Annotated in this window: 55 protein-coding genes, 3 tRNA genes and 1 pseudogene; 38 read left to right on the top strand and 21 right to left on the bottom strand. The window is 68.3% G+C overall.

The features are described 5' to 3' along the window. Positions 1 to 136: 136 nt before the first annotated feature. Both Q8Q88_RS08980 and Q8Q88_RS08975 read right to left on the bottom strand, forming a co-directional pair. Positions 137 to 1,195 carry a hypothetical protein gene (locus Q8Q88_RS08980; RefSeq protein WP_305674854.1) on the bottom strand — a complete coding sequence of 353 codons (1,059 nt, stop codon included), beginning with the start codon at positions 1,193 to 1,195 and terminating at the stop codon, positions 137 to 139. A 55-nt stretch (positions 1,196 to 1,250) separates the two neighbouring features. Next, positions 1,251 to 1,829: a DUF2239 family protein gene (locus Q8Q88_RS08975; protein ID WP_305674853.1), complete on the bottom strand. Its 579-nt coding sequence runs from the start codon at positions 1,827 to 1,829 to the stop codon at positions 1,251 to 1,253. A gap of 190 nt (positions 1,830 to 2,019) precedes the next feature. Here Q8Q88_RS08975 and Q8Q88_RS08970 point away from each other — a divergent pair, with 190 nt between their 5' ends. From Q8Q88_RS08970 to Q8Q88_RS08960, 3 genes are all read left to right on the top strand, one after another. After that, a complete protein-coding gene (locus tag Q8Q88_RS08970) occupies positions 2,020 to 2,475 on the top strand; it encodes a hypothetical protein (RefSeq protein ID WP_305674852.1) in 456 nt (151 codons plus the stop codon). 133 nt (positions 2,476 to 2,608) lie between these two features. Continuing rightward, entirely contained in the window at positions 2,609 to 3,886 is a 1,278-nt protein-coding gene (locus Q8Q88_RS08965; protein ID WP_305674851.1) for an SLC13 family permease, read from the top strand. Between the two features lie 38 nt (positions 3,887 to 3,924). Next, the gene (locus tag Q8Q88_RS08960; RefSeq protein WP_305674850.1) at positions 3,925 to 4,323 is read left to right on the top strand and encodes an MAPEG family protein; all 399 of its coding nucleotides are present in this window, start codon (positions 3,925 to 3,927) and stop codon (positions 4,321 to 4,323) included. 33 nt (positions 4,324 to 4,356) lie between these two features. Here Q8Q88_RS08960 and Q8Q88_RS08955 read toward each other — a convergent pair. The 7 genes and pseudogenes from Q8Q88_RS08955 to Q8Q88_RS08925 all read right to left on the bottom strand — a co-directional run. After that, a pseudogene (locus tag Q8Q88_RS08955) lies at positions 4,357 to 5,030 on the bottom strand (NADP-dependent malic enzyme); the annotation flags it as partial. A gap of 11 nt (positions 5,031 to 5,041) precedes the next feature. Continuing rightward, entirely contained in the window at positions 5,042 to 5,311 is a 270-nt protein-coding gene (locus Q8Q88_RS08950) for a DUF983 domain-containing protein (protein WP_371129835.1), read from the bottom strand. A gap of 101 nt (positions 5,312 to 5,412) precedes the next feature. Next, positions 5,413 to 6,054 (bottom strand): methyltransferase domain-containing protein, encoded by a 642-nt coding sequence (locus Q8Q88_RS08945; RefSeq protein ID WP_305674848.1) that lies wholly within the window; start codon positions 6,052 to 6,054, stop codon positions 5,413 to 5,415. Then, positions 6,051 to 7,733 carry a SulP family inorganic anion transporter gene (locus Q8Q88_RS08940; RefSeq protein ID WP_305674847.1) on the bottom strand — a complete coding sequence of 561 codons (1,683 nt, stop codon included), beginning with the start codon at positions 7,731 to 7,733 and terminating at the stop codon, positions 6,051 to 6,053. The genes Q8Q88_RS08945 and Q8Q88_RS08940 overlap by 4 nt, the downstream gene beginning before the upstream one ends. Beyond that, complete coding sequence (locus Q8Q88_RS08935; RefSeq protein ID WP_305674846.1) at positions 7,723 to 8,001, bottom strand: helix-turn-helix domain-containing protein; 279 nt, start codon at positions 7,999 to 8,001, stop codon at positions 7,723 to 7,725. Before Q8Q88_RS08935 ends, Q8Q88_RS08940 begins: the two co-directional genes overlap by 11 nt. Positions 8,002 to 8,028: 27 nt before the next feature. Further along, positions 8,029 to 8,388, bottom strand: a complete 360-nt coding sequence (locus tag Q8Q88_RS08930; protein WP_305674845.1) for a DUF983 domain-containing protein — start codon at positions 8,386 to 8,388, stop codon at positions 8,029 to 8,031. Positions 8,389 to 8,411: 23 nt separating this feature from the next. Further along, positions 8,412 to 8,861 (bottom strand): hypothetical protein, encoded by a 450-nt coding sequence (locus Q8Q88_RS08925; RefSeq protein WP_305674844.1) that lies wholly within the window; start codon positions 8,859 to 8,861, stop codon positions 8,412 to 8,414. A 299-nt stretch (positions 8,862 to 9,160) separates the two neighbouring features. On the opposite strand from Q8Q88_RS08925, the gene Q8Q88_RS08920 reads away from it, so the two are divergent. From Q8Q88_RS08920 to Q8Q88_RS08910, 3 genes are all read left to right on the top strand, one after another. Beyond that, positions 9,161 to 9,586, top strand: a complete 426-nt coding sequence (locus Q8Q88_RS08920) for a hypothetical protein (protein ID WP_305674843.1) — start codon at positions 9,161 to 9,163, stop codon at positions 9,584 to 9,586. A gap of 95 nt (positions 9,587 to 9,681) precedes the next feature. Further along, on the top strand, positions 9,682 to 9,933 hold the full coding sequence (locus Q8Q88_RS08915) for a helix-turn-helix domain-containing protein (RefSeq protein ID WP_305674842.1): 252 nt from the start codon (positions 9,682 to 9,684) through the stop codon (positions 9,931 to 9,933). An 88-nt stretch (positions 9,934 to 10,021) separates the two neighbouring features. After that, complete coding sequence (locus Q8Q88_RS08910; protein ID WP_305674841.1) at positions 10,022 to 10,597, top strand: low molecular weight phosphatase family protein; 576 nt, start codon at positions 10,022 to 10,024, stop codon at positions 10,595 to 10,597. Positions 10,598 to 10,645: 48 nt separating this feature from the next. Here Q8Q88_RS08910 and Q8Q88_RS08905 read toward each other — a convergent pair whose 3' ends face one another. The 3 genes from Q8Q88_RS08905 to Q8Q88_RS08895 all read right to left on the bottom strand — a co-directional run bounded on the left by Q8Q88_RS08905 (position 10,646) and on the right by Q8Q88_RS08895 (position 12,163). Then, positions 10,646 to 11,275, bottom strand: a complete 630-nt coding sequence (locus tag Q8Q88_RS08905) for a spermidine synthase (protein ID WP_305674840.1) — start codon at positions 11,273 to 11,275, stop codon at positions 10,646 to 10,648. Positions 11,276 to 11,410: 135 nt separating this feature from the next. Continuing rightward, positions 11,411 to 11,908, bottom strand: a complete 498-nt coding sequence (locus Q8Q88_RS08900; RefSeq protein WP_305674839.1) for an NUDIX domain-containing protein — start codon at positions 11,906 to 11,908, stop codon at positions 11,411 to 11,413. Positions 11,909 to 12,088: 180 nt separating this feature from the next. Next, positions 12,089 to 12,163 (bottom strand) — tRNA-Thr (locus Q8Q88_RS08895). 106 nt (positions 12,164 to 12,269) lie between these two features. On the opposite strand from Q8Q88_RS08895, the gene Q8Q88_RS08890 reads away from it, so the two are divergent. The 18 genes from Q8Q88_RS08890 (at position 12,270) to Q8Q88_RS08805 (ending at position 28,942) form a co-directional block, all read left to right on the top strand. After that, a complete protein-coding gene (locus Q8Q88_RS08890) occupies positions 12,270 to 12,410 on the top strand; it encodes a hypothetical protein (RefSeq protein ID WP_305674838.1) in 141 nt (46 codons plus the stop codon). A gap of 94 nt (positions 12,411 to 12,504) precedes the next feature. Continuing rightward, positions 12,505 to 13,794: a UDP-N-acetylglucosamine 1-carboxyvinyltransferase gene (gene murA / locus Q8Q88_RS08885; RefSeq protein WP_305674837.1), complete on the top strand. Its 1,290-nt coding sequence runs from the start codon at positions 12,505 to 12,507 to the stop codon at positions 13,792 to 13,794. Between the two features lie 2 nt (positions 13,795 to 13,796). Further along, positions 13,797 to 14,228, top strand: a complete 432-nt coding sequence (locus Q8Q88_RS08880) for a DUF2948 family protein (RefSeq protein ID WP_305674836.1) — start codon at positions 13,797 to 13,799, stop codon at positions 14,226 to 14,228. A 44-nt stretch (positions 14,229 to 14,272) separates the two neighbouring features. Then, on the top strand, positions 14,273 to 15,556 hold the full coding sequence (hisD, locus tag Q8Q88_RS08875) for a histidinol dehydrogenase (RefSeq protein ID WP_305674835.1): 1,284 nt from the start codon (positions 14,273 to 14,275) through the stop codon (positions 15,554 to 15,556). Positions 15,557 to 15,680: 124 nt separating this feature from the next. After that, positions 15,681 to 16,334, top strand: coding sequence for an SH3 domain-containing protein (locus Q8Q88_RS08870; RefSeq protein WP_305674834.1), 654 nt, complete (start codon positions 15,681 to 15,683; stop codon positions 16,332 to 16,334). Positions 16,335 to 16,482: 148 nt separating this feature from the next. Next, positions 16,483 to 16,962 (top strand): UPF0262 family protein, encoded by a 480-nt coding sequence (locus Q8Q88_RS08865; protein ID WP_305674833.1) that lies wholly within the window; start codon positions 16,483 to 16,485, stop codon positions 16,960 to 16,962. A gap of 5 nt (positions 16,963 to 16,967) precedes the next feature. Then, positions 16,968 to 17,429: a low molecular weight phosphatase family protein gene (locus Q8Q88_RS08860; RefSeq protein WP_305674832.1), complete on the top strand. Its 462-nt coding sequence runs from the start codon at positions 16,968 to 16,970 to the stop codon at positions 17,427 to 17,429. 133 nt (positions 17,430 to 17,562) lie between these two features. Further along, entirely contained in the window at positions 17,563 to 17,781 is a 219-nt protein-coding gene (gene infA, locus Q8Q88_RS08855) for a translation initiation factor IF-1 (protein WP_305674831.1), read from the top strand. Between the two features lie 16 nt (positions 17,782 to 17,797). Next, positions 17,798 to 18,379 (top strand): nucleoside triphosphate pyrophosphatase, encoded by a 582-nt coding sequence (locus Q8Q88_RS08850; RefSeq protein ID WP_305674830.1) that lies wholly within the window; start codon positions 17,798 to 17,800, stop codon positions 18,377 to 18,379. After that, positions 18,376 to 19,413: a ribonuclease E/G gene (locus Q8Q88_RS08845; protein WP_305674829.1), complete on the top strand. Its 1,038-nt coding sequence runs from the start codon at positions 18,376 to 18,378 to the stop codon at positions 19,411 to 19,413. Before Q8Q88_RS08850 ends, Q8Q88_RS08845 begins: the two co-directional genes overlap by 4 nt. Continuing rightward, a complete protein-coding gene (locus Q8Q88_RS08840) occupies positions 19,410 to 19,574 on the top strand; it encodes a DNA gyrase inhibitor YacG (RefSeq protein ID WP_305674828.1) in 165 nt (54 codons plus the stop codon). Before Q8Q88_RS08845 ends, Q8Q88_RS08840 begins: the two co-directional genes overlap by 4 nt. 65 nt (positions 19,575 to 19,639) lie before the next feature. After that, a tRNA-Phe gene (locus tag Q8Q88_RS08835) sits at positions 19,640 to 19,715 on the top strand. A gap of 214 nt (positions 19,716 to 19,929) precedes the next feature. After that, the gene (locus tag Q8Q88_RS08830) at positions 19,930 to 21,945 is read left to right on the top strand and encodes a tetratricopeptide repeat-containing sulfotransferase family protein (protein ID WP_305674827.1); all 2,016 of its coding nucleotides are present in this window, start codon (positions 19,930 to 19,932) and stop codon (positions 21,943 to 21,945) included. Between the two features lie 26 nt (positions 21,946 to 21,971). After that, positions 21,972 to 24,275 (top strand): TonB-dependent receptor, encoded by a 2,304-nt coding sequence (locus Q8Q88_RS08825; RefSeq protein WP_305674826.1) that lies wholly within the window; start codon positions 21,972 to 21,974, stop codon positions 24,273 to 24,275. Continuing rightward, a complete protein-coding gene (betI, locus tag Q8Q88_RS08820) occupies positions 24,191 to 24,886 on the top strand; it encodes a transcriptional regulator BetI (RefSeq protein ID WP_305674825.1) in 696 nt (231 codons plus the stop codon). The genes Q8Q88_RS08825 and betI overlap by 85 nt, the downstream gene beginning before the upstream one ends. Before the next feature lie 60 nt (positions 24,887 to 24,946). After that, positions 24,947 to 26,074 carry an aromatic ring-hydroxylating dioxygenase subunit alpha gene (locus Q8Q88_RS08815; RefSeq protein ID WP_305674824.1) on the top strand — a complete coding sequence of 376 codons (1,128 nt, stop codon included), beginning with the start codon at positions 24,947 to 24,949 and terminating at the stop codon, positions 26,072 to 26,074. Between the two features lies 1 nt (position 26,075). Next, on the top strand, positions 26,076 to 27,686 hold the full coding sequence (locus Q8Q88_RS08810; protein WP_305674823.1) for an NAD(P)/FAD-dependent oxidoreductase: 1,611 nt from the start codon (positions 26,076 to 26,078) through the stop codon (positions 27,684 to 27,686). Further along, positions 27,683 to 28,942, top strand: a complete 1,260-nt coding sequence (locus tag Q8Q88_RS08805) for an amino acid permease (protein ID WP_305674822.1) — start codon at positions 27,683 to 27,685, stop codon at positions 28,940 to 28,942. The genes Q8Q88_RS08810 and Q8Q88_RS08805 overlap by 4 nt, the downstream gene beginning before the upstream one ends. Here the strand turns inward: Q8Q88_RS08805 and Q8Q88_RS08800 are convergent. After that, positions 28,939 to 30,348, bottom strand: coding sequence for a M20/M25/M40 family metallo-hydrolase (locus Q8Q88_RS08800; RefSeq protein WP_305674821.1), 1,410 nt, complete (start codon positions 30,346 to 30,348; stop codon positions 28,939 to 28,941). The genes Q8Q88_RS08805 and Q8Q88_RS08800 overlap by 4 nt on opposite strands. A 167-nt stretch (positions 30,349 to 30,515) precedes the next feature. Between Q8Q88_RS08800 and Q8Q88_RS08795 the strand changes: the two genes are divergently transcribed. From Q8Q88_RS08795 to Q8Q88_RS08775, 5 genes are all read left to right on the top strand, one after another. Beyond that, on the top strand, positions 30,516 to 31,313 hold the full coding sequence (locus Q8Q88_RS08795) for a hypothetical protein (protein ID WP_305674820.1): 798 nt from the start codon (positions 30,516 to 30,518) through the stop codon (positions 31,311 to 31,313). A gap of 653 nt (positions 31,314 to 31,966) precedes the next feature. After that, entirely contained in the window at positions 31,967 to 32,869 is a 903-nt protein-coding gene (locus Q8Q88_RS08790) for a MotA/TolQ/ExbB proton channel family protein (RefSeq protein ID WP_305674819.1), read from the top strand. 5 nt (positions 32,870 to 32,874) lie between these two features. Beyond that, positions 32,875 to 33,303, top strand: a complete 429-nt coding sequence (locus tag Q8Q88_RS08785) for a biopolymer transporter ExbD (protein WP_305674818.1) — start codon at positions 32,875 to 32,877, stop codon at positions 33,301 to 33,303. 12 nt (positions 33,304 to 33,315) lie between these two features. Further along, complete coding sequence (locus Q8Q88_RS08780) at positions 33,316 to 34,017, top strand: energy transducer TonB (protein ID WP_305674817.1); 702 nt, start codon at positions 33,316 to 33,318, stop codon at positions 34,015 to 34,017. A 131-nt stretch (positions 34,018 to 34,148) separates the two neighbouring features. Beyond that, a tRNA-His gene (locus tag Q8Q88_RS08775) sits at positions 34,149 to 34,225 on the top strand. Between the two features lie 36 nt (positions 34,226 to 34,261). Here Q8Q88_RS08775 and putA read toward each other — a convergent pair. Beyond that, the gene (putA, locus tag Q8Q88_RS08770) at positions 34,262 to 37,360 is read right to left on the bottom strand and encodes a bifunctional proline dehydrogenase/L-glutamate gamma-semialdehyde dehydrogenase PutA (protein ID WP_305674816.1); all 3,099 of its coding nucleotides are present in this window, start codon (positions 37,358 to 37,360) and stop codon (positions 34,262 to 34,264) included. 114 nt (positions 37,361 to 37,474) lie between these two features. On the opposite strand from putA, the gene Q8Q88_RS08765 reads away from it, so the two are divergent. Together Q8Q88_RS08765 and Q8Q88_RS08760 are read left to right on the top strand one after the other, a co-directional pair. Continuing rightward, complete coding sequence (locus tag Q8Q88_RS08765) at positions 37,475 to 37,945, top strand: Lrp/AsnC ligand binding domain-containing protein (protein WP_305674815.1); 471 nt, start codon at positions 37,475 to 37,477, stop codon at positions 37,943 to 37,945. 67 nt (positions 37,946 to 38,012) lie between these two features. Beyond that, entirely contained in the window at positions 38,013 to 38,612 is a 600-nt protein-coding gene (locus tag Q8Q88_RS08760) for a hypothetical protein (RefSeq protein WP_305674814.1), read from the top strand. Between the two features lie 2 nt (positions 38,613 to 38,614). Here the strand turns inward: Q8Q88_RS08760 and Q8Q88_RS08755 are convergent, their stop codons facing one another. Further along, the gene (locus Q8Q88_RS08755) at positions 38,615 to 39,508 is read right to left on the bottom strand and encodes a glyoxylate/hydroxypyruvate reductase A (protein ID WP_305674813.1); all 894 of its coding nucleotides are present in this window, start codon (positions 39,506 to 39,508) and stop codon (positions 38,615 to 38,617) included. A gap of 52 nt (positions 39,509 to 39,560) precedes the next feature. On the opposite strand from Q8Q88_RS08755, the gene Q8Q88_RS08750 reads away from it, so the two are divergent. After that, positions 39,561 to 40,808, top strand: coding sequence for a hydrolase (locus Q8Q88_RS08750; protein WP_305674812.1), 1,248 nt, complete (start codon positions 39,561 to 39,563; stop codon positions 40,806 to 40,808). On the opposite strand, the gene Q8Q88_RS08745 is transcribed toward Q8Q88_RS08750, so the two are convergent. Then, positions 40,783 to 41,274, bottom strand: a complete 492-nt coding sequence (locus tag Q8Q88_RS08745; protein WP_305674811.1) for an Lrp/AsnC family transcriptional regulator — start codon at positions 41,272 to 41,274, stop codon at positions 40,783 to 40,785. The two genes, Q8Q88_RS08750 and Q8Q88_RS08745, sit on opposite strands and share 26 nt — an antisense overlap. 113 nt (positions 41,275 to 41,387) lie before the next feature. Here Q8Q88_RS08745 and Q8Q88_RS08740 point away from each other — a divergent pair, with 113 nt between their 5' ends. Genes Q8Q88_RS08740 through Q8Q88_RS08730 form a run of 3 tightly spaced genes read left to right on the top strand, consistent with a single transcriptional unit; the run spans position 41,388 to position 45,065 of the window. Then, positions 41,388 to 42,398 (top strand): arginine N-succinyltransferase, encoded by a 1,011-nt coding sequence (locus Q8Q88_RS08740; protein WP_305674810.1) that lies wholly within the window; start codon positions 41,388 to 41,390, stop codon positions 42,396 to 42,398. Then, on the top strand, positions 42,385 to 43,794 hold the full coding sequence (gene astD / locus Q8Q88_RS08735; protein WP_305674809.1) for a succinylglutamate-semialdehyde dehydrogenase: 1,410 nt from the start codon (positions 42,385 to 42,387) through the stop codon (positions 43,792 to 43,794). The genes Q8Q88_RS08740 and astD overlap by 14 nt, the downstream gene beginning before the upstream one ends. Further along, the gene (locus Q8Q88_RS08730; protein WP_305674808.1) at positions 43,791 to 45,065 is read left to right on the top strand and encodes an N-succinylarginine dihydrolase; all 1,275 of its coding nucleotides are present in this window, start codon (positions 43,791 to 43,793) and stop codon (positions 45,063 to 45,065) included. The genes astD and Q8Q88_RS08730 overlap by 4 nt, the downstream gene beginning before the upstream one ends. On the opposite strand, the gene Q8Q88_RS08725 is transcribed toward Q8Q88_RS08730, so the two are convergent. Beyond that, the gene (locus tag Q8Q88_RS08725; protein WP_305674807.1) at positions 45,062 to 45,319 is read right to left on the bottom strand and encodes a DUF6356 family protein; all 258 of its coding nucleotides are present in this window, start codon (positions 45,317 to 45,319) and stop codon (positions 45,062 to 45,064) included. The two genes, Q8Q88_RS08730 and Q8Q88_RS08725, sit on opposite strands and share 4 nt — an antisense overlap. Positions 45,320 to 45,437: 118 nt before the next feature. Here Q8Q88_RS08725 and Q8Q88_RS08720 point away from each other — a divergent pair, with 118 nt between their 5' ends. The 3 genes from Q8Q88_RS08720 to Q8Q88_RS08710 are packed head-to-tail and all read left to right on the top strand — an operon-like array spanning position 45,438 to position 48,264. After that, the gene (locus tag Q8Q88_RS08720) at positions 45,438 to 45,902 is read left to right on the top strand and encodes an Lrp/AsnC family transcriptional regulator (protein WP_305674806.1); all 465 of its coding nucleotides are present in this window, start codon (positions 45,438 to 45,440) and stop codon (positions 45,900 to 45,902) included. A gap of 6 nt (positions 45,903 to 45,908) precedes the next feature. Continuing rightward, complete coding sequence (locus Q8Q88_RS08715; protein ID WP_305674805.1) at positions 45,909 to 47,318, top strand: AMP-binding protein; 1,410 nt, start codon at positions 45,909 to 45,911, stop codon at positions 47,316 to 47,318. Position 47,319: 1 nt separating this feature from the next. Continuing rightward, positions 47,320 to 48,264, top strand: a complete 945-nt coding sequence (locus Q8Q88_RS08710; RefSeq protein WP_305674804.1) for an ornithine cyclodeaminase family protein — start codon at positions 47,320 to 47,322, stop codon at positions 48,262 to 48,264. A 33-nt stretch (positions 48,265 to 48,297) separates the two neighbouring features. On the opposite strand, the gene Q8Q88_RS08705 is transcribed toward Q8Q88_RS08710, so the two are convergent. The 4 genes from Q8Q88_RS08705 to Q8Q88_RS08690 form a co-directional block, all read right to left on the bottom strand. Next, positions 48,298 to 49,215 carry a leishmanolysin-related zinc metalloendopeptidase gene (locus tag Q8Q88_RS08705; RefSeq protein ID WP_305674803.1) on the bottom strand — a complete coding sequence of 306 codons (918 nt, stop codon included), beginning with the start codon at positions 49,213 to 49,215 and terminating at the stop codon, positions 48,298 to 48,300. 276 nt (positions 49,216 to 49,491) lie between these two features. After that, entirely contained in the window at positions 49,492 to 50,550 is a 1,059-nt protein-coding gene (locus tag Q8Q88_RS08700; protein ID WP_305674802.1) for an SO2930 family diheme c-type cytochrome, read from the bottom strand. Then, positions 50,547 to 51,752, bottom strand: coding sequence for a parallel beta-helix domain-containing protein (locus Q8Q88_RS08695; protein ID WP_305674801.1), 1,206 nt, complete (start codon positions 51,750 to 51,752; stop codon positions 50,547 to 50,549). The genes Q8Q88_RS08700 and Q8Q88_RS08695 overlap by 4 nt, the downstream gene beginning before the upstream one ends. Positions 51,753 to 51,829: 77 nt before the next feature. After that, positions 51,830 to 52,297: a hypothetical protein gene (locus Q8Q88_RS08690; protein ID WP_305674800.1), complete on the bottom strand. Its 468-nt coding sequence runs from the start codon at positions 52,295 to 52,297 to the stop codon at positions 51,830 to 51,832. Positions 52,298 to 52,485: the final 188 nt, after the last annotated feature.

The raw sequence follows: 52,485 nt of genomic DNA, 5'->3' as shown, positions 1-52,485 counted from the left end.
GCTGCGCAAGGCCGCCGAACGCACCGTCGAGGCCACCTGGCGCCGCATCGGCCAACTCCTCGACCACTTCACCCCAACCGAGTGCGCCAACTACCTCGTCAACTCAGGCTACGCTCCATGCTAAAACGGTCATGCTCTAGGTAGCCTCCGCCTCGAGGCTGTCGAACTCGGCGATCAGACGAGCGCCGGCTTGGGGGCCCAGCATATCGATCGCCTGGCGTTCGATCTCGGCGCGGGTTCGTCCACGGGAGGCTTCACGTTCGCGAAGTCCATGCCAGTCCACCATATCGGCCCAGACGGGGTCGATGATCTCGCGGCCGGGGACCTCGCGGCCGTCAGGGGTGCGGAAGGTGAAGCTGCGAAGTTCGGAGATCACCGCCTGCAGGTAGCCGACGTGAATCTGCTCGTCCTGGCGAATGCGTTCGACCAGAACCGCCGCTTGGTCGGCGGCGGCGCGCCGATCGATGAAGAGCGTCGGATCGCGCAGGACATCGCAACAGAATGCGAAGAACGATTCCGCCCGGACCTCGATCATCAGGACGTTCATCAGCATCTTGATGAGTCCCTCATATTCGGGGCCGATCAGGGGCATCTCCCGGTCCGTCGCGACCGGTCGCGAGATGCTCTCCGGCGGCGCGGGCATTGGGTAGGCGCCCCTGCCGAAGACCAGGTCGCGGGAGGCGAACCACATGGCGTCGTGCGCGCCGAGGTCCGGTGTGTGGGGATCGCCACCGCCCTCGTCCATGCCGTGGGCTTCGAGCAGGCCAAGGTGAAGGTGTCCGGTCGCGGTGTCGTCGATATCCTCGACGATCAGCTTGCGCATGTCCGGCGGGACGTAGCTGACCAGGGCCTTGCCGCGGGCCTCCACGATCCCGGTGACAGTGAGGGAATTCCAGAAACTCTGGCCGAGGCCGTTCTGCAACAGCACGCGCTCCTGCGCCACGGTGGGGTAGTTCGGCCGTTGCAGCAGCGAGGTGGTGGCGTCGATAAGCGGCCAGCCGCGGGTTTCCAGCGCCGCGCCCCAGGCCCGCACAGCCGGCTGGCGATGGAGCACCCGGGGCGATACATAGGCGCCCTGAGCGTCGAAACCGCCATGCAGACGGTAGCCCGCCTCGTCGTGCGGCTTGGCGTAGGCATGGCTAGCCATTAACTGTTGGCGGCCGTAGCGCAGGGAAGCGGGAATAACGGCGTCCATGGTGTTCCTCCACGCCGCGCCTCTGATGGGCCGCGTGCGCGGCGGCGATCCTAGCTTATCGCTGGTCACCTGCAACGGCGACACGGCCGACGAGCGCCCGGACATAGTCGCCGACGTCTCGGGGCCAAGCGGCCGTCAGACTGTCGAAGCGCGCATAGTCCTTGGCGTAGAAGGCGCGGTTCGCCTCCTCGAAGTCCGGCAGATCGCCGGCGAGTGCGAACATGACCCGGTGTACGGCGTCCTGGGCCTGTCGCAGGGTCGCGGGCGAGCTCCGCCGGGCGTCCTCCACGAGCCGCCGAAGCGCCGCCGAGGCGCCGCCGGGCTGTGCCGCCAGCCACTCCCAATGGCGTGGAAGCAAAGTCACCTCGCGCGCCGTGACGCCGAGCTTGGGTCGTCCTCGACCGGTTGGCTTGGCGGGTTCGGCCTGCGGCGTCTGGTTCAGCCGTTCCAGGACGTCGGGGAGGGAGCCTCGCAGGTCGAGTTCGACCGAGCGTCCCGTGGCGTCGTCGAAGACCAGTAGATGCGTCGCGTCGGTGTCCGCAGCCGACTTCACGGCCGGGACGACCTCTCGCAAGGTTCCGGCCGCGATGCGTCGGTGCCGGACAAAGGCCGTGAAGGTGTCGGTCGAGGGCATCGGAACTCCTGTGGTGACGTGCGTCCGACGCTGTCGCTCCCGAGCTAGATAATACCCGGATATAAATTGAGCAAGGTGCGCGAGATCTGTCGAGCGTTGGTTAGCACCCGCCGACGGCGATGCGCGACGCGGTCGTCCACGGCCGGCATTGGCTAAGTTCTCTGTTTGTTCGCACGCTTTTGGGGGCGGCATGAAGACGGCGCAAGCGGATTTCCGCTTTCCTGTTCTGGGATTTACGACGGACTCCGACGTCTGGGGACTGTCTGACCTGGACGCCCTAGCAACGTGTGGTCCGCCAACTTTGGCGGAGGGTCTGCAAGTCAGGATGGAGCTGGTGGACGCGGAAGGGCGTCGCTGGATCGTGAACTCGGTGCTGCACACCGGGCGGGCCGGATCGCTGCTATCGCGACTGATGCCGGGTCCCGCGCCGTTGCGGATAGAGCATGAGCTGGAACTGCTCGCGCCGCTCTCTCTCACAGACGTGCAGGCGCGGGTTTGTGAGGCGATGAGGGCTCATCCTGACTTTTGGTGCGAGGATGAGGAGCGAGACACGATCCTGCCGGCGCGTCTCGCGGAGGTGACCGCAGCGGCCGCCATCGCGGACATCCATGAGGTGCTGGGGCTGGACAGCTTCCACGCCTACTGACGCGGCGGAGCCAGGTTGTCACGCTTGAGAGAGGGGCCAACCCCGCAGGCCCGGAAACCGTGGTTGGCGATCCAGTCGCGGGCAGGTACCTAACCTGATGCGAATCCGACAGGTTCTTCCCTGGGCGCTGGCCTTGTGCGCTCTTCCGACCCTGGCCCGGGCGGCCGCGCCAGGGGTTGATGCGCCCGCGTTCCTGGGCGCGCCGATCGAGTTCTATCTCTTCGGCCTGACCTTACTCGGCGTCGCCATCTTCCATCATCGCACCCTGGAGGTGGCGCTCGCCGGGCTCGCTGCGATCCTCGCCTACCAGGCCCTGGTCAGCGGCTTTCCCACCGGCGTCGGCTTGGGCGCGCTGGGGGAACACCTGCGGCACGAATGGGTAATCCTGACCAACCTGATGCTGCTGCTGGTCGGGTTCGAATTGCTCTCGAACCAGTTCGAACGCAGCAACCTGCCCGATCACCTCCCGAGCCTGCTGCCTGACAACTGGACAGGCGGGGTGGCGCTCCTAGGTATCGTCTTCGTCATGTCCGCCTTCCTGGATAACATCGCCGCCGCGGTGATCGGTGGCGTGATGGCGCGCCACGTCTATCAGGGCCGGGTGAGCGTGGGCTTCCTGGCCGCCATCGTCGCCTGCGCCAACGCGGGCGGAGCGGGCAGCGTAATCGGCGATACGACGACCACGATCATGTGGTTGAACGGGATCTCGCCGCTCAGGGTGCTGCCGGCATATGTGGCGGCCGGCGTTGCATTCGTCGTTTGCAGCCTGGCGGGCGCGCGATCACAGCAGCGCTATCAACCAATCCTCGCCAAGGACGAGCCGGACCATCCGCTGCAGTGGCGCCGCGTCTGGATCGTGGTGTTCATCCTGGCGGCCGCCGTGGCGACAAACATCACCGCAAACGCCCTCACGGAGGGCGAGGAGACAGCGCCCTGGCTGGGCTTGGCCGTGTGGGCGGCCTTGATCCTGACGGCCTTTGTGGCCAAGCCCGACTGGGCGGTGGCCCGGCCGGCGCTCAAGGGCGCCTCGTTCCTCGTGGCCTTGGTCGCGGCGGCCTCGCTGATGCCGGTGAACGCGTTGCCGGATCCCACGTGGCAGAGCTCACTGGGACTGGGCTTTCTGTCGGCCGTGTTCGACAACATCCCCTTGACGGCGCTCGCCCTGGAGCAGGGCGGCTATGACTGGGCTCTGCTGGCCTATGCCGTGGGCTTCGGCGGCTCCATGGTCTGGTTCGGATCCTCGGCTGGAGTGGCGCTCACCAACCTCTATCCGGAAGGTCGATCCGTCTTCCGCTGGCTGCGGGAAGGTTGGTTCGTGCCACTGGCCTACGTCCTGGGGTTCCTCGTCATGCTGCTGCTTCTCGGCTGGAATCCGGACCCTTCGGCGGGAGGCGCCACCGGGAGCCGCTGAGGTTGTGCTAGGATCCTGGTCTCGAAAAGGGGCAGCCGATGTCGATCGAACTTTGGGCGCTGTTCGGGGCCATGATTCTGGGCCTTATCCATATCACCGCGGCGTCGTTCACATTCAAGGCTCAGGTTGGGAACGCCTATTCGGTCGGCGCGCGGGACGAGGAATTGCGGCCGAAGGGCGTTGCGGGGCGCCTCGACCGGGCCCAGCGCAATTTCCTCGAGACCTTCGCCGTCTTCGCCGCCGCTGTCCTGATGCTAGAGATGCTCGGCCGGTCAGGCGGCTGGCTGAGCGTGGCCGGCGCCTTGATCTACCTCGCGGGAAGGCTGCTTTTCCTCCCGCTCTACGCAGCGGGCGTCCCGTGGCTTCGCACCTTCAGCTGGAATATTGCGACCGCCGGCTTGGTCATGGTCATGACTGCGATCGTCTGGACGCCGTAGCCGAGGGCTGCCGACGGACCGGCCCGAGTCGATATCGACCAGGGTTGTGTTCTCAGGGCGCACGCCGAGCGCCTTCATCATGGTGATCGAGCCCAGGCCAGCGGCGCCGGCGCCGCAACGCACCAGGCGAAGATCCTCCAGCCTGCGCCCGGTGACCTCGCTGGCGTTGATCAGGCCCGCTGCGCAGAGGATTCCGGCGCCGTGCGGTCGTCGTGGAACACCGGAACGTCGAGCAAGTCCTGAAGTTCGGCCTCGATTCGGAAGCAGTCGGGACTGGAGATGTCTTCCAGGTTCACGCCGCCGAAGGTGGCGCCGATGTGGCGCACGACCTCGATGAAGGCGTCCGCATCCCCGGTGGCGACTTCGATGTCGAAGGAGTCGAGGTCGGCGAAGCGTTTGAAGAGGATCGACTTGCCCTCCATGACCGGTTTCGACGCCAGGGAGCCCAGGTTGCCGGGCCCGAGGATCGCCGTGCCGTTGGAGATCACGCCGACAAGATTGCCCTTGGATGTGTAGTCGTAGACCGCGTTGGGATCCTCGGCGAACTTCCGGATGGGGGTGGCAACCCCGGGCGACTAGGCCAGGCTCAGGTCCTGCTGGGTCGCCATGGGCTTGGTCGCGGCGATCGCGATCTTCCCAGGTTGGGGATAGCGGTGAAAGTCGAGCGCTTCCTGGTCGGCGCGGGCGCGCCGCTCTTCGATCGTCATGGCGCGGCCCTTCAGGTGGTGGGAGTGTTGCCGAGCGCCCAGAGGACGCCCACGACCGCACCCTTGACGATCGGCAGGACCGCCAAGGTGAGCGCCGCGAGAGCCGGGAGCAGGATCGCTAGCAACAGGCCGGTCGGGACCGTCCAGATGAGCTGGAAGGCAAGAAGCGGCGCGACCACGAGATGGCCCACGATCAGGATGGTGAAATAGGGTGGAGCGTCATCTGACGGATAGCGACCATTTTCATGGCCGCAGACCTCGCAGAGGGACCGCACCTTCAAGTAGGCACGGAAAAGCCGGCCGTTTCCACAATTAGGACAGCGGCCCCAGGCCCCGCGCCTGAGGCCCAGCAAGGTTGTCTGGGCTGTCGATCGGCGCGGGATCATGGCGCCGTGGCGCCGCGGGCGGTCACTAGGATTCGATTGCCGGCGCCGTGCTCGTCACTCAGCGCCACGGCGTCGAAGCCGCCCAGGCCGAGCGCGGCTTGAAACGCCCGCCAGTCGCGTCCGCTATAAAGCCAGCGGGTCACGTTGACGATGACCATGCCTCTGGGACGAAGCACCCTCTCCACCGCCCGCCAGAAGGACTGGGACAGATAGGCCCTGGGCGTCTCGAAGGAATCCTGAAAATCGATGAGGACGCCGTCAAATGAGGCCCCCGCAGCCCGCTCGACATAGGCGGCAGCGTCGCTGACGGCTACATCGAGGTAGGGCGGGGCCCGAAAGAAGAGCTGCGCCAGCGGCTTGGCGCAGGGGTCGCAGTCAACAGCGAACACGTCCACGCCGGCTCTGTGCAGCATGGTCGAAGCCGCTCCGCCGCCGTAGCCCAGCACGAGCGCCTGACGAACCTTCTCCTGCAGTAGGACATCGACCGCGGCGGTTACGTGCGGCGCGAGGTTGTGGCCGCTGGCGTCGATCAGCGTTTGAAGCACCCCATCTTTCACATAGCCGACGGTGCGATCGGACCTGCGCAGGATGACCGCCACTTCGCCGCCAGCCGTGTGGGCGGTTCGAAGCGGGATCATGCGACCACCGCCGTTGCGGCGCGGGCCGTGGCGAAGTCCGGTACGAACCCGACCTTCTCCAGGACGTGGGCCTCCACCGTGCGCAGGAGATTGGCCCGCACGCTGCTACGGGCGCCGCAGACGATGATCTCGGCGCCGTCCTGGATGGCGCGGCGAAGGAACGATGAAAGGGCGGCGGCTCCGGTCGGATCGACCAACGGAACCTCTTCGAACCTCAGGATGTAGCGTCGGCTCCGTCCGCCGACCTGGTCGAGGGCGTCCTTGAGCACGCTGGTGCTCCCGAAGAACATGGGACCCCTGAAGGTGATCACCGCGGTATCGTGCGGCAGACCTTCATGCGGTTCGTAGGCCGGCTCGTCCGCGCGGCTGAAGTCGTCCCGATCGCCGTCGATGAGGCGGGGGCCGCCACCCTCCACGGTGGAAAGCAGGCTCATGCGATGCATGAACACGAAGGCGGCCAGCACCATGCCGACCTCGATGGCCAATGTCAGGTCCACGACGACGGTGAGCCCGAAGGTCAGCAGCAAGACGGCCCTGTCGCCGTTGGACGTACCAAGCAGCAGCCGGAAGCGTTGCAGTTCGGCCATGTTGATGGCGACCACCACCAGGATGGCCGCCAGGGCCGCCAGCGGCACATAACTGGCCAGGGGCGAGAGCAGCAACATAAAGAGCAACAGGAATGCCGCGTGCAGCATGCCGGCCACCGGCGAGTGGGCGCCAGAGCCGATGTTGGTCGCGGTGCGCGCGATGGCGCCGGTCGCCGGCAGGCCGCCGAAGGCGGCCGAGCATATGTTGGCGATCCCCTGGGCCACGAGTTCGAGATTGGAGCGATGCCGCCGGCCCGTCATCTGATCGGCGACGACGGCCGAGAGCAGCGACTCGACTCCCGCCAGCAAGGCGATGGTGAAGGCGCTCGGCAGGACGTCCCGCGCCTTGGTCCAGGACCAGAAGTCCAGGCTTGGGGGGGGCAGGGTGGAGGACACGCCCCCGAACCGCGTGCCAATCGTCTCCACCGGGAGGGCCGGTAAGGTGACGGTCACGGCCGCGGCGACCGTCACCACGAGGAAGCCGGGAACCTTCGGCGCCAAACGCCTGAGCCCCATGATCGCGACGAAACAGGCGACCGTGAGGGCCAGGGTGGGAAGGCTCAGGCTGGCGCGCGCCTCCCAGAGCGTTTGCAGCTTGGGAATGAAGTCGGCGGGGACGCGCTCGATCGAGAGTCCGAAAATGTCCTTCAGCTGGCTGACCAGGATGATGGTGGCGATGCCGGTCGTGAACCCGGTCGTGACGGGATCGGGAATGTATTTGATCAGGGTCCCGATACGCAGGAGCCCCGCGACGATCAGGATGACGCCGGCCATCGTCGTGGCGATCAACAGTCCGTCGTATCCGTGCCTGGCGATCACGCCATAGACCACGACGACGAAGGCTCCGGTCGGTCCGCCGATCTGGAATCGGCTGCCGCCCAGAAATGAAATGAGGAAGCCGGCGACCACTGCGGAGATCAGGCCGCGCTCCGGCGTGGCGCCCGACGCAATGGCCAGCGCCATGGCCAGCGGCATGGCGACGATCGCCACCGTCAGGCCCGCGACGAGGTCGCCGCGGAACGGCTTCAGGCCATAGCCCTGGCGCAGGACCGTCACGGTCTTGGGAACGAACAGACGCCAGTCATGCGACATGGGCCGGACGCCTTTTCTCGGACCTGGCGACTAATCGCACGCCACGCCCGACGCCGGCGCTCGGCGCGCCGTCCGCGATCAGTTCGACCCCCGCGGCGGTGAGGGCGTCGACCACCTTCTCCAGGCTGTCGACGACAGCGCGCACGGAGCCCTCGGACGACTCCATCCTCTGGATGGTCGGCAAGGACAGTCCCGACAGCCGAGCAAGGTCGCGTTGGTCGAGGCCAAGGAGGGCGCGGGCCGCCCGCATCTGCGCGCCGGCAATCATGGCGTGACGTCCTGGCGAAACGATATCCTAGTTGTCATGGCGAGCCTCCGACGCGCCGTTGTGGATCTGCAACGCGATGAGGATCGCCTTGAAAGGGCGCAGCACCGCCAGTGTCAGGAGTCCGATCGACGGGAGCCAGATCAGGAGTTGCAACCAGACCGGCGGATGGAACCTGAACTCCACGAAAAGCATCCCGAAACAGCCAATGGCGCCCACAATCAGCAGGATGAAGACCACCGGTCCGTCGCCGGAATCGGCGCGTGAGAAGTCCGCGCCGCAGCCTTCGCACCTGGGACGGACCTTCAGGTATCCGCTGAAGAGAGAGCCCTGGCCGCAGGTCGGGCATCGGCATCTCAGGCCGCAGACGATGGGGTTGAGCCGGTTCATGGGACTGGCGCCGCCAAGCCGGCTCAACATGCGAGCGGGGCGGTAGGCGGCGGCGCCGATCGCGCCTGCCGGTAGACCGCGCGTAGGGCGCCGCGCAGAGCGGGCCTGGCGGCCACCAAGCGAATGTATCGCGAGAGCCGGCTCGGCTCAAAGGGCTTGACGAGCACATGGGCCTCCGGTGGGAGGCCGGTCGTCGCCTCGAGCGCTGGCGTGACGACGATCTGAATCTGGGGCGCCAGCGCCTTGGCTTGCCGAGCGACGTCGCAGGTCGCCGTTCCGTCGTCTTGGGGGCAGAAGACCAGAACGTCCGCCGACAGGCCCTGTTGGATCGCCGCGAGGGCGGGGCCGCCATGCTCATACTCAACGACACGCATGCCGTCATGCCGAAGTCCGGCGGCGAGCCGGCCGCGAAGTTCGCCGTCGTTCTCCACGAGAACGATCGTCGGTCGGTCGCAGGCGACGTTCAGCGGCATGGCGGACTCCTGGATGACGGGCGCGAACAGGATGGCGGTACGGTGTGCAATTTCACATCGATCAAGTGATGCGTCAAATATCACAACAAATGCTCATGATATCAAGATATTGTCTTCAGAGCATCCTGAAGGCGTTCAGGATATCACCTTCGCCGATCCGGCGCGTTCTCCTGAAGCGGTTTCCGAAAATTCGTGAATTGTGCCCATTCACATATCGAAGTCGATATGCAAGACATCATGGGGAGACATGGAGGTCGTGCGCATGGCGGCGCTCGACCCACCGCGAGGGTGGTTGCCGGTTGAATTGCGCGATGGATTTCGCCCGACTGAGACGATCGCTCTCCCTGTTCGAAGGGGAATCGCTGCTGGAGGGATGGGCGGCGGAGCGCATGATGTCGGGCGAGGGGCGCCTGGGGCTGGCGATTGTCACCAATTGGCGGCTGATCTTCATCGATAGCGAGCAGCGCCTGTCGGCTATCCCCATTGCGAAGATCGACGAGGTTGCAATCCCGTCCGTGAGGCGTCTGGCGATACGCGCTTGGTACGACCGGATGGACCTCGTTTTCGACGGCCCGGCCGCGGCGGGCGCCGTGCTCAATCTCCTGCGCCAGGATCCGAAATACGCCGCGCGCGAAAGCAAGCCAGGCGCGGCGGGGGCCAGGGGCGACCACCGTGAGCCGACCGTCGGAAGTCCATCCCACGATCCGCGTCTGGTGACGTCCTAACCGTCGGCGCGGTTCCATGCCGGTCGGCGTTCGAGCGGCGCGATAGGTCGCATTGATGACTTGATGATGCATTGGACATCATTATAGATACGGGAATGATCACGGGTTCGCAGATGAAGGCGGCGCGCGCGCTGCTTGGTATTGACCAGAAGGAGCTGGCCCGGCTGGCTAACGTTTCGCTGCCCACCATCCAACGGATGGAGGCCAGCGACGGAATCGTGCGCGCGGTGGTCGACAGCCTCGAGAAGGTGGTCAACGCCATCAACGCGGCCGGCGTGGAACTGATCGCCGGGGGCGCGCGGAGCGAAGGCGAGGGGCGGGGTGTGCGGCTCCTGGAGCGCAAGTAGCCAGCCTTTAGAATTGATGTTTAAAACGTCACTAAAGTAATTCAGCATATCGACTTGGCGATGTCAGACGTGCTATGATCGGTAGATCATGCTCAATCCTGAGATTGCCCGCTCGTTGCTTTGTCGCGCGTTGGCCGCCGAGGTCCTGCCCGCGCCGCGGCCCGAGCCCGGCCGTTCAAGAGCGATGGGCGGGGGCGATCTATCGCCGTATCCGGACCTTCGTGCGGGGCGGAAACCCCGCAAGGCCAAGCCGGTCCGGCTGTTGTTCGTCTGCCGGACGCAGGCGGCCTTGAGCCCGATGGCTGAGGGCTTGGCGCGAGCCGCCTACGGCCGCCTGGACATCGTCGTCGCCAGCGCCGGATTGACCGCCGGCCCCTTGGATCCCGCAGCCGTTGCCGTCATGGCCGAGATTGGAATCGACATCCAGCGGCGTCAGGCCACCTCGGTCGGCGAGTTGCAAATCGAGGCATTCGACATCGTGGTCTCCCTGGGGGTCGACAGACTTGGACTTGGCCGCCACCAGATGGCGTTGACATGGGCTGTGCCGGACCCTGAAAAAGCGCCCGGACTGGAGCCCATGTCGGTCTTGAGGAATGCGCGCCACGCGCTCGCGCCACGGATTTGGGCGCTTGGGGCCGTGCTCACGGCGAGCGATCGCGCCTGAGGCCCGATCCCGACCATCAGGCGATCGGTCACCCCTTCAGGGCGATGCTCAACGACTGGGCCAGGCTCGGCAGACCACCAGGGTGTTGCCGACATCTTCGGCCAGCACGGGAACCAGTCGGGGCGTCAGGCCCGTGGCTCGCAACGCGCGGGCGATCCACTGCGCCGGCCACGACGCCGTGCAGTCGGCAACATTCCAGACGATCAAACCGCCGGGCGAGAGCACCCCAGCAAGCAACTGACCGATGTCGGTTGTCAGCATGGCGTCCGGAATCTCCGTACCGCTGAAGACGTCGATGGCCACGGCGTCCCACCGCCGTTCCGTCGAGCGCAGGAAGGTCAGGGCGTCGGCGTGGATGCACTCGACCTCGGCAGGGAGGTGAAACCATCGGCGCGCGATTTCGAAAGCCGTGGGCCAGTTGTCAACGGCGGTGACCTTCGCGCCCCGTCGGCTGAGCTGGGTCGCCAGAGCCCCGCCCGCTGTCCCCAGCAGGAGGAGATTCTCGCGATCCTTGAGCGCGGCCTCCATGGCTGAAACATATTCCAGGAGGTTGACGCCCTCAGCGTCCACGTGGGTGTAGAGCGCGCCGTCTTCGAAATAGAAGCGCGACCCATCATCGACCGCTTCGAAGATGCGCACCTTCCTGTCCAGGTCGTCGCATTGGACAAGCACCTTCATAGCCCTGGTTTTCCCGGAGACCTCAGGCGCCGTTCGCCGGGGCGACGAGAAGGTGAACCTGGAGTATCTTTGGAAGGCATATCATTCATGATGGTGTGAACATCAACGATGATGTGAAATGCTTTTGGCGCCGCGTCAGACGCGAGTGCGCGCGCCGTTGTCGAGAAGGCTCCGCTTCAGAGGCTCACATAGAGGGCTGTCGGCCGCGCGGTCTTGATCACCATCAAAACCGCACGGCTGGAAGGCGCGTAGAATTAACCATTCGTCTCGGCGCATCGCCGGTGGCGGATGGGGACACCGCCATGCCCGACGCCGTCGCCCACCCAGGCGCCACGGACCTCCGCCCGGGCCGGCCACCGCGAAGCCGACCTCTTCTTCGAATTCGCGCGCCGCCGCGGCCAGCAGCGCCTCGCCGTCATGGGCCTGTCCCTTGGGGATTGACCAGGCGCCTTCGTCCCGGGTTCGCCAGAACGGACCGCTCGGGTGGCCCAGCAGGAACTCCGCCGACCCATCGCGTAGCCGGTAGACGAGGAGCGCGGCGCTTATGGATCTTGGCATGCCGGCAACATGCCAGGGCGCAGGGTCGAAGTCCCGAGGGCTCCCGGCGATCGCCGCGGCGTTGACATGGCTCAAGACAGTCGCCGGCCACCTGGGGAATGATCGGCGCGTCGCTGCTCAGGCGAAGATCGCGCCGGTCGGACATCATGCCCCTGGACCTGTTCAACCGCCTGGGACTGGCCCCGAGGGGCCGCATATCGATGACTTGGAGGGCCTTTGGCGGTCCTCCAAGTGCTTGGAGCACTTGGAGGACCATGGTGCCGCCGGGCAGGATTGAACTGCCGACCTCAGCCTTACCAAGGATGCGCTCTACCACTGAGCTACGGCGGCGAAAAGGCGAGGGCGGGGCTATAGCCAAAGCCTGGGCCCGCGTGAAGCCTAAAAGCGCCGAAAGGCGTCTTGACGCGGCCGCCGTCTCACCGCACCCCGGTCGTGCATGGAAAAACCGGAGAAAACAGCCGCCGAGGCGCGCGAGGCCAAACTCGCCGCGGCGCTGCGCGCCAATCTGCGCCGCCGCAAGAGCGCCGGGCGAGTCGCGCCGCCCGCCACGCCTCAGGAGCCCGAGACCCCCTCGTGATCGGGGCCGACTTTGCGCGGGTCGCCGCCCAGGCTAGATAGCGGCAAAGGCCCCCGGGCGCGCGCGGCGCGCCGGCCACCTTCGAGGGACGAATTTGGATCGCATCGCCATCATCGGCGGCGCGCGGCTGGAGGGTGTGATCCCCATCAGCGGCGCCAAGAACTCCGCCATCAAGCTGATGGCCGCCAGCCTGCTCACCGACGAACCGCTGCGGCTCACCAATATGCCGCGCCTGGCCGACACCCGGTTCCTGGGCCACCTGCTCCAGCGGCTGGGGACGCAGGTCGAGGAGCGCGACGGCGAGGATGGAGCCGAGACGCTGCTGCACACCCGTGAGATCGTGAGCGGCATCGCGCCCTACGATCTGGTCCGCCAGATGCGGGCGTCCTTCAACGTGCTGGGTCCGCTGATCGCGCGGACGGGACAGGCCAAGGTTTCGCTACCCGGCGGCTGCACGATCGGCGCACGGCCTGTTGACCTGCATCTGGAAGCGCTGCGAACCCTGGGCGCCACCATCGATTTGCATGAGGGCTACGTCTACGCCCAGGCGCCGCGCGGCCTGATCGGGGCGGAAATCGTCTTTCCCTTCGTCTCGGTCGGGGCGACGGAGCACGCGATGCTGGCGGCGGTGCTGGCGCGGGGTGAGACGGTGCTGACCAACGCCGCCTGCGAGCCGGAGCTCGCCGACCTGGCCGACTGCCTCAACAAGATGGGGGCGAAGGTCTCCGGCGCGGGGACCTCCACCATCCGCATCGAGGGCGTCGCGCGCCTGAGCGGGGCGACCCATTCGGTGATTCCCGACCGTATCGAGACCGGCACTTTCGCCCTGGCCGCGGCCATGGCCGGAGGCGAGGTTCGCCTGACCCGCACCCGCAGCGAGTTCATCGGCGCCCTGCTGGACAAGATGGAAGAGGCCGGGGTCGGCGTGACCCGTCACCAGGACGGCGCCACCATCAAGCGCAACGGCGGCCGGTTGCAGGCCGTGGAGATCGAGACCGATCCCTATCCGGGCTTCGCGACCGACCTGCAGGCGCAATTCATGGCCTTGATGACCCTGGCCGACGGCGAGAGCGTCATTCGCGAGACCATTTTCGAGAACCGGTTCATGCACGCGCCCGAGCTGGCGCGGCTGGGCGCCGACATCTCGGTGTCCGGAGGCGAGGCCCGGGTTCGCGGTGTCCAGGCCCTGGAGGGCGCGCCGGTGATGGCCACGGACCTGCGCGCGTCGGTCAGCCTGGTGATCGCGGCCTTGGCAGCCCGCGGCGAGACCATGGTCAACCGCGTCTACCATCTGGACCGCGGCTTCGAACGCCTGGAAGAGAAGCTCGGCGCCTGCGGCGCCCAGATCCGCCGCATCGCCGGCGACGGCGAGTCGGAGGACTGAGGATGACCGCTATTGAAGTCCCGCGCCTGCGGCTGCTGGCGCAAGACGCCGAAGACCTGACGGTGATCGCCGCGGCGCTGCAGGACGCCGTCGGCAAGATCGGCGACATGGCCTACGACCCGAACGCGCGACGCTTGACGCTCGGCTTCAACCGCTATCGCTGGGAAGGGCAGGGCGGGGAGCGGGTGCGCAGCGGCCTGCAGATCGGCTCGGTGCTCAAGGTCCAGACACGGAACCTGCGCCGGACCGCGAAGGCCGCGGTGGTGGAACTGCTCACTGTTTCGTTCGAGGCCGGAGAGGCGCCCGGCGGCGTTCTGACCCTGACCTTCGCGGGCGGCGGGGACCTTCGGGCCACGGTCGAGTGCGTCGATGCGGTCCTGGCTGACGTCTCGGCGCCCTGGCCGACGCGGCGCACACCGACCCACGAGGCCTGACAGGCCATAGCCTTGCGGCGGCTCCCCCGCTAATAGAGCGCGCCATGCGCCGTTTCAAATTCTCCGACCCCGGCTTCGAGGCCGTCTTCGCCGCCTTCGTCGAAGAGCGCCGCGAGACCCCCGAGGACGTGGACCTCGCCGTCCGCGACGTGCTGGCGGCCGTGCGCGGCGAGGGCCTGGCCGCCGTCCTGCGCTACGGCAAGCTGTTCGACCGCGCCGAGGTCGACGAGACCAATATCCGCGTCACGATCGAGGAGATCGAGGCCGGCGCCGCCCAGTGTGCGCAAGACGTGCGCGACGCCATCGCCTTCGCCGCGGGCCGGATCCGCAGCTATCACGAGCGCCAGCGCCCGGCCGACGCCTGGTTCACCGACGACGCGGGCGTGCAGCTCGGCTGGCGCTGGACGCCCATCGAGGCGGTGGGGATCTATGTCCCGGGCGGCCGCGCGGCCTATCCTTCGACCGTGTTGATGAACGCCGTGCCCGCCGCCGTGGCCGGCGTCGACCGTATCGCCATGGTCACGCCCCCGGGCCGGCTGCAGCCCGCCGTGCTGGCGGCGGCCAAGGAAGCCGGGATCACCGAGATCTGGCGCGTGGGCGGGGCCCAGGCCGTCGCCGCCCTGGCCTATGGCGCCGGCCCCATCCGGCCGGTGGACAAGATCGTCGGGCCGGGCAACGCCTATGTCACGGCGGCCAAGCGCCGGGTCTACGGCACGGTGGGCATCGATGCGCTGGCGGGTCCCTCCGAGATCGTCGTCGTGGCTGATGGCGCCAACAATCCCGAATGGATCGCCGCGGACCTGCTCTCCCAGGCCGAGCACGACCCGGCCGCCCAGGCGATCCTGATCACCGACGATCCGGCCTTCGCCGACAAGGTCACCGCCGCTGTCGAACGACAACTGACCAGCCTCTCGACCGGCGAGGACGCCGCCGCGTCCTGGCGCGACCACGGCGCGGTGGTGATCGCGCCGCTGGACGAGGCGCCGCGCCTCGTCGACCTGATCGCCCCCGAGCACGTCGAGTTCGCCCTGGACGAGCCCGAACGCCTGGCCGACCGGGTCCGCCACGCTGGCGCGATCTTTCTGGGCCGCCATGCGCCCGAGGCCATCGGCGACTATGTGGCCGGCTCCAACCACGTGCTGCCGACCAGCCGCGCGGCGCGATTCTCGTCGGGCCTGTCGCTCTATGACTTCATCAAGCGCACCTCGATCGTCAAATGCGACGAGGCGGCCTTCGCCGCGCTAGGCCCGGCCACCGTGGCCCTGGCCGACGCGGAGGGCCTGCCGGCCCACGCCCGCTCGGCGGCGATTCGCCTCGGGCGTGGCTGAGCCGCGAAGCTGAACGGTTGCTGTCAACGGCGTCCCGGAGGCCGTTCAGGAAGGCCCGTCTAGGGTGTCTCTCATCGGGGCAGGTCCTCGAGACAGGCACACTGAACTGGACGGAGACCAAGCCATGCGTAATTCCAACACCTCGAAACTGATGCGCGGCGCGGCCGTGGCCGGCCTTGCCGGCGTCCTGGCGGCCGGCGCGTTCTCGAGCGCCAACGCCCAGCAGTATCGCGCCCCCACCGGCGGCGGCATCGGCTCGATCGTCAGCTGTGACGCTCCCGGCGGCAAGCAGGCCGGCGGCGCCTTGATCGGCGCCCTGATCGGCGCGGCGGCCGGCTCGAACCTGGCTAAGAACGATCGCGGCACGGGGACGGCGATCGGCGCGGCGGCCGGCGCGGCGACCGGCTCCTATGTCGGCTGCAAGATGCAACGCGACCGCCAGGCCCAGACGGCCTACGGCCAGCCGTACGGCCATTCCTACGCCCAGCCGGCGACCTATGTTCAGAACGGCTACCGTCTGAACGGCAACTTGGCGCCGGCCAGGTTCGTCCGCGACGGCGGCGGGTTCGTCGCCACCTCGACCCTGAATCTGCGCGCGGCCCCGACCACCTCGTCGGCGCGGGTCGGCAGCCTGCGGGCCGGCGAGAGCTTCCAGGCTCTGGCCCGGGTGCGGGGCAGCGAATGGATCCTGGTGGGCCGCGGCGGCGTCGGCGTCGGCTATGTCCATGGCGCCTATGTCCAGCCGGCCGGCTACCAGCAGGCCAGCTACGGCTACTAGGCCCGCGCCTCGCACACGACCATCCACCCCCGGCGCACCCGCGCCGGGGGTTTTTCTTGGCCGGAAGGCCGCTGTTCGCACGGAGCAGGATGACGTTAGGGGTTGGTTTGCAATAAACGTCGTCGCAAGCCTTCCCCAAACCGAGCCCATGGCCGCCGACGATCGCAACAATCAGCGCCTGCAGTCCGTAGAGATCGACGAGGAATCCCTCGCCGCCGTCTCGCGCGACCAGGAGCAAGAACGCCAGATCGCGATCTTCGACCTGCTGGAGGAGAACCATTTCCTTCCCGAGGGCGCGGAGGCGGGGCCCTTTGACCTGCGCATGGGCCTGATCGAGAACCGCCTGGTCCTCGACGTCACAGGGCTCGGCTACGAAAAACGCCACATCCTGTCGCTCTCGCCGTTCCGCAGTCTGATCAAGGACTACTTCATGATCTGCGAGAGCTACTACCAGGCGATCCGCAACTCGACGCCGCAGCAGATCGAGGCCTTGGACATGGGCCGGCGCGGGCTGCACAACGAGGCCTCCGAACTCCTGCGCACGCGCCTGTTGGGCAAGATCGAGACCGACCTGGACACCGCCCGGCGGCTCTTCACCCTGATCTGCGCCCTGCACTGGCGGGGCTAGGGCGCATGGTCGATGACGTCGTACGCGCGCCTCTGCCCGGAGCCGTGCTGTTCGCCTGCAATTTCAACCGCGTCCGCTCGCCCATGGCCGAGGCGCTGCTGAAGCGCGCCCTGGGCGACCGGGTCTATGTGGACAGCTGCGGCCTGCGGCGGGACGCGACCGACGCCGGCGAGAACGTGGATCCGTTTGTGGCGGCGGTGATGGCCGAAATCTCCTGCGATGTGGCCGCGCACAACGCCAAGACCTTCGACGACCTCGAGGACGACAGCTTCGACCTGGTCGTCTCGCTCACCCCCGAAGCCCAGCACCGGGCCGTCGAGCTGACCCGCGGACGAGCGGCCGAGATCGAGTATTGGCCGACCTTCGATCCCACCCTGGCGGACGGTTCACGAGAGGCCCGCATGGCCGCCTATCGCGAGGTTCGCGACTCTCTGGCCGCCCGGATCGCCGAGCGATTCGGTCGCTAGGAACCCGCCGAACTGGCGCTAGCCATCGATCCGACGAGCGCGTAAAGCGCTCTGCGATACAATTGGCGCTACGGCTCGCCCGACTCATCGTGCGAACCGCTCGTCTTGGTCGTCGGTCAGTTTGGGAGCCTGCATGGCGAAGGAAGAACTTTTGGAGTTTCCGGGCACGGTCAGTGAAGTTCTGCCCAACGCCACATTCCGTGTGAAACTTGAAAACGAACACGAGATCATCGCCCACACCGCCGGCAAGATGCGTAAGAACCGCATCCGGGTCTCGGCCGGCGACAAGGTCCTCGTTGAAATGACGCCGTACGACCTTTCCAAAGGCCGCATCACCTTCCGCGTCCGCTAGGACCCGATTGCCACACATGACTCCGCAGCGCCTGGTGCTCGCCTCCGCAAGTCCCAGGCGGCTTGATCTCCTGCGTCAGATCGGCCTGACGCCCGACGCGGTGGACGCCGCCGAGATCGACGAGACCCCGCTGAAGAACGAGACGCCCCGGCAGAGCGCGCTGCGTCTGGCCTGCGCCAAGGCCGCGGCCGTGGCCGCCAAGCAGCCTGAGGCCTTCGTGCTGGCGGCCGACACGGTGGTGGCGGTGGGCAGCCGCATCCTGCCCAAGGTCGAGACGCAGGCCGAGGGTCGCAAGTGCCTGGAGCTGCTGTCGGGCCGCGCGCACCGTGTGCTGACCGGCGTCGCGGTCCAGGCCCCGGGCGGGCGCATGGCCAGTCGTCTGGTGGAGAGCCGCCTGCATTTCAAGCGCTTGCTCCCTGCCGAGATCGAGGCCTATCTGCAAGGCGGGGAAGGGGTCGGCAAGGCCGGCGGCTACGCCATCCAGGGCCGTGCGGGCGCCTTCGTCATGGCGATCCAGGGCTCCTATCCCGCTGTGGTCGGCCTGCCGCTCTATGAGACCCTGAACCTGCTGACCGGCCTTGGGTTCTCCAGGCCATGAGCGAGCGGCGCATCTACCTGGATCGCGGCGTTGGCGAGACCCGGGGCGTGGTGACGCTCGATGGGCGGCCCGAGCGGCTGCTGATCGCCCGCGACGGCGAATCGGCGACCGCCAAGCTCGGCGCGCGTCTGGTCGGCCGGGTCCGCAAGGTGGAGCCGGCCTTCGCCTCGGCCTTCATCGACCTAGGCGGGGTCGAGGCCCTGCTGTCCTTCAAGCCTGAAGCCCGGCCCGTCGAAGGCCAGTCGCTGGAAGTCGAGGTCCGCACCGAGGCGCGGGCCGGAAAGCTCGCCACCGTGCGCGCCATCGGGCCGGCCGAGGGCCCGCCGCGTTTGATCACCGCGGCGCCGGACATTGCCGAGCTGCTGGCCGGCTTCGCGCGCAACGTTCAGGTGATCGAAGGCCGCGAGGCCCGCCGCGCCGCCGACGAGGCCGAGGCCGACGCCCTGGATATCGTCCATCCGCTGCCCGGCGGCGGGACCCTGGCCATCGAACCCACCCGCGCCCTGGTGGCCATCGACGTCGATATCGGCGAGCGCAAGGGCCAGGACGCCAAGCGCGTCACCCGTCAGGCCAATCTCGCCGCCCTGGCTGTGGCCGGCCGGCTGTTGCGCCTCAAGAGCCTCGGCGGCATCGTGGTCATCGACCTCGTCGGCCGTGGCCACGATGGAAACGCCCTGATGACCGCCGCCCGCGCCGCCTTCGCCCCCGACAATCCTGGTGTCGCCATCGGCCCGGTCGGCCGCTTCGGCACCATGGAGCTGACCGTGCCGCGCCGGGCCCCGCCGGTGGCCGAACTGCTCTGCGACGCCAAGGGGCGGCTCACCGACCTGACCCTGGCCCTGCGGCTGATCCGCGCCATCGAGACCGAGGGCGCGGCCCAGCCCGGCGCGCGGCTCACCGCCGTCTGCGCCCCGGAGATCGCCGCCGCCGCCCAGCCGTTCGCGGCGGGACTGGCCGGCCGGATCGGCGCGCGCTTCGAGATCCGCCCTAACCCGGCCGCCCCACGCGAGCGCTTCGATGTGAGCGGCCGATGAGCGCCTGTCCCGTCTGCGGCAAACCGGTCCAGCCGGAGTACCGCCCGTTCTGCTCCAAACGCTGCGCTGACGTGGACCTGCATCGCTGGCTGAAGGGCAGCTACGCCATCCCCGTGAGCGACGAGGACGAGCACCCGGACGACGGAGACCCGGAAGACTAGCGACCTCGCTGGACAGCCGCGAAAGCCTCTTCTATAGACGCGGCTCCCGCGTTGGCGGGACCTAGGCCTGGGTAGCTCAGTTGGTAGAGCAGCGGATTGAAAATCCGCGTGTCGGTGGTTCGAATCCGCCCCCAGGCACCACTTCTCCCCCACGCAATCCAATGCCCTCGCCAGCGGCGCGACGCGCGGTGACGCTTCGTCGGAAGGCTGATCAATTGATTGCCTCCGTGGCGCCGGGTCGGCCCACCCTGTGGCCGTTCTGATACGGTCGTGCAACAAGCCGGTCTCTGCTGATTGACAACGTTGTTCGGCGCACCCTTTCATCGCGGTTTGACGCGTCAGGAATGGGAATCTGGTGACGAGCCGCCCCGCAGAGCCTGTCGGAACATTGGCCACCGCCCTGGCCCACGCCGCGCGTCTTCTGCCGTCCAACCCCGATCTCGCCGAGGCGCAGTCGCGCGAAATCCTCAAGGTCGCGCCGCAGCATCCAGACGCCGTGACCTTGCTCGCCGCCGCCCTGCGCAGGCAGGGCCGCTCCACCGCGGCGCTTGAAGTTCTGGGTCCGGCGACCGACGCCCGTCCGGACCTCGCCCAACTGCAGTTCGAAACCGCCCTGGCGCGGATGTCGCTCGGCGACGGGCCGGGCGCCATCACGGCCCTGCAGCGGGCGACGGCGCTGGCCCCCGACCATGCCCAGGCCTGGCGGGCGCTGGGCGACCAGCTCACCCTGGCCGAACGTACAGATGAGGCCGATGCCGCCTATGCCCGGCACATCAGGGCCTCCACCCGCGACCCGCAGCTGATCGAGGCGGCCACGGCGCTGTGCGAGAACAGGCTGGCCGTGGCCGAGCGGCTGCTGCGCGACTTCCTCAAGGTCCACCCGACCGACGTGGCCGCCATCCGAATGCTGGCCGAGACCGGCATGCGGCTCGGCCGCTACGACGACGCCGAAGCCCTGCTGGGCCGCGCTCTTGAACTGGCTCCCAGCTTCGCCGCCGCGCGGCAGAATTACGCCACCGTGCTCTATCGCCAGAACAAGGCCGCCCAGGCGGTGGCCCAGATCGACAAGCTGCTGGTCGACGATCCGCGCAATCCCGGCCACCGCAATCTGAAGGCCGCGGCGCTCGGCCGGATCGGCGAGTACGAGGCGGCCATCGAATGCTACGGTGGGGTGCTCGCCGACTTCCCCGGCCAGCCCAAGGTCTGGATGAGCTACGGGCATTCGCTGAAGACCGTCGGGCGACAGGCCGAGGCGGTCGAGGCCTATCGCCGGAGCCTGGCCATCGAGCCCGGCCTGGGCGAGGCCTATTGGAGCCTGGCCAACCTCAAGACGGTCCAGTTCACCGACGCCGACGTGGCGGCCATGCAGGGCCAGCTCGCGCGCACTGACATCTCCGACGAGGACCGTTTCCACCTGCATTTCGCATTGGGCAAGGCGCTGGAGGACGCAGCTCGCTATGAGGAGTCCTTCGCCCACTACGACCAGGGCGCGGCCCTGCGCCGCGCCGGCCTCGACTACGACCCCGACGAGACCTCGCGCCATGTGGCCCGCTCCAGGGCGGTGTTCACGCGGGAATTCTTCGCCGAGCGGGCGGGGCAGGGGTCCCCGGCACCCGATCCGATCTTCATCGTCGGCCTGCCGCGCGCCGGCTCCACCCTGATCGAGCAGATCCTGGCCAGCCATTCGCAGGTCGAGGGCACCCAGGAACTGCCCGACATCATCGCCATGGCCCGGCGCCTGGGCGGCAAGCCGCGCGAGGGCAAGTCGCCGGACTATCCCGAAGGCCTGGACAAGCTCGACGCCGCGCAGATCCAGGCCCTGGGCGAGGAGTTTCTGGCCCGCACCCAGGTGCACCGCAAACTCGGCCGGCCGTTCTTCATCGACAAGATGCCGAACAACTTCGCCCATGCCGGCCTGATCGCGCTGATCCTGCCGAACGCGAAGATCATCGACGCCCGCCGTCATCCGCTGGGCTGCTGCTTCTCAGGCTTCAAGCAGCACTTCGCCCGCGGCCAGGGCTTCACCTACAGCCTCTCCGACATCGGCCGCTACTACGCCGACTATGTGGAGCTGATGGCTCATTTCGACGCCGTCCTGCCGGGCCGCGTCCACCGGGTCATCTATGAGGAGATGGTCGCCGACCCCGAGCGCGAGGTCCGCCGCCTGCTCGACCATTGCGGCCTACCGTTCGAGGAAGGCTGCCTGCGCTTCTACGAAAACGACCGCGCGGTGCGGACCGCTAGCTCCGAGCAGGTCCGCCGGCCGATCTTCGCCGAAGCCACCGACCATTGGCGCAACTACGAGCCCTGGCTCGGCCCGCTCAAGGCCGAACTGGGACCTGTGCTGAAAACCTACCCACACGCGCCATGAGGCGCGGGGGCAACTGAGGGGTGACCATGAGACTGAGAACATCGCCAAGGACGTTGCCGGCGGCCCTGCTGGCCACGACCATGTTGACCGGCCTGGCGGCTCCGGCGTTCGCGCAGACAGCCCTGGAAGAGGTGGTCGTCACCGCCCAGAAGCGGTCGGAGAACCTGCAGGACGTTCCGATCAGCATCCAGGCGCTCGGGACCGAAAAGCTGGATGAGCTGCAGGTTTCGGACTTCGCCGACTATGTGAAGTTCCTGCCCAGCGTGACCATCAAGTCGAGCGGGCCGGGCTTTAGCACCGTCTACATGCGCGGCGTGGCCTCCGGCGAGAACAACAACCACTCCGGTCCGCTGCCCAGCGTCGGCGTCTATCTCGACGAACAGCCGGTGACGACCATCACCGGCCCGCTGGACATCCACGTCTACGACATCGCTCGGGTCGAGGTCTTGGCCGGACCCCAGGGCACGCTCTACGGCGCCAGCTCCCAGGCCGGCACCATCCGCATCATCACCAACAAGCCGTCCGTCGCGGGCTTCGAGGCTGGGTACGACCTTGAGGTCAACCACCTGAGCCACGGCGCCTATGGCGCCTCGGCCGAGGGCTTCCTCAACCAACCGCTGGGCGACCGCGCGGCCATACGTCTGGTCGGCTGGGCGGTGCACGACGGGGGCTATATCGACAACGTCCCCGCATCGTTCACCTATCCGACCGGCAATATCACCGTGGACAACGCCGCCTTCGTGGAAGGCAACTACAATGAGGTTGATACGGCGGGCGCCCGTGCGGCGCTGAAGATCGACCTGAACGACAATTGGACCGTCACCCCCACCCTGATGGGGCAGCGGACCCAGGCCGACGGCGGTTTCGCGATCAATCCCGCGCTCGGCAAGTTCAAGAACAGCCGCTTCCGGCCCGAACAGTCGGACGACAAGTGGTTCCAGGCGTCGCTGACCGTCGAGGGCAAGGTCTCGAATCTCGATCTCACCTATGCCGGCGCCTACATGAAGCGCTGGGTCGATACGGAGTCGGACTATTCCGACTACTCGTACTTCTACGACACGCTGTTCGGTTATGGCGCTTACCTGACCGATGACGGCGGCAACTTCATCGACACGACGCAGTACATCCAGGGCAAGGACTACTACACCAAGCAGAGCCACGAACTTCGGCTGGCGACGCCCACCGACTACCGGCTGCACGGCTTGGCGGGCCTGTTCTACCAGAAGCAGACCCACAATATTCAGCAGCGCTACCGGGTCGATCGGCTGGCGACCGCCACAGAGGTGCCCGGCTGGCCCGACACCCTGTGGCTGACCAAGCAGCTTCGCACCGACCGCGACTACGCGGCCTTCGTCGACGCGACCTTCGACGTCACCGACCAGTTGTCGGTCACGGGCGGCATCCGCTTCTTCAAGTCCAACAATTCATTGGAGGGCTTCTTCGGCTTCGGGACCGGCTACTCCTCGGGCACAGGCGTCGCCGCCTGCTTCGGCCCGGCGATCGTCGAGGGCGGGCCCTGCACCAATGTCGACAAGTCGGTGAAGGAGACCGGCGAGACCTACCGGGTGAACGCCCAGTACAAGATCGACGACGACAAGATGGTCTACGCGACCTACTCGACCGGCTTCCGGCCGGGCGGCATCAACCGGCGCGGCACGCTTCCCCCGTACAAGTCGGACTTCCTCAAGAACCTCGAGGCCGGCTGGAAGACGACGTGGCTGGGCGGCATGTTGCGCTGGAACGGCGCCGTCTATTCCGAGAAGTGGGACGACTTCCAGTTCTCGTTCCTGGGCGCCAACGGCCTGACCGAGATCCGCAACGCCGGCAAGGCCAAGATGCGCGGCGTCGAATCCGACATCAACTGGCTGGTGACCGAGGGCCTAACCCTCACCGGCTCGGCGGCCTACACCAAGGCCGAGCTGGACGAGGACTATGTCCCCAATCCAGCCGCGCCGCCGGAGGCTTTGAAAGGCACCTCCCTGCCGATCACGCCCAAGTTCAAGGCCAATCTCGTGGCCCGTTACGAGTGGCCGATCGGCGAGATGGACGCTCACGTGCAGGGCGCCCTGGCCTATACGGGGTCGAACTATCCGGACCTGACCATCGATGACCGCGCGGTGGTGGGCAAGATCTCGTCCTACACGACCGTCGATCTGACGACGGGCCTGGAGAAGGGCTCGTGGCGCGTCGAGGCCTACGTGAAGAACCTCTTCGACGAGGACGGCGAACTGAACAGGTTCGTCCAATGCAACACCTCCGTCTGCAGCCGCGTCTACACGATCCCGATCCGGCCCAGGACGATCGGCTTCCGGTTCGGCCAATCGTTCTGAGCGGACGGTTCTCTCGCGAGCTCGCCCCGGTCCGCCGCCAGGCGCTGATCGAGGCGACGCTCGCGAGCCTCGCCGCCCGGGGCCTGGGCGCGGTGTCGGTGCGTGACGTCGCCGTCCGCGCTGGCGTCTCGCCCGGCCTCGTGCGCCATCACTTTGGCAGCTTCGGCGCCCTGCTGGTGGAGGCCTATCGCCATGTGGTCCAGCGGGTGGACGACCACATAGACTCCGCGATGGCGGGGGCCGGCGAGGATCCCGATCGCCGGTTGGCGGCTTTCATCGCGGCCAGCTTCTCGCCGACCATCGTCGATCGCGACCTGCTCTCGGCCTGGCTGGGCTTCTGGGGCCTAGTCCGCACCGATCCCGAGGCCGCGCGCCTGCACGCCGAGACCTACGGCGCCTATCGCGGTCGGATCGAAACCCTGCTGGCCGCCGCCGCGCGGGCGCGGGGCAGGGCGATCGACGTGCGCGCCGGCGCGCTCGGCCTTTCGGCCATGCTGGACGGACTGTGGCTCGAACTCTGCCTCGACCCCGCCACCTTCACCCCCGCCGAGGCCACCCGGCTCGCCGCCGACTGGACCGCACGCTTCCTTCAAGGCGGAGACGCGGTCTAGCCCTTGCACACGATCTCTTGTTATACGAGTGTATAGCAACGTCGATATGGGGTCGCCGCGATGAGTCCTGAGATCGAACGCAGTCTGCCGGCCTGGATCTACAGCGATCCCGGTTTCTTCGAACGGGAGCGTGAGAGCGTCTTCCGCAGCGCCTGGCAGGTGGTCTGCCACGTCAACGACGTACCGAACGCCGGCGACTACCAGACCCTCGACTTCCTGGGCGAGCAGGTGCTGGTCCTGCGCGGAAGCGACGGCGAGGTGCGCAGCTTCCACAACGCCTGCCGCCATCGCGCCGCGCGGCTGGCCGACGGCTCGCACGGCAATTGCGGCCACCGGCTGGTCTGCCCCTATCACGCCTGGAGCTACGGCCTGGACGGCGCCCTGCTGCGCACCCCGCCCTGGCAGGGCTTCGGCGACCTGGACCTCAGCCAGCACGGCCTGGCGCCCGTGGAGCAGGAGATCTTCCTGGGCTTCGTTTTCGTCCGCTTCGCGCCGGGCCTGCCCGGCGTGGCCGAGATGATGGCGCCCTATCTGGACGAACTGGCGCCCCATGGCTTCGAGACCCTGGTCCCCCAGGGCCGGGTCACCCTGCGGCCCCGTTCGGTCAACTGGAAGAACGTCGCCGACAACTATGCCGACGGCCTGCACATCCCGGTGGCACATCCGGGCCTCACGCGCCTGTTCGGCCCCAGCTACGCCATGGAGGCCCAGCCCTGGGTCGACAAGCTGTGGGGCGAGGTCTCCGAGACGCCGTCGTCCAACTGGTCGGAGCGCGGCTACCAGGCCCTGATGCCGGTGTTCGAACACCTCCCGCCGGAACAGCGCCGCCGCTGGAGCTACTACAAGCTCTGGCCGAACCTCGCCTTCGACGTCTATCCGGACCAGGTGGACTTCATGCAGTTCGTCCCGGTCTCCCCGACGGAGACATTGATCCGCGAAATCTCCTACGCCCGGCCCGACAGCCGGCGCGAGGCGCGCGCCGCGCGTTACCTCAACTGGCGCATCAACCGCCAGGTCAACGCCGAGGACACGGTGCTGATCCAGCGGGTCCAGGACGGCATGGGATCCTCCTCCTATGTCAGCGGCCCCCTGTCGCCCGACGAGGTCTGCCTGGCGAGCTTCGCGCGGCGGCTGAAGGCCGACATCCCCGAGGCGGGCCTCCCGCACCCTCCGGCAAAGGCGGCCTGACATGGCGAGCGAACGCGACATCCTGATCGTCGGCGGCGGCCATAACGGCCTGGTCTGCGCGGCCTATCTCGCCGCGGCGGGCCTCAAGGTCACGGTGCTGGAGCGCCGGAGCGTGGTCGGCGGCGCGGCGGTGACCGAGGAGTTCCATCCGGGCTTCCGCAACTCGGTGGCCAGCTACACCGTCTCGCTGCTCAATCCGAAGGTCATCGCCGACCTCGACCTGCATCGCCACGGCCTGAAGATCGTCGAACGCAAGGTGTCGAACTTCCTGCCTGTGCCCGGCGGCTACCTGGCCACCGGCGACGGGCGCACCAAATCCGAGGTCGCCAAGTTCTCGCAGAAGGACGCCGATCGCCTCGACGCCTATGGCGACCGCCTGGAGGCTATCGCCGACGTCCTGCGCGACCTGGTCCTGCAGACCCCGCCCAACCTGGTGGAGGGGGGCCTGGTCCAGGCTATTCCCGAGCTGCTGAAGAGCGCCAGCCTCGGGCGACGGCTCAGCCATCTCGACCTCACCGCCAAGCGCGACCTGCTGGCCCTGTTTGCCCAGTCGGCCGGCGACTGGCTGGACGGCTGGTTCGAGAGCGATCCGATCAAGGCCGTCTACGGCTTCGACGGCGTGGTTGGGAACTATGCCAGTCCCTACACGCCGGGCTCGGCCTATGTCCTGCTCCACCACGTCTTTGGCGAGGTGAACGGCAAGAAGGGCGCCTGGGGCCACGCAATCGGCGGCATGGGCGCCATCACCCAGGCCATGGCCGCCTGCTGCCGCGAGCGCGGCGTGGAGATCCGCACCGACGTCCCCATCGCCGAGATCCTAGTCGAGAAGGGTCGGGCCGTGGGCGTGGTCACCGAGAAGGGCGAGACCCTCCGAGGCCGCGCCGTGGTCTCCAACCTCAATCCCAAGCTGCTGTTCGGCAAGCTGGTCGACCGTTCGTTCCAGCCGCCCGATTTCGCCGAGCGCATCGACCGCTATCGCAGCGGCTCGGGCACCTTCCGGATGAACGTGGCGCTCTCCAAGCTGCCCGACTTCTCCTGCCTGCCGGGGCCGGGCGACCACCTGACCGCCGGCATCATCATCGCGCCCAGCCTGGCCTATATGGAGCAGGCCTATGCCGACGCCCGCGCCCACGGCTGGTCCAAGGCGCCCATCGTCGAGATGCTGATCCCGTCCACCCTGGACGACAGCCTGGCGCCGGCGGGTCAGCATGTGGCCAGCCTGTTCTGCCAGCACGTGGCGCCAACCCTCTCCGGCGGGCGTTCCTGGGACGACCACCGCGAGGAGGTGGCCGACCTGATGATCGCCACGGTAGAGGCCCAGGCCCCCGGCTTCGCGGCCTCCGTGGTCGGCCGCCAGGTCTTGTCGCCGCTCGATCTTGAGCGCACCTTCGGCCTGAGCGGGGGCGACATCATGCACGGCAATCTCAGCCTGGATCAGATGTTCTCGGCGCGCCCGGTCCTGGGCGCGGGCGACTACCGCACCCCCATCGCCGGCCTCTACCAGTGCGGCGCCGGCACCCATCCCGGCGGCGGCGTCACCGGGGCCCCAGGCCACAACGCCGCGCGCGAGATCATCAAGGACGCGCGCCGCGGTCGGCTCAGGACCGCATGAGCCAAGGGAGGGACGGCGTGGCGGCCGACGCCCCCTCCGGCCCCGGCGTGGCGCGTGGCCTCGGCCCCTTCGCGGCGACCTTCCTGGTGGCCGGCAACATGATCGGCTCGGGAGTCTTCCTGTTGCCGGCCTCGCTGGCGGCCATCGGCAGCGCCAGCGTCATCGGCTGGGCGGTGGCCTCGGTGGGCGGCCTGGTCCTGGCCCTGGTCTTCGCCCTGCTGGGGATCATGCGGCCGGATGTGAACGGCCTGGTGCGCTACCCTGCAGACGGCCTGCATCCGGCCTTCGGGTTCCTGTCCTGGAGCGCCTACTGGGTCGCGGCCTGGATCGGCAATGTCGCCATCGCCATCGCCGCCGTCGGCTATCTGGCGGTCTTCCTGCCCGGACTGATCGGCCCGGTCGCGACCCTGACGACCACCCTGGTCATCATCTGGCTGATAGCGGCGGCCAATCTCTGGGGGCCGCGGGTCGTGGTCTGGCTGGCCGCCTCGACCCTGCTGATCGGGCTGATCCCGATCCTCGCCGCCATCGGCCTGGGGGTCCTGCGCTTCGATCCCGAGATCTTCTGGGGTTCCTGGAACGTCAGCGGCCAGCCCCTGAGCAGGGTCGTGCCGGGGTCGCTGGTGATGATCTTCTGGGCCTTCATGGGGCTGGAGAGCGCTAGCGTCGCCGCCGCCGCGGTCGACAATCCCCGCCGCAATCTGCCGATCGCGGCCCTGGGCGGCGTGGCCCTGGCCTCGCTGGTCTACACCACCGCCACCGCCGCGGTGATGGGGGTGATCCCGGCCGAACGGCTGGCCGCCTCCACCGCCCCCTTCGCCGACATGGTCGCCATCGCCGCGGGCCCCATCGCCGGTGCGGTGGTGGCCGCCTGCGCGCTCGCCAAGACCCTGGGCACCTTGGGCGGCTGGGTGCTGGTCGCCGCCGAGGCCGGCCGGGTGGGGGCCGCCAGCGGCTATCTCCCCAAGGCGCTCTCGACCCCGGGCCTGCGCACCACCCCGGTCCGCGACATCCTGTTGGTGGCCCTGCTCATGTCCCTGGCGACCCTGGCCACCCTGTCGCCGACCCTGACCAAACAGTTCAACGCGTTGATCAACGCGTCGGTCCTGCTGATCCTTGGCGTCTACATCCTCTGCGCACTGGCGCTGGTCCGTTTCGCGTCGGCGATCGAGAACCCCGCGCGCCGGGGGGCCGCCCGCCTCATTGGCCTGGCGGCCGCGGCCTTCTGCGTCTGGATGATCGTGGCGTCGCTCTAGCGGGCCGCCGCCACGCTCTTGATCAGTCGATAGTCGAACTCCACCGCCTCGCTGAAGGCCTTGGCGCTGATCCGTTCGTCGCGGCCGTGGGCGCGGTTGTCGTCCACGTCGCTCCAGATCGCGCCGACCGCATAGCTCGGCATCCCGGCCGTGCGCGTATAGACGCTGTCGGAGGCGCCGAGGTCCATGTGCGGCTGCACGGGCACGCCGGGCCACATGCCCTGCACCACCTTGGTCAGTCGCGCGAACAGGGCGGGATCGTAGGGCGAATCCGGCGCCGGGGCGGCCGGCCAGACGACGCTGACCTCGAGGCCGGGATCGGCCACCGCCTCGACCAGCTTGGCGCGCACCGCCGCCTCGCTGTCGGTGGGCATCATGCGGCATTGGATGACGGCGCGGGCGCGCTGGGGCAGGGCGTTTTCCGCATGCCCGCCCGACAGTCCCGTCGCCACGCAGGTCGTGCGTAGCCGAGCATTGCGGGCGGGCGCGGCGCTCAGCCGCTCGGCGGCGGCGAGATCGGTGGGCTCTTTGGACACCGCCAGCATGTCGGCGGCGACCTGGCCGCTCTCCAACCCCGCGGACTTGGCGAAATAACCGCGCGTGGTGGGGGTGGTCACCACGGGGAACTTGAACGCCTCGATGCGCGAGAGCCCCTTGGCCAGGCGATAGATCGCGTTGTCGGGCTCCGGGATGGAAGAGTGACCGCCCTTGTTGGTCGCCTCCAGCTGGAAGGTGACATAGACCTTCTCGCTGGTCTGCACCCCGTAGGACAGGCGCTGGTCGCCGCGTAGCGAACCGCCGCCGCCGTCGCTGTTCATCACCAGGCCGGCGTCCACCAGCGGCCTCTGGGTCTTCACCAGCCAGTCCACCCCGTTGGCGTCGCCGCCCTCCTCGTCGCTGGTGAAGGCGAAGATCATGTCGCGGTCGGGGACGAACCCCTCCTGCCGGGCGCGGACCAGGGCGGCCAGCAGGGCGGCGATCTCGCCCTTCATGTCCTGCACGCCGCGGCCATACAGCCAGCCGTCCTTCTCGGTGAGGGCGAAGGGCTCGACGGTCCAGTCCTCCCGCCTGGCCTCGACCACGTCCAGGTGGCTGATCCACAGCACGGGCTTGGCCTTCGCCGCCTTGGCCCGCAGCCGCACGATCGCCTGGCCCTGCGTCGGATGCCCGGGAATCGCCAGCACGGTCACGTCGGCCGGGGCGAATCCAGCCGCCAGCATCCGCTTTTTGATCGCCTCGGCGGCGGGGAGGGTCCCGTGGTCGTGCACGGTGTTGACGGCGATGAGCTCGGCCAGGATCTCACGGGCCAGGGCCAGGTTGGCCGGCGGCGGGGTCTGGGCCCGCGCCGGGCTGCTCAGCAGGGCCGCGGCGCTTAGCCCCGCGACCAGGATTCGCCCGTAACCCATGACTGTCCCCTCGACCTCGACGCGCCCGCCTCAGGCCGCCCGAGTGTGGGTCGCCCGGCGGCGCCTGTCCACGGGGCGGCGTCATAGAACCGACCAAGTCTGCGGCGAGGTTCCAGGCGGGCGGGGGCCCACCCTGTGCGCGGCCGGGAACGGTCGTGGAGACGCGCATGCCGCCGCCCAAGGACGATCCGCCCAGTCCGTTCGCCACCAACTCCGCCTGGGGCGGTCAGCCGCGCCCGGTGTTCCGCATCGGGCCACTGCCCAAGGCCGGGAGGCTGCCGCCGCCATCCAGGCCCTCCCTGGCCCATGTCGCGCCCCAGCCGACCGTCGCCCCGCCGCGGCCCGGAATCCTGACGGGCTCGCTCATTCCGGCGGCCGCGCCTCACCCCCCGGTCACGGCGCCTCCCGTCGCGGTCCCGCCCGCCGCCGTCGCCAGGACCGAACCGCCGCGGGCCGCCGAGCCGCCGCCGCCGCCTCTGGCCGCGGCGGTCGAGGCTCCGGTCTTCAATTCCATTCTGCCGAGAACCGCCCCGCGACGCGCGCCAAACCGCCTGCCGCTGGTCGCCGGAGCCGGCGCCCTCGCCGTGATCGCGGTGGTCACGGTGGTGACGATCGCCGCGCGTCAGGGCACGGTGGCCGCCGACCGCGCCGTCCGTCCTGCGCCGGTTCAGGCGGCGGCAAGCACGCCTCCCGCCGCGGCGCCCCTCGAGACGGCCGCCGTCGCCCAACCCGCCCCGCCGCCCGCCCCACGGCGCGCGGCGCTCGCGGCGCCGCGCCGTGGGTCGGCGCGAGCCTCGCAGCCGAACCCGACGCCCGCAGAGATCGTCGCCCCGCCGCTCGTGGTCCCCCCGCCGGAGACCGCGCCACCGCCCGTCATCGCCGCGCCGCCGGCCGCCCCGGTGGCGATCGCCCCGCCGCCCGATCCGGAAGCGGCCATGACCACCCGCACCCCGAACGACCGGTAGAGCTTGCTGCGTAAGGCCTGAGTGACATTCCAGAGGCGATGGGCGCCTCCCGCGGCGGTATGTCCCGCGAGACACGCTCCCCCGTCGACGGCCCGCGAGTCGGCGAACGCGGGTTGACTCGGACCCCTCCGGCTCCCATTTGCCCGCCAAGGCTGGGACGCGACCGAAATTCGGGCGCCCTGCCGAAAAATCGGATCGCGAGCCGGGTTATTTCGAGACCGGTGTTCCGCCAGCTATGCTGCGGCGCAATATATATTTTCAGCTATAAGTAGAAAATTGCGCAAGATTACTTATGCAGCACATTGTGCACTGCAACAATGCTGCGGGTCGCGAAGCATGCCCAGGGTCGGCCCTCGGAGTAACACCCCTTGACGCCCGTAATAGGGGTTGCCAAAGGACCCCTGCCGCACGTCTAACATGGCGGTTAAGACTTCAGCTTCCCTTCGGGGAAACCGAGGTCGCTCCCGCCTTCGGAACGTTGCGCTTCACGAGTTCGTTGAAGCGTTGGCGTAACGGGTCGGGCGCAGCGAAAGCGGCTCTGGCGTTTTGTCCGGCGGTTACCGGACGAGCGGCGGGCTTTAACTAGGGTGGAGACGCTCTCGCGCGACGACCCTCGGTCCAAACGTGCTAGACCAATCAGGAACTGGCGACAGATGCTCGACAACAAACGACTGACCCCTTTCATCGCTCTCATCGGCGCGGTCGCGCTGATGGCGAGCGTGCCGGCGTTCGCGCAGGAAGCCGCCGCTCCGGCCGCTCCCGCCGCCGCCGACGCCGCCGCGGCTCCGGCCGCTGATGCCGCTGCGGCCCCAGCCGCGGATGCTGCGGCTCCCGCCGCCGACGTCGCCCCCCCGACCATCGAGCATGCCGGTTCGCTTACCGTCGTGCAGATGTTCCTCGACGCTCAACCCGTCGTGAAGGTCGTGATGATCGGCCTGATCCTGGCCTCCATCCTCTCCTGGACCCTGCTGGTCACGAAGATGATCGAGTTCAGCTCGCTGAACAAAGCCTCGGACCGCTTCGTCGAGGCCTTCCGCGGCGCCAAGTCGATCAACGACATGGGCCGTATCGCGATGTCCGAAGAATTCGAAGGCAATCCGCTGGCCGACATGGCCGCCGCGGCCGCCCAAGAAGTCGAACTCTCGCGGCAAGCGGGTCTCGCCGTCACCGGCGCGCACCGTGAAACTACCATCCACCGGGCGGAAGCCGCGGTTGGCGCGGTTCAATCCAACCTCGCCAAGCGCCTGTCCAGCGGCATGCAGTTCCTGGCCTCCGTCGGTTCGTCCGGTCCGTTCATCGGTCTGTTCGGCACCGTCTACGGGATCATGAACTCGTTCATCGGCATCGCGAACACCAACACGACCAACCTGGCCGTCGTCGCGCCCGGCATCGCCGAAGCGCTTCTCGCCACCGGTATCGGTCTGTTCGCCGCTATCCCGGCGGTTATCTTCTACAACTACTTCCAGACCCGGATTTCCGCTTACGGCTCGCGGACTGACGGATTTGTCGCCGAACTGATGAACGCCATTTCCCGGCAGCTCGACAAGGGAGCCTAACCGCCATGGGAGCCAAACTCTCAGGTTCTGGGGGTGGGCAAGGCTCGGTAGAGGCGATGAGCGAAATCAACGTGACGCCCTTCGTGGACGTTATGTTGGTGCTCCTGATTATCTTCATGGTCGCGGCGCCCATGGCCGCCGTGACCGTGGAGGTGGCCCTTCCACCGGCTACCGCCAAGCCTTCGACCAACCCGCCAAAGCCGGTCTATATCAGCATCCAGGCGGGTGGCAGCATCTACCTCGGGGACAGCAAGACTGACCTTGCCGATCTGGGCGATGACCTGCGGACCAATATCGGAAAGCGCAATCCGGAGAAGGAACGCATCTTCATCCGCGCCGATAAGAATGTTCTCTACGGAGACTTCATGGGCGTGATGAACATGCTTCAGGACAACGGGTTCTACAGCGTGGCCCTTATTGGCCTCGAAGAGTGAGGGGGGTGACGAATGGCTGAAACCACCGACACGACCCATCACCGCAGCGTCTTCGACGAGCCGGTCAAGAAACGGAACACGGGCGTCACCGTCGCCATCGTGCTTTCGGTTATCGTTCACGCGGGCCTTATCGCCTACCTCTACAAGTCGAAGTTCGAGCCGAAGTACAAGGAGTACTCGGATGATGTGACGGACGTGGCGATCATCAAGCCCGCTCCGCCGCCGCCTCCGCCGCCTCCGCCTCCGCCTCCGAACACGCCGCCGCCTCCGCCGCCGAAGCTGCAACCGCGGCCTCCGGTGAACGTGCCGGCCGACATCCCGACGATCCCGCCGCTGCCGGTTCCGCCGGTCGAAAAGCGGATCGAGGTTCCGGAGCCCCCGCGGGCTGCGCCCCCGACCCCGCCGCGTCCGTCGGTCATCACGAACCCCGACTGGTCGCGTCGTCCCGATGCCGAAGCTCTGTCCCGGTACTACCCGGAGCGGGCTCAGCGGATGGGCGTCGAAGGCCGGGCGACGATCAGTTGCACGGTCACTTCGAAGGGGACGCTGGAGGGTTGCTCCATCGTTTCCGAAGATCCGGCCGATCAGGACTTCGGTACTGCGACCCTTCGGGCGAGCAAGCTGTTCAAGATGCGGCCGAAGACCCAGGACGGCGCCCCTGTCGAAGGGGGAACGGTGCGAATCCCGCTCCGTTGGACGCTGCCCAAGGGCTGACCGCGACCAAAGACCAACGATCAAACCCCGGCGGCGCGAGCCTCCGGGGTTTTTTCTTGGCGCCGCCGTCCTGGGGACGCTGGGTGCTTGATCGAACCGTCCGGCGCGACTAGAAGAACGCCTCGCGATGCGCCGCCTTAGCTCAGTTGGTTAGAGCGCTAGATTGTGGATCTAGAGGTCCTCGGTTCGAGCCCGAGAGGTGGTACCATCGCGCGGTCCCCGGAAGGCCGGGTTCCCTACATCCCTAGAGGCTCAGGTTGAGCAGGGCGGGGTCGCCGCCCTGGGCGGTGATATTGACGCTGACCGCGCGCTCGATGGCGTAGCGGGTGAGGGAGTTGGGCCCGCCAGCCTTGGGCCCGGTCCCCGACAGGCCCTCGCCGCCGAACGGCTGGACGCCGACCACGGCTCCGATAATCGAGCGGTTCACATAGGCGTTGCCGGCCGGAACCAGGTCGCGGACCTGGACGGCGAAGGCGTCGATCCGCGAATGGACTCCCAAGGTCAGGCCGTAGTGGGAGGCCGCCAGTTCGCCGGCGACCTTGGCGAGGTCGGCGGGACGATAGCGAACGACGTGCAGAACGGGCCCGAACACCTCGCGCTCCAGGAAGCTCGCCGACGGGATTTCCGCCAGGACCGGCCCGAAGAAGGTCCCACCCTGCGGCGTCTCCAGCTGGTGCAGCACCTTGGCCTCGCGCCGCAGGCGCGCCAGGTGCGCGGTGAGCGCGCCATGCGCCTCGGCGTCGATCACCGGGCCGACATCGGTGGCGGCGTCGGCCGGGTCGCCCAACACCAGGGCGTCCATCGCCCCCTTGATCCCGTCGATCAGCATGTCGGCGGTGTCGGTGGGCAGGAACAGGATGCGCAGGGCCGAACATCGCTGGCCGGCCGAGCCGAAGGCCGAGGCGATCACGTCATCGACCACCTGTTCCTTGAGGGCCGTGGTGTCGACGAACATGCCGTTCAGTCCCCCGGTCTCGGCGATGAACGGCACGATCGGGCCGTCGCGGCCGGCCAGGGTCTGGTTGATCCGCCGGGCGGTGTCGGTGCCGCCGGTGAAGGCCACGCCGTCGCAGCCCGGGTGGGCGGTGAGCGCCGCGCCCACGGTCTCACCGCGGCCGGGGGTCAGGGCCAGCAGGCCAGGGGGCAGGCCGACTTCATGGAAGAGCTTCACCGCCTCGGCGGCGATCAGCGGGGTCTGTTCGGCGGGCTTGGCCACCACGGCGTTGCCGGCGGCGAGCGCCGCGGCGATCTGGCCGGTGAAGATGGCCAGAGGGAAGTTCCAGGGGCTGATACAGACGAAGACCCCGCGGCCATGAAGCTCCAACGTGTTGGTCTCGCCGACCGGCCCCTTCAGCGCCTCCGGACCCCCGAACTTCGTCAGGGCCAGATGGGCGTAGTAGCGGCAGAAGTCGGCGGCCTCACGCACCTCCGCCACGCCGTCGGCCAGGGTCTTGCCGGCCTCACGGGCGCAGATGGCGATCAACCGGTCGCGATTGGTCTCGAGGATGTCGCCCATGGCGCGCAGAATCTCGGCGCGGCGGAAACCACCAAGCTTGTCCCAGGCTGGCTGGGCGGCGCTGGCGGCGGCGAAGGCCGCGTTGATGTCGGCGGCCGAGGCCTCGCTGGCCTTGCCCACGACCAGGGCGTTGGCGGACGGGCTGAGCACCGGCTGGGACTCGATCCCGGCGCGGAGCTTGCCGCCGATCAGCGGACCCGACGACAGCGGTTCCAAGGCGCGGGCGGCGGCGGTCAGGCGCGCGACCTCCTCGGGGACGGAAAGATCGACACCCAGCGAGTTCTTCCGTTCCGCGCCATAGATGTCGACGGGGCGGGGGATCTTCGGATGCGGCCCGATCCCGGCCTTCTCCACCGCGGCGACCGGATCGACCACCACGTCCTGGGCCGGCACCCGCTCGTCCAGCAAAGCGTGGACGAAGGAGGTGTTGGCGCCGTTCTCCAGCAGGCGGCGCACCAGATAGGGCAGCAGATCCTCATGGCCGCCGACGGGTGCGTAGGTGCGCACCACGGCGCCGGCGTGCAGGTCGTCGGCGGCCTTGTAGAGCGCCTCGCCCATGCCGTGCAGGCGCTGGAACTCGATCTTAACCCCGGCCTCGCTGGCCATGGCCTGGACCGCGGCCAGGGTGTGGGCGTTGTGGGTGGCGAACTGCGCATAGAGGTTCGGCGCGGCGCCGATCAGCGCCCGGGCGCAGACCAGATAGGAGAGGTCTGTCGCCGCCTTGGTGGTGAACACCGGATAGTCGGGCCGCCCGCCCACCTGGGCGCGCTTGATCTCGCTGTCCCAATAGGCGCCCTTGACCAGGCGGACCATCAGGCGACGGCCGCTGGACCGGGCGATTTCCGCCACGCGCTCGACGGCCAGCCGCGCGCGCTTTTGATAGGCCTGGACGGCGAGGCCGAGGCCTTGCCACTCGCCCAGCTCCGGCTCGCGGGCCAAGCGGTCCAGCAGCTTCAACGACAGGGTCAGCCGATCGGCCTCCTCGGCGTCGATGGTGAAGTTGATGTCGTGCCGGGCCGCGATCAGGGCCAGGCGCTTGGTGCGCGGATAGAGTTCGCTCCAGACCCGGTCCTCGTGGGTCGCCTCATAGCGCGGCGACAGGGCCGATAGCTTCACCGAGACGCCGTGTCCCGCCTCCGGGCCTGCGCCCTTCGACGCCTTGCCCACGGCCTCCAGGGCGTCGGCATAGGCCTGCTCGTAGCGGGCGGCGTCGGCGGCGGTGCGGGCGCCTTCGCCCAGCATATCGAAGGAGCAGACCTGGCCCTCCTTGCCGGCCCGCTTCAGCGCCGCCTCGATGCTGCGGCCCAGGACGAACTGCTCGCCCATAATGCCGATGGCCTGGGCCACCGCCTGGCGCACAACGGGTTCGCCGATCCGCTCCGCCAGCCGCTTCAGGAAGCCCGGCAGGTCGTTGCGGGCCTCGTCGTCCACCTCCACCAGCTTGCCGGTGAGCATCAGGCCCCAGGTGGAGGCGTTGACGAACAGGCTGTCGGACTGACCCAGGTGGCTCGCCCAATCGGCGTTGCCGATCTTCTCGGCGATCAGCCGGTCGCGGGTGTCCTGGTCGGGCGTGCGCAACAGCGCTTCGGCCAGGCACATCAGGGCCAGGCCCTCGCGAGTGCCGAGGCTGAACTCCTGCAGGAAGCTCTCGACCACGCCCTGGCGCTTGGCCGACCTGCGCGCGGCGCGGACCAGTTCCTCGGCCTCGGCGCGCACGGCCGCCCGCTGCATCGCCGACAGAGGCTGGGCGGCCAGCAGGGCGGTGACCGCATCGGTCTCGTCGCGATACTTGGCGGAAAGGTCGTCGAGAGCGGTCCAGGAGGTCATGGGGCGTGGCCTTGAAGGAGTGGATCTTCTATCGTCCGGCATATCTCTTATGTTATCGAATGTCCTGCGTAGATATGGCCGATTGGCCGGACAAAAACACGGAACGATTCACCAATGCCGAATGATGTGCAGCTGGACGAGATCGACCGCCGCCTGCTGCGGGTCCTGCAGCGGGATGGCCGGATCAGCAACCTCGACCTGGCCCAGCAATGCCACCTCTCGCCCTCGGCCTGTTCGGACCGAGTCCGCCGCCTGAAGGAGCGCGGCGTGATCCTGCGGTACTCGGCCCTGCTGGACCCCAAGGCCATCGACCGGGCCCTGCTGATCTTCGTGGAGGTCCAGCTCGACCGGACTACCGGCGACACCTTCACGCAATTCGCCCAGGCCGCGCAGCGTAGTCCCGAAATCCTCGAATGCCACATGGTGGCCGGCGGGTTCGACTATCTGATCAAGGCGCGGGTGCGCGACATGGAGGCCTATCGCGGCTTTCTGGGCGACGTCCTGGTGCGCATGCCGGGCGTGCGCGAGACCCGCACCTACGCCGTGCTGGAGGAGGTCAAGTCGGTGACCGAACTCCCGGTCTAAGGTTCCGACGGCCCAACGGTGCGAGAGGCTGTAGATTGTGGAGACAGGCGCCGCCCCGGAGCACGTCATGCAAAGCAGGCCAACCTTCGCCGTCCTGGGGTTTCGTCCCCACACCTACTGGACGGCGGTCGTCGCTCTCGCGGGCGATCCAAGTGCGCCGCAGGTGATCGAGCGGCGGCGGGTCGTCTTTGCCGATGGCCACGAACGCTTCGCCTATCACCAGGCCGCAGAGGTCGATGCGGCCAAGGCCGAGGCCTTCATCGAAGGCATCCGGACAGCGACGGCGGCGAACGCGGCGCATGAGATCGGAAACCTGATCGCCGACCTTCGGCGCGACGGCGTCAGCGTTCGCCGCGCCGTGGTTCCGACCGGAACCGCAAGGCTTCCCGAGACGCTCGAGGACATCCTGCGGGTGCATGCGCGCATGCATGCCGCCGAGGGGGCCTTCTATCGCGATGTCGTCGCGGCGGGATGCACGGCCCTGGGGTTGCAGGTCCACCGGGTCGTCGAGCGCGACCAGCCTCGCCTCGTCCGCGACCTAGTGGGCGTCGATGAGCCCACGCTTGAGGCGCGCCTCAAGGAGATCGGGGCGTCGCTTGGCCCGCCGTGGAGCGAGGACTACCGATTGGCGACCCAAGCCGCCTGGCTACATCTCGACGAGCCTTAGGGTCAGTACCCGGATTGGTGTGACACCAGACCGACGACCGGTTCGCCGGCGCGGAAACGGGCGATGTTCTCGGCGGCTCGCAGGGCGCCGCTGGCCGGGTCGGTGATCGCCGCGGCGTGCGGGGTGATGGTGATCCTCGGGTGGCGCCAGAACGGGTGATCGGCGGGCAGGGGCTCGGTTTCGAACACGTCGAGGACGGCGTGGCCAAGCTGGCCGGAGTCCAGGGCCGGGATCAGGTCGGCCTCGGCCAGGTGCCCGCCACGCCCGACATTGATGATCGCCGCGCCGGGCCGCATGCGCGTGAAGGTCGCCTGGCCGAGGATTCCCCGCGTCTCCGGGGTCAGCGGCAGCAGGTTCACGACGATCTCGTTGCGCGCCAGGAGGTCGTCCAGGTCGCCGCTCGATCGCGTCCAGTGGGACACCAGAAAGCCAAGTCCTGTCAGCGCCTTGCCACAGGCTCTTCCCATCTCACCGTAACCCAGCAGGCCGACCCGTCGTTCGGTGGTCGGGGGCTGTGGCAGCTTGCGCCAAAGCCCCTGCGACTGCTGGGCGGCGTAAGCCGGCGCCTGGCGGTGCAAGGCCAGGACATGGGCCGCCACGGCCTCCGCCATCTGGGCGGCCAGGGTCGGATCGATCAGCCGGGCGAGGGCGACCTGGCGGGGCAGGGCGGGGTCGGCCATCAGGCCATCGATCCCAGCCCAGGCCGACTGGATGAACCTCAGGTTCGGCAGGGTCGCGAGCTCGCCCGGCGGCGGATTGGCGACCACCGCGATCTCCACCGCGCCGCGATCAGCTGGCAAACCTAGAGTCACCGGCTCGCCCAGCGCCCGCTCCAGCAGGCCACGCCACAGCTCGGTCGCCTCGGGGTCCAGGCGCGACAGGAACGGGATCGTCATTCAGTCCTCCGGGCCTTGCGCGGAGACGCCGTTCGGCGCGAGGCTCGCGCGCATGAAACTGGATTCCTCCGACTCCGCCATCCTCGACCGTCTCGCCGGGCAGGAAACCGATCTGGTCGGCCGCGCCATCGACTGGTGCGCCATCGGTTCCGGCAGCCGCAATCTTCCGGGCCTCGAGGCCCAGTGCGCCGTCTTCCAGGGAGTGCTCGGCGACCTGCCGGGCCAGGTCGAGGCCTTGCCCCTGGCCGACAGCCACGAGGTCGCCGCCGACGGCGAACTCAAGGCCCAGCGCCACACCCCGGCCCTGCGCCTGACCGTGCGGCCCGACGCCCCGGTCCAGGTGGTGCTCACTGGCCACTATGACACGGTCTATCCGGCCGAGAGCGGCTTCACCCAGGTGGTGACCCGTGCCGACGGGGCGCTGAACGGCCCGGGCATCGCCGACATGAAGGGCGGCATCAGCGTGATGCTGGGGGCGCTCGCCGCCTTCGAGCATCACCCGGCCCGCGACAGCCTGGGCTACCGGGTCCTGCTGTCGCCCGACGAGGAGATCGGTTCCCTGGCCTCCGCGCCGCACTTGGCCGAGCTCGCACGCGGCGGCCATGTAGGCCTGACCTACGAGCCGGCCATGGCGGGTGGGGCGCTCGCCGCCCAGCGCAAGGGATCCGGCAACTTCCACGTGGTGGTGCGGGGTCGAGCCGCCCATGCCGGCCGCGACTTCGACAAGGGCAGGAACGCCATCGCCGCGGCCGCCGACTTGGCAACGCGCCTGGTCGCCGCCAATGGCCGGCGCGAGGGCGTGACCCTCAACGTCGCCCGCATCGACGGCGGTGGGCCGCTGAACATGGTGCCCGACCGTGCGGTGGTGCGGTTCAACATCCGCCTGCCCGATCGCGAGGCGGGGGAGTGGGCGCTGAAGTTCGTGCAGGACGCCGTGGCCGCCACCGCCGCCGAGGGTATCGAGGCCGAGTTGCACGGCGGCTTCACCCGCCCCGCCAAGCCTTTCACTCCGGCGCAGCAGCAGCTGTTCGGGGCGGTGAAGGAAGCCGGCGCCTTGCTCGGCCAGGAGATCACCTGGGCCTCGTCCGGCGGGGTCTGCGAGGGCAACAACCTGTTCGCCGCCGGCCTGCCCAATGTCGACACCCTGGGCGTCCGCGGCGGCGACATCCACAGCGAGGCCGAGCACGCCTGGCCCGAGAGCTTCGTCGAACGCGCCCAGCTCTCCGCCCTGATCCTCGCCAAGCTCGCCACGGGGGATATCCCCGCGGCCAAGATCAAGGCCGCGATGGGGCAGGGGTGACCGGCGTCCCACGATAGGGCTTGGCGTCTTTCATCAGGATGTGGCTGGCGATCTTGTCGACGCCCAGGCCCTCCTGCAGAAGGCGGTCGGCCAGTTCGCCCCAGGCGCGCACGTCAGGCGCCACCACCTTGATCAGATAGTCGAAGGAGCCCGAGACCTGGGCGGCCTCCACCACCTCGGGGATTTCCGCCAGCACAGCCTCGAAGGCCAGCAGGTCGGCGGGGCGGTGGCTCTTCAAGGTCACCTCCCCGAACACCGTCACGGTGGGCCGGATACGCTCGATGTCGAGACGGGCGTGATAGCCCTGGATCAGGCCGGCGGCCTCCAGCCGGCGCACCCGCGCCAGGCAGGCGCTGGCCGAAAGCCCCACCTGCTCGGCCAGGGCCTGGTTGGTGATGCGGCCCTGCGCCTGGAGAATCGCCAGGATCTTCAGGTCCAGCTGGTCGAATGCAGAATATCCGTCCAAAGCCCTATTTCGCCGCATGATCTGCGGCCTGACCCCCGGTCTTCCGCCGCCCATTTCGCACAAACCCTAGCACAATAAGCCACTTGAGCTTCGATCATTCTGCGGAGGATTTCATGATCGCCACCGGCGTCGTCATCCGGGCCGCGGGAGCCCAGGACCTGGAGGCCCTGCACGCGCTCGCCAAGACCGCGGGCCTGGGCATGACCAACCTGCCGTCTTGCCGCGACAAGCTGGCCGCCCTGCTGGCCGGCAGCGCCGCGGCCTTCGCCGGCGCGCGCGGCCACAGCCAACTGCTGCTGGTCCTGGAGATCGGCGATGAGGTGGTCGGCACCGGCTGCATCTTCCCCAGCGTCGGCGGCGAGTGGCCGTTCTATTCCTATCGCATCGGCCGCATCCGCCAGAGCTCCCAGGCGCTTGGCAAGAGCGTCGACAACACCCTGCTGACGCCGGTCAACGACTATGACGGCTCGGCCGAGGTCGGCGGCCTGTTCGTGCGGCCGGGCCTGCGCGGCGTGGCCGGCGGCCGGCTGATGGCGCGCAGCCGCTATCTGTTCATGGCCGAGCATCGCGACTGGTTCGGCGACCGGGTGGTCTCGGAACTTCGCGGCTATCAGGACGAGGATGGCGTCTCGCCGTTCTGGGAGGCGGTGGGCAAGCGCTTCTACGGCCTGGAGTTCTCCGAGGCCGATAAGATCAGCGTCGGCGCCGGCAAGCAGGTGATCGCCGACCTGGGCCCCAAATATCCGATCTATCTCAACCTGCTGTCGCCGGAGGCCGCGGCCAGCGTTGGTCAGTGCCATCCCGACGGCCTGCGCGCCCAGGCCCTCCTGATGGAGGAGGGGTTCCGTTTCGAGGGATGCGTCGATATTTTCGACGCCGGACCGACCATGGTGGCCGACATCGACAGCCTGAAGGCCGTGCGCGAGAGCCGGGTTTCCATCGTGGCGGCCATCGGCCCCTGCGAAGATGGGCCGGAGATGCTGGTGGCCGCCGGCCACGCGGCCGGCTTCCGGGCCTCGCGCGGCCGGATTTGGAGCGGCGAGGCTGGCGTCACCCTGACGCCCGACCTGGCCCGGGCGCTCAATGTTCAAGTCGGAGACCGCGTGCGTCATGTCGAATTCTGAGATCGTCTCCACCGACCCTTGCACCGGCGAAGTGGTCTGGCAGGGCCCCGCCGCGTCGGCCGCCGAGGTTGACGTCGCCGTGGCGCGCGCGCGCAAGGGCTTCGCCGTTTGGTCGGTGACGCCCCTGGAGGAGCGCTGCCGGATCGCCCGGGTCTTCGCCGACCTCGCCCGCAACCGGCGCGAGGAGATCGCCACCCTGATCAGCCGCGAGACCGGCAAGCCGTTCTGGGAGACGCTGACCGAGGCCGACACCGTCTCCGCCAAGGTCGAGGTCTCGATCCGCGCCCAGGCCGAGCGCGCCGGCGAGCGGACGGGGGAGGCGGCCGGCGCCCGCGCGCGCCTGGCCCATCGGCCGCACGGCGTGCTGGCGGTGATCGGGCCGTTCAACTTCCCCATGCACCTGCCCAACGGCCACATGGCGCCGGCCCTGCTGGCCGGCAACGCCGTGGTGTTCAAGCCCAGCGAGAAGACCCCGGCGAGCGGCGTCCTGCTGGTCGAGCTGTGGCGCGAGGCGGGCGTTCCTGCCGACGTTCTGCAGGTGCTGACCGGCGGGGCGGACACCGCCAAGGCCCTGGTCGCCCACGAGGGTGTCGACGGGGTGCTGTTCACCGGCGGCGTGAGCGCCGGCAAGGCGATCCATGTGGCCTTGGCCGACCAGCCGCAGAAGATCGTCGCCCTGGAGCTGGGCGGCAACAATCCGCTGATCGCCTGGGACGTGGCGGACGCCGAGAGCGCCGCCCACTTGATCGTCCAGTCGGCCTATGTCTCGGCGGGCCAGCGCTGTTCCTGCGCCCGGCGGCTGATCGTGCCCCAGGGCGCGGCGGGCGATATGATCGTCGATGCGCTCACCGCCCTCATCGATCGGATCAAGGTCGGCGCGCCGTTCGACGATCCGCAGCCCTTCATGGGCCCGGTGATCGACCTCGCCTCGGCCAAGAGCCTGCTGCTGGCCCAACAACGCCTGGGCGGCGTGGCGATCCGCGAACTCCAACCGACCACCCCGGACCGGCCGTTCCTGACCCCAGGCTTGGTCGATGTCACCGGCCTCGAGGTTCCTGACAGCGAGAATTTCGGCCCGCTGCTGCAGCTCATCCGCGCGCCGGACTTCGACGCCGCCATCGCCACGGCCAACGCCACCCGCTTCGGCCTGGCCGCGGGCCTGCTGAGCGACGACGATGCGCTCTATCGCAGGTTCTGGAACGAGGCCCGCGCCGGGATCGTCAACTGGAACCGCCCCACCACCGGGGCGGCGGCCACCGCGCCCTTCGGCGGGCCGGGCCTCTCGGGCAATCACCGGCCCAGCGCATACTACGCCGCCGACTACTGCGCCTATCCGGTGGCCAGCCTGGAGTCGGACTCCGCCCAGTTCAGGATCAGCACGGGCCTGACGGCGTGACAGCCATCGAGATCAACTTCGACGGCCTGGTCGGGCCGACCCACAACTATGCGGGCCTCTCGGTCGGCAATGTCGCCTCCCAGACCAACTTCGGCGAGACCGCCTATCCCCGCGCCGCGGCCCTGCAGGGCCTGGCCAAGATGCGCGCGGTCATGGATCTGGGCCTGACCCAGGGCTTCCTGCCGCCGCCGATGCGCCCCACCGCCGACGCGCTGCGCCCCTTCGGCTTCGAAGGGTCCGACAACGAGGTCCTAGCCCGCGCGGCCTCGCAGGATCTGGCCCTGTTCCGCGCCGTCTGCTCGGCTTCGAGCATGTGGCGCGCCAACGCCGCCACGGTCCTGGCGGGCCCCGACACCGCCGATGGCCGGGTCCACCTGGTAACCGCCAACCTCGCCGGCATGCTGCATCGAAGCTTCGAGGGCCCGGAGACCCACAACCTCCTGCGCCGGGTGTTCCGCGACCAGGCCCGCTTCGCCGTCCACGGACCCTTGCCCTCGGCCCGTCATTTCGGCGACGAGGGGGCGGCCAACCACATGCGCCTGGCGCCCAGCCACGGGTCGGCCGGGATCAATGTCTTCGCCCATGGCGAGCTGCGCGGCGGGGCCTTCCCCGAACGCCAGAGCCGCCGGGCCAGCGAGGCGGTCGCGCGCCTGGCCGGCCTCTCCGATCCGCTGTTCGCCCTGCAGAGCGCCAAGGCCGTCCAGGCCGGCGCCTTCCACAACGACGTGGTGGCCGTCGCCAATGAGAGCGTGCTGCTGACCCATCCGGAGGCTTTCGAGGACGCCGAGGGCCTCTACGCCGCCCTGCACGGCCGGCTGCCCAACCTGCACGTGGTGGAGACCCAGGGCGTCAGCCTGGCGGACGCCATCACGTCGTACCTGTTCAATTCCCAGCTCGTGACCCTGCCGGACGGCGCCATGGCTCTGATCCTGCCTATCGAGGCGCGCGAGAACGAACGGGTCTGGGCCGAGGTCGAACGGATCGTCGCCGCCAACAACCCGATCTCCAGGGCGGTGGTGGTCGATGTTCGCGAGAGCATGCGCAACGGCGGCGGCCCGGCCTGCCTGCGCCTGCGGGTTCCGGTGGACGAGGCCGCCAAGGCCGGGATCGATCCTCGCTTCCTGCTGAACGAGGCCCGCTGGGAGCGGTTAACGCGGACCGTGGAGGCTCACTGGCCCGAGGCCATCGCGCCGCAGGATCTCACCGATCCGGCCCTATGGGCTCAAGCCCGCGCGGCCCACGCCGCGCTCGAACAGGCTATGGACGCCTAGATCGAATACGACCAGGTCTCGGCCTGGCCGCGGGCGTCGTCCTGGGGCGTGATACGGCGGCGCGCGATCATCTGGGCGTGCAGGCGCTGGATGCACAGGCTCGCGGTCCTCTCGAACCAGAAGGGAAAGACGGCGTGGATCAGGCACGCCAGCCCGGCCGCGACCATCTCCGCGCCAAAGCCGCCGGCGTGGCCCAGGTGCTCGACATAGGTCTCGCCCACCTCGCTCGGGTGCCGATTGAACGCGTCCAGCATCTCGCCCTCTTGGAGTTTCTCAACTCAAGAGTGCCGCGAGTCGGCGAGAAAGGCATTGTCCCATTCGACGCCTGAGCGGCAGAATGGAGAACATCATTCTCAGCAGGCGGCCCGTGACGTGTCAGACGTTCTCCTCGATCCGATAGATCGGCGAATCCTACGCGAGCTGCAGGCCGACGCCACCATCCCCGTGGCCGAGCTCGCCGAGCGGGTCGGCCTGTCCCAGACGCCGTGCTGGAAGCGGGTCAAGCGTCTCACCGACGAGGGGGTCATCGAGCGGCGGGTGGCCCTGCTGGCGCGCGAGAAGCTGGACCTGGGTCTGGTGGTCTTCGTCTCGATCAAGACCAGCCATCACGACGAGACCTGGATCGCCGCCTTCGCCAAGGGCGCGGCGGCGCTGCCCGAGGTGGTGGAGTTCTACCGCATGGCCGGCGAGACCGATTATCTGCTGAAGGTGGTGGTCTCCGACATCGCCGCCTATGACCGCTTCTACAAACGCCTGATCGCCACCGCGCCGCTGAACGACGTCTCCTCCGCCTTCGCGATGGAGCAGATCAAGTTCACCACCGCCCTGCCGCTCTGAGGGATGATGAACCTCTACGACCTGCTCGCCGCCCGTTTCCCCGCCGACCGGACCAGGCCCGCGTTCCTGCTGGCCGATGGGACCGCCATCTCCTACGGCCAGTTCGAGGACGATGTGGCCCGCACGGCCGCCCTGCTGATCGACCACGAAGTCCAGCCCGGCGACCGCATCGCCCTGCAGTCGGAAAAGAGCGTCGCCGCGGTGGCGGTCTATCTGGCGACGCTGAAGGTCGGAGCGGTCTTCCTGCCGCTCAACACCGCCTATACCGAGACCGAGGTCGACTACTTCCTTGAGGACGCCGAGCCGGTGCTGTTCGTCGAGGACGCTGAGGCCTTCGTCGCCGACGCCCGGACACGCGAGCCGCTGCTCCCGACCACGCCCCGCGACGGCGCCGATCTGGCCTCGATCATCTACACCTCCGGCACCACGGGCCGTTCCAAGGGCGCCATGCTCAGCCACGGCAATTTGGCGGCCAACGCACAGGCCCTGCACCAGGCCTGGGGCTTCAGCGCCGATGATGTCCTGCTGCACGCCCTGCCGATCTTCCATGTGCACGGCCTGTTCGTGGCCCTGCACTGCGCCTTCCTGTCGGGCGCGCCGATGGTCTGGCTGCCGAAGTTCGACGACGGCCAGGTGTTGGCGGGGTTGGCCCGGTCAACGGTGATGATGGGGGTGCCGACCTTCTACACCCGCCTGCTGGCCAATCCGGGTTTCACCCGCCACGCCGCCCGACACATGCGCCTGTTCATCTGCGGCTCGGCGCCCCTGCTGGAATCCACTTTCGCCGAGTTCGAAGATCGCACCGGAATGCGCATTCTGGAACGCTACGGGATGAGCGAGGCGGTGATCATCACCACCAACCCGCTGGACGGCGAACGCATCGCCGGCAGCGTCGGCTATCCCTTGCCGGGGGTGGACCTGCGCATCGGCGGCGGCGAGGCGACCGGAGTCATTGAGATCAAGGGGCCCAGCGTGTTCTCCGCCTATTGGCGGATGCCGGAGAAGACCGCCGAGGAGTTCACCTCCGACGGCTATTTCCTGACCGGCGATGTCGGCCGCCGAGACCCCGACGGCCGGGTCTGGATCTCGGGCCGGGCCAAGGACCTGATCATCTCCGGCGGCTTCAACGTCTATCCGAAGGAGATCGAGCTGATCCTCGACGAACTTCCGGGCGTCACCGAGAGCGCGGTGGTGGGCGTGCCCCATCCCGACTTCGGCGAGGCGGTGGTGGCCGTGGTCATGGGGCAGGGGGACGAAGCCGCCATGATCGCCACCGCGCGCGAGAAGCTCGCCGCCTTCAAGACCCCCAAGCGGGTGTTCTTTGTCGAGGAGCTGCCGCGCAACGCCATGGGCAAGGTGCAGAAGAACCTGCTGCGTGACACCTACGCCGGGACCTTCGCCCAGGCGGAGGCATGAGATGCGCCTGATCGATCGCGAGGAGGTCGCTCGTCGGCTGACCTACGACGTCGCTATCCCCATCGTGCGCGAGGCGATGATCGCGCTTTCCGCGGGGACCACCCGCCAGCACCTGCGCTCGATCATCCCGCTGGCCGAGGGGCGGATGTTCGGGATCATGCCGGGGGCCATGGGCGAGACCGCGGCCTTCGGCGCCAAGCTGATCAGCATCTTCCCCGACAACTTCGCCAAGGGAGTCCAGTCGCATCAGGGCGTGGTGGTGCTGTTCGATCCCGACAGTGGGGCCCCGGTCTGCGTACTCCATGCCGGCGAAATCACCGCCATCCGCACCGCCGCGGCCAGCGCCGTGGCCACCGACGCGCTCGCCCGTCCGGAGGCCTCGCGCCTGACCCTGCTGGGCTACGGGGAGCAGGCCGCGACCCATGCCCGCGCCATCGCCAAGGTCCGCAAGCTGGCGGCGGTCGATGTCTGGGGCCGCGGCGCCGGCCGCCGCGAGGCCTTCGCCGCCAAGCTCGGCGCCGAGCTTGGCCTGCCTGTCACGGCCCATGCCGAGGTCGAGCCCGCCGTGGCCCGGGCCGACGTGATCTGCACCCTGACGCCGTCCGCCGAACCGATCCTGAAGGGCGCCTGGGTCGCGGCGGGGACCCACCTGAACCTGGTGGGTTCCAGCTATGCGGGGCCGGTGGAGGTCGACAACGACCTGGTGGTCGCCGCCCGCTTCATCGCCGACAGTCGGGAAGGCGTGCTGCGCCAAGGCGCCGAGTTCCTCCGCGCCAAGGCCACTGGCCTGATTGGCGACGACCATATCGTCGCCGAGATCGGAGAGGTGCTGTCGGGCAGGGTCCCGGGCCGCCGCACGCCAGAGGAGGTCACTGTCTACAAATCCCTCGGCCACGTGGTCCAGGATCTGGCCACCGCCTGGGCGCTTCATGCGGGGAAAGGCTGAGGCTCATCGGCAATCCGCTTCGCCGGAAGGCGCCTAGGCCAGGGCGTAACCGTCGATCGGCCCCGAGTAGTTGACCTGGTAGCCCAGGTCCTGCAACGAGGCGACGGTCATGCGGCTGAGCGGGTCCGGCGCGGCGTCGATATAGCCGGTCATGAGTTCATGCTCGAAGATCGTTTCCGACCAATGCGAGCCGGCAGTGCCGGATCCGCCGCCGGTTTCCAGCGGAACTCCGGCCGCCGAACCGTTGTCCAGGAGGGCGTTGTATTCCGCGGTTGCCTTGGCGCCGACGAAATTGGTGCCGCTGACCAGGCCCAGATAGGACCAGATCGTCCCGAAACCGACACTGTGTATCATCTCGTGGCCGACGATCTCGTCGAACAGGCCCTGGGCGAAGAAGTTGGCTGCGTCAGCAATGTCGAACTGCATGGACGCCGTCGCCGGGAGGTAGCTACCGGTGCGCACCGAGGTAGGTCCGGCCTGGCCGAGGATTCCGCCAGCCCCATCAATGTTCTTCAGCTCGGCGATGACCAGGATGTCGTCCACCAGGCGTGGCCCACCCTTCATGATGACATTGACGTTCTGGACGTCGCCGACGATCAGATTGGCCAGGCGGTCGGCCGCGCCCACGAAGACGTCGTGCAGATCCTGGGTCCAATTGCCGCCCTTGAACTCGATGGTGATGTTGTAGGCGCTCGCCGTCGTCGTGTAGGGCGAAAAGGAGAATCCGCCGCCGCCGCCGCCGCCGGGCTTGCCCGACCCTCCACCGGCTGCGGCCGCAAAAGCCACGTCCGCCACGTCGATACGGTGGGTCAGGTCGACGCCGATCAGGTCGGGCGTGGTCTCCGGCAATTGGGGCCGCAGGTCGACGCCGGGCCCGTGGGCGAATTCAAAGCCGGAATTGCCAACGCCGTTATCGAATGCAGAGAAGTCGAAACGTTCGGTGGTCGCCATAGAAGCCTCCCTATGCCTTCAAAGCAGAAGCTAGGCCTCAGAAATGGTTAATTCAAAGAACTTAATCGCGAGGTGTCAGCTTGGTATTGATCTCGGTCGCCCGACCGGATTAGCAACGGAGTTGCATTCGGGCGCGATCGTCTATTGAGATACCTATCTTGGGTAGTAATTCCCGGCGAAAGAGGCTGAAAGTCTCTATGTTGTCAGGCGGAATCCTAAGGCCTCTTCGGCGACATCGGGATGAAGCTGGAGGTGCGTCGAGCCATTCGGGCGCCGTCAACGCGCCGGTTCGAGGCCGGCGATATATTGGGCGATCAGGGCGACGCCTTCGTCGTGGACCAGCGAACGGCCGAGTTCGGGCATCATGACGCCGGGTTCGTCCGATCTCATCCGGTGCAGCAGGATCGAGGCGGCGGGGTCCCCCGGGGCGATGGAGACCTCCAGCCCGCCTGAGCCGCGCCCGGCCGCCACCGGCCGCTTGCCGATCCCCCGGGCGGCGGGCCGGGTCTCTTCCACTTCGAGGAACAGGCCCGAGTTGGAGGCCATGCCGCGGGCGTTGTGACAGTGGGCGCAATTGGCGTCGAGATAGGCGTCGGCGCGCGCCGCCAGCGGCTCGACGACATCGTCCCAGACCGCGGTGCGCGGCGCCTTTGTCGGGTTCGGCACGCCGGTCAACATGCCCATGCGGCTCCAGCGGGCAAGCTGGTTCTCAGGTCCCGAGGCATAGGCGAAGGCGCCGTTGAGGTTTCGCGCCTTGGGCCCGAGCGGCGCGATCTCGCCGGCCACCGCGTGGCAATCCTTGCACTGGTTCACATTGGGCACGGCGTAGTCGACCTGGCGCGCGCGGCCGGCGGCGTCGATGAAGCTGACATCCAGCCGGGTCCCGGCGCGCTTGAGGGTCGCCACCGTCTGATCGTCGTTCCAGACATAGGCCAGGGCGGTCCAGCCGTCGGCCTTTCGGACCAGCAGCCGGGTCTCCAGGAAGCGAACCTTCTCGCCCGGCCGGCGAAAGTCGGCGGGATAGGCGAAGGTCTTGACCAGGGTCGTGCCGACCGGGAAGTCCAGCGCCCCGGCTGCGGTGTAGGCCGCGGCCTTGCCGGGGGGCAGGAAGACGAAGCGGAACTTCTCGGCATAGTCGCTGAACAGCGGGGTATTCAGCCCATAGGGCGTCACCCGACCGTTGGGCGAGCGCGCGCCAGCGTCGACGAATAGCCGATAGGCGTCCAGGGTCGGCGCCGGCGTCTCGGCCAGCAGCGCGTCCAGGGCGACGGGCGGGGCCTGGGGCGTGGCGCCCAACAGAACGGCCGCCGCGAGGATGGCGGCCAGCCGTTTCAAGGGATCAGCTTGTCCTGGTCGGACGGCAGCACCACGGGCTTGGGCTCCTCGATCACCGCCTCGCCCAGGGTGGGCGAGATCTTGGGATTGGCCTCCATCATCGCGCCGGGCTTGGGCAGGTTGAGATTGACCACCGGTCCGTCGCTCAGCCGCACCCGCACCGCCTCGCTACCAGGCCAGGCCACGACGCCGTCCCAGATCACCGGCGGCACGGTCCCGCCCAGGGCCTTGGCCAGGATCGCCCCGCCGGTGAAGGCCGGCGCCCAGGCGTTGCGGCCGAGGCGATTGTTCCGCACCACGATGTCGCGGGGCAGGGGGTTGTAGGTCTTGTCGTCGAACGTCTGGCTGTAGGCGATGAGGATCACCGCGGCGCTGGCGTTTCCGTCGATCTCGTTGTCGAACACGTGGACGTTCTTGTTGGCCATCAGCATGACGCCGGTGCCGGTGGGCACATTGGCGACGATATTGCCCTTGGGCGCGAAATTGGGCGTGTCGTTGTCGACCACCCTATTGCGGAAGATCCGGGTCGAATGGCCGCCCATCTGCGGCAGGTTCGGCAGGTCGAACACCAGGATGCCGCCAGCGTTGCGGGTGGCCACATTGTCGTACACGTCGGCGTTCATCGAGTTCTCGATCTCGATCCCGGCGACGTTGAATTCCGCGGTCGAGTTGCGGACCACGATGTTCTTGGACTGTCCCACATAGATGCCGGCGTCCGAGGCGCCGCGCACCGTGACCTTGTCGATCAGCACATTGGTCGAGGAGACCGGATAGACCCCATAGGCGCCGTTGGTCTCCTTCGGCCCGCCGGTCCACTCGACCACCAGGTTCAGGAAGCTGATCTGGTCGGAGCCCTTGGCCTTGATGCCGTCGCCCTTGGTGTCCTGCAGGGAGAAGTCGCGGACCGTCACGCGGTCGGAGGTGACCAGCAGGCCCTCGCCCGCGCCCTTCTGGCCGGCGAAGGACAGGATGGTCGCGCCCGGCCCCGCGCCCTTGACGGTCACCCCGTCGATGTCCAGCGAGAGGCCGTCGGTGAACTCGTAACGGCCGGCGGCCAGCTCGATCACGTCACCGGGCTTGGCGTCGATCAGGGCGGTCTGGACGCGCTCCTGGGCGTTCGCGCCCGGCCCCACGGCGAGGGTCTTGGCGTGCGCCGTACCGGCCGCCAGCAGGGCGGCGAGGGTGATGGCGAGCGTTCTCATGATGTCCTCCCAGCGGCGTCTGGCGCGCCCCTTTGAGTCCGCAGGCTAGGTTGTCGCCGTTCAGTTGGCGAGGGCAATCAGTCGGCGGGCTTGCGCAGGAAATGGGCGGTGATCAGGCCGATTGAGAGGCCCACGAAGACGATGTGGGCGACGAGCTGGTTGGTCAGGCTGTCAGGCGCCAGGTTCGGCCAGGTCCCGAAGCGCAGGGGCCGGACGATAAGGAACATCACGCAATACAGGCCAAGCCCGTAGAGCGGTCCGAAAATCCAAGGCCGGGCGACGAGCACGGGCAGGCGCTTGGCCGCCAGGACATAGGTGGCGACCATCACCAGCATGATCGCGAAGTGAACGCCGAGCCCGGCGAGCGCCATGGGCGTTCCGCCGTCCTTGGCCCCGTCGCCGAAAGGCCCGCTGGCCACATAGCGCAGCATGTCCATCGGCGAGCCGCCCTTGATCAGCGACCAGACCGCCGCGTCGGCGATATCGAGGGTTCCAGCGACCAGCCAGGCCCAGAGGATGGCGGATGTCGTTCGGGGATGGGGCATGCCGGAGCCACTCAGGAGGCGGCAGCGTAAGGCCCAGCTTCACGCTACGCTAGAGCGTGACCGCTCTTAGCTGAATCGGGATTCCGGATATCTGCGGATCATGATTCAAGGTCCAGGCTGGGCAGGAGGCCAGCTTGGATGGGTCGGCCGTATTCTCTGGATCTTCGGGATCGCGTGGCTCGGTTCGT

Origin of the sequence: Phenylobacterium sp. (assembly GCF_030697925.1) — a bacterium.
Classification (GTDB): Bacteria; Pseudomonadota; Alphaproteobacteria; order Caulobacterales; family Caulobacteraceae; genus Phenylobacterium.
Note: the sequence above shows the minus strand (reverse complement) of the source record. Positions and strands in the feature narration are given on the sequence as shown.

Bases quoted from the DNA above. Each gene is read 5' to 3' on its own strand.
- Q8Q88_RS08810 (WP_305674823.1), top strand. From the start codon at position 26,076: ATGGCGAGCGAACGCGACATCCTGATCGTCGGCGGCGGCCATAACGGC.
- Q8Q88_RS08725 (WP_305674807.1), bottom strand. From the start codon at position 45,319: ATGCTGGACGCGTTCAATCGGCACCCGAGCGAGGTGGGCGAGACCTAT.
- Q8Q88_RS08785 (WP_305674818.1), top strand. From the start codon at position 32,875: ATGGGAGCCAAACTCTCAGGTTCTGGGGGTGGGCAAGGCTCGGTAGAG.
- Q8Q88_RS08765 (WP_305674815.1), top strand. From the start codon at position 37,475: ATGCCGAATGATGTGCAGCTGGACGAGATCGACCGCCGCCTGCTGCGG.
- Q8Q88_RS08805 (WP_305674822.1), top strand. From the start codon at position 27,683: ATGAGCCAAGGGAGGGACGGCGTGGCGGCCGACGCCCCCTCCGGCCCC.
- Q8Q88_RS08845 (WP_305674829.1), top strand. From the start codon at position 18,376: ATGAGCGAGCGGCGCATCTACCTGGATCGCGGCGTTGGCGAGACCCGG.
- Q8Q88_RS08975 (WP_305674853.1), bottom strand. From the start codon at position 1,829: ATGCCCTCGACCGACACCTTCACGGCCTTTGTCCGGCACCGACGCATC.
- Q8Q88_RS08905 (WP_305674840.1), bottom strand. From the start codon at position 11,275: ATGAAGGTGCTTGTCCAATGCGACGACCTGGACAGGAAGGTGCGCATC.
- Q8Q88_RS08705 (WP_305674803.1), bottom strand. From the start codon at position 49,215: ATGGCGACCACCGAACGTTTCGACTTCTCTGCATTCGATAACGGCGTT.
- Q8Q88_RS08960 (WP_305674850.1), top strand. From the start codon at position 3,925: ATGTCGATCGAACTTTGGGCGCTGTTCGGGGCCATGATTCTGGGCCTT.
- Q8Q88_RS08800 (WP_305674821.1), bottom strand. From the start codon at position 30,348: ATGGGTTACGGGCGAATCCTGGTCGCGGGGCTAAGCGCCGCGGCCCTG.
- Q8Q88_RS08710 (WP_305674804.1), top strand. From the start codon at position 47,320: ATGCGCCTGATCGATCGCGAGGAGGTCGCTCGTCGGCTGACCTACGAC.
- hisD (WP_305674835.1), top strand. From the start codon at position 14,273: ATGCGCCGTTTCAAATTCTCCGACCCCGGCTTCGAGGCCGTCTTCGCC.
- Q8Q88_RS08860 (WP_305674832.1), top strand. From the start codon at position 16,968: ATGGTCGATGACGTCGTACGCGCGCCTCTGCCCGGAGCCGTGCTGTTC.
- Q8Q88_RS08880 (WP_305674836.1), top strand. From the start codon at position 13,797: ATGACCGCTATTGAAGTCCCGCGCCTGCGGCTGCTGGCGCAAGACGCC.
- Q8Q88_RS08795 (WP_305674820.1), top strand. From the start codon at position 30,516: ATGCCGCCGCCCAAGGACGATCCGCCCAGTCCGTTCGCCACCAACTCC.
- Q8Q88_RS08755 (WP_305674813.1), bottom strand. From the start codon at position 39,508: ATGACGATCCCGTTCCTGTCGCGCCTGGACCCCGAGGCGACCGAGCTG.
- Q8Q88_RS08930 (WP_305674845.1), bottom strand. From the start codon at position 8,388: ATGAACCGGCTCAACCCCATCGTCTGCGGCCTGAGATGCCGATGCCCG.
- Q8Q88_RS08870 (WP_305674834.1), top strand. From the start codon at position 15,681: ATGCGTAATTCCAACACCTCGAAACTGATGCGCGGCGCGGCCGTGGCC.
- betI (WP_305674825.1), top strand. From the start codon at position 24,191: ATGCAACACCTCCGTCTGCAGCCGCGTCTACACGATCCCGATCCGGCC.
- Q8Q88_RS08940 (WP_305674847.1), bottom strand. From the start codon at position 7,733: ATGTCGCATGACTGGCGTCTGTTCGTTCCCAAGACCGTGACGGTCCTG.
- Q8Q88_RS08690 (WP_305674800.1), bottom strand. From the start codon at position 52,297: ATGCCCCATCCCCGAACGACATCCGCCATCCTCTGGGCCTGGCTGGTC.
- Q8Q88_RS08935 (WP_305674846.1), bottom strand. From the start codon at position 8,001: ATGATTGCCGGCGCGCAGATGCGGGCGGCCCGCGCCCTCCTTGGCCTC.
- Q8Q88_RS08815 (WP_305674824.1), top strand. From the start codon at position 24,947: ATGAGTCCTGAGATCGAACGCAGTCTGCCGGCCTGGATCTACAGCGAT.
- infA (WP_305674831.1), top strand. From the start codon at position 17,563: ATGGCGAAGGAAGAACTTTTGGAGTTTCCGGGCACGGTCAGTGAAGTT.
- astD (WP_305674809.1), top strand. From the start codon at position 42,385: ATGTCGAATTCTGAGATCGTCTCCACCGACCCTTGCACCGGCGAAGTG.
- Q8Q88_RS08740 (WP_305674810.1), top strand. From the start codon at position 41,388: ATGATCGCCACCGGCGTCGTCATCCGGGCCGCGGGAGCCCAGGACCTG.
- putA (WP_305674816.1), bottom strand. From the start codon at position 37,360: ATGACCTCCTGGACCGCTCTCGACGACCTTTCCGCCAAGTATCGCGAC.
- Q8Q88_RS08780 (WP_305674817.1), top strand. From the start codon at position 33,316: ATGGCTGAAACCACCGACACGACCCATCACCGCAGCGTCTTCGACGAG.
- Q8Q88_RS08925 (WP_305674844.1), bottom strand. From the start codon at position 8,861: ATGCCGCTGAACGTCGCCTGCGACCGACCGACGATCGTTCTCGTGGAG.
- Q8Q88_RS08850 (WP_305674830.1), top strand. From the start codon at position 17,798: ATGACTCCGCAGCGCCTGGTGCTCGCCTCCGCAAGTCCCAGGCGGCTT.
- Q8Q88_RS08890 (WP_305674838.1), top strand. From the start codon at position 12,270: ATGGAAAAACCGGAGAAAACAGCCGCCGAGGCGCGCGAGGCCAAACTC.
- Q8Q88_RS08715 (WP_305674805.1), top strand. From the start codon at position 45,909: ATGAACCTCTACGACCTGCTCGCCGCCCGTTTCCCCGCCGACCGGACC.
- Q8Q88_RS08840 (WP_305674828.1), top strand. From the start codon at position 19,410: ATGAGCGCCTGTCCCGTCTGCGGCAAACCGGTCCAGCCGGAGTACCGC.
- Q8Q88_RS08915 (WP_305674842.1), top strand. From the start codon at position 9,682: ATGATCACGGGTTCGCAGATGAAGGCGGCGCGCGCGCTGCTTGGTATT.
- Q8Q88_RS08695 (WP_305674801.1), bottom strand. From the start codon at position 51,752: ATGAGAACGCTCGCCATCACCCTCGCCGCCCTGCTGGCGGCCGGTACG.
- Q8Q88_RS08750 (WP_305674812.1), top strand. From the start codon at position 39,561: ATGAAACTGGATTCCTCCGACTCCGCCATCCTCGACCGTCTCGCCGGG.
- Q8Q88_RS08970 (WP_305674852.1), top strand. From the start codon at position 2,020: ATGAAGACGGCGCAAGCGGATTTCCGCTTTCCTGTTCTGGGATTTACG.
- Q8Q88_RS08760 (WP_305674814.1), top strand. From the start codon at position 38,013: ATGCAAAGCAGGCCAACCTTCGCCGTCCTGGGGTTTCGTCCCCACACC.
- Q8Q88_RS08790 (WP_305674819.1), top strand. From the start codon at position 31,967: ATGCTCGACAACAAACGACTGACCCCTTTCATCGCTCTCATCGGCGCG.
- Q8Q88_RS08865 (WP_305674833.1), top strand. From the start codon at position 16,483: ATGGCCGCCGACGATCGCAACAATCAGCGCCTGCAGTCCGTAGAGATC.
- Q8Q88_RS08980 (WP_305674854.1), bottom strand. From the start codon at position 1,195: ATGGACGCCGTTATTCCCGCTTCCCTGCGCTACGGCCGCCAACAGTTA.
- Q8Q88_RS08910 (WP_305674841.1), top strand. From the start codon at position 10,022: ATGCTCAATCCTGAGATTGCCCGCTCGTTGCTTTGTCGCGCGTTGGCC.
- Q8Q88_RS08825 (WP_305674826.1), top strand. From the start codon at position 21,972: ATGAGACTGAGAACATCGCCAAGGACGTTGCCGGCGGCCCTGCTGGCC.
- Q8Q88_RS08945 (WP_305674848.1), bottom strand. From the start codon at position 6,054: ATGATCCCGCTTCGAACCGCCCACACGGCTGGCGGCGAAGTGGCGGTC.